Raw genomic sequence first — 42,050 nt, 5'->3', positions numbered from 1 at the left:
TGCATAAGCAATGATATCTTCTTAGGAGTAAGCTTTACTACAGCCCAGACTTACTCATATAGGAACTATAATTCTAAGAATAAAATAATTATTTATCTAAAAGTTTTATGGATAAATTGGCTATACGGTGTAGTTTTTCTTTGGGAATGGAGGTTCTTGTCATTACCCTTAACCCAACACATACAGTATGCAGATGTTCCGCCAGTTCGCCGGCATCGTAATCTGAGGTAAATTCTCCATCCTTCTGACCCCACAGAATAATATCCTTGAGTAGCTGCTCTGATAGTGTAAATGATTCAGTGGACTTTGAATCCACATCGGCATCGCGCATTGCCAATTCCACCGCCGAATTCACCATTAAACAGCCAGAAGGCGAGTTCTCTTCACCATATATCATGAAACTAAAAATAAACTGAAGAGCCTCCGCTGCAGTCTTGGAGCGTTTAACTTCTCCCGTAAGCTCAGCACTGACTTTATCACGAAAACGATCCATAGCTTTCAAAAACAGCGTATGTTTGTCGCCAAATGTGTCATACAAACTTCTGCGATGGATTCCCATATGCTCGACCAGATCGGTCAAGGATGTCTTCTCATAACCTTGTGCCCAAAAGAGCTTCATCGCCTTATCTAATACTACGTTCTCTTCGAATTCTTTACTTCTTGCCATTCTATTTTCCTCCTCCCATCGTCAATATAACATATTGAGAACGAACGGTAAAGAAAGTAACCTCATAATACTTATTCCAAATATTATCAAATGTAGTGAAACTACCTATAGCTCAAATAAGGAAACTCCACAATCTCTTCTACATTTTATCTGTCAGCATAACCTAAATCCCTTAATTATATGATCCCAAGAATCTTACCAAAGACTGATTTTTAAGGAGAACATACTTTTGTGAAATAAAAAAACTGTTTTTTTTCTGTGTAATTTAAGAAATTTGATTTTTGTGATTTAGAATGGAGGGCATTTTTTTATTGGTATCAAAATCAAAACCCGACTTGTCGTTTGAATTTACATAAACAGCACCACAAATTGGCACACAGGATATAAGTAAGAAAGTAGTCATATTTCTATCACCTTAACATTTTTAGGAGTATTATTCCCATTCCTTATTCAACTAACCTGCTCCGTAAGCACAATAAGAAAAGCTGCCACAATTGACAGCTTTAATCTTTCACTAAAGCACCCATTAATTTAAGTGTAATATTTCACAATCTTTCCCAAGTGTAAAATAGCTACTAAGTAACACTTATATTTCTATATATCCAACTGAGGTTGTAACAGAATTTTTCTGACTTTCCATTCCTTCTTGTTAATTGTATATAAATCCAGAAAACTTTCTTTCCAGCCGGTAATCAAAAATATGCAAAATTACCACCTACTAAAAGTTTGATTTTAACCCAATAACAAAAATATATCTTCTTTTGATGGAACGGAAGAGATAGCCCCTTTTCCAGTAGTCGTAAGCGCCCCGCTTGCATTTGCGAATGCAAGAATATCTTTATGGTGTTCTTTAACAACATCCACTAAATTGTGCTGATTTGTATTCTTATTTAACAGTTGGTACAAAAATCCGCCAATAAACGCATCTCCTGCACCCGTAGTGTCCTCTACTTTAACATGATATCCCATAGATGTATATTTTTTATTCTGTATATAGAGTTCTGCACCTTGTGAGCCTTTTGTAAAAACAACTACCTTTACATCCCCTGTAAACAAGGATTCGATTGCTTTCTTTTCATCTGCTATACCAGTAATAAAATCCAGTTCCTCATCTGAGATTTTTACTACATGTGATATTGGTATAAAATCTAAAATAGTACCTCTGCATTCCTGCGGACTATTCCAAAGAGGTAAACGCACATTGGATCAAAGCTAATAATTCCACCACGAGCCTTAGCTGATTGAATCGCTTTAACATGTGCTTGTTTCATCGGGCTGTCTACTAAATCCACAGAACAAAAATGTAATATGTCACCTTCGTCGAACCAATTTTCTTCTATTTCTGTATCCGATAGCAATAAATCTGCAGAAGGATTACGGTAAAACGAAAAATCACGCTCACCATTTTCACGTAAAGACACAAAAGCTAGACCTGTATTCGCCTCATTTGTTCTTAAAATCTTATCGGTATTAACACCTGCCTGTGCCAGTTGTTCTAAAAGAAAATCTCCAAAACTATCTCTTCCTAATTTGGTAATCAATGCAGCATTTCCTCCAAATTTTGCAACAGTCGCAGCTACATTTGCTGGAGCACCGCCTGGAACCCGCTCAAAAGATATAACATCTTTTAAGGCTTTTCCTTTTTGTAGTGGAATAAAATCTATTAAAACTTCACCAATTGAAAATAAACTTCCCATTATAACACCTCGTTTCTTGAATATTCCCCTGTTAATAATCCCACTTTACTACTTTAAACGTAGCACTCCCATTCATTGCAAAGAGAAAATTCCCCTACTGTTTTGACGGTGAAAAATCCTTGAGGTAATCACTTCTTCCCCATCGTTTACAAAAATTTTAACGGATGAAGAATCAACAAATAAATGAGTCCTCCGATGGTACCGGTACCATCGGAGGCTATAATAATTTTCTTTAATTTACTAAGATAACGTATAATATTATTCTTTTAAAATTGCTCTACTTATAATTGATTATAATGAATTGATTCTAAATTAAAATTATTAATGTAGCAGGTAATACTATTTGTATGAAAGTTGAACACGATCTCTATTTTGCCTTAGCAACACCGATGCAGGCTCCATCGGTCGCTTCACCTGTGTGAAAATCCAAGCTATCAAGTTTGTCGTTGGTATTCGTTATCACAACCATAGTCGTTGTTGCTAAACCAGCGTCGGTAACCTTCTTCCAGTCAACCATCGCAATCGGGTCACCTCCGTTGACAAAGTCACCAACTTTGACCTTGTTAGAAAATGGTGCGCCTTTCAGCGAAACGGTATCTATGCCCAAGTGCACGAGAACTTCCAAGCCATCAGTGCGGTTCAAACCAACTGCATGTCCTTGCACCATTGAAACAGTGCCGGCAACAGGAGCAACAATCTGCCCGTCACTAGGTGTGACTGCAAAGCCATCGCCCATCAATTTTTTGGAAAAAACGGGATCATTGACTTCGCTTAAATCCATGACCTTTCCTGTAACTGGTGCATAAAGCATCTCGTCTTTAACATTTACGACCTGTGGCATAATTGATGAATTTGATATTTTGTTTACTTGTTTTTGATTCCCAGTCTCGACTGGTTTGTAACCAATTGTGTAAGTTAAAACAAATGACACAGAGAAAGCGACAACGTTTACAAGAATATAAAGGGGCAATTGATTATTCAAGTATAATAAGGTTCCTGGAATACCTGTTAATGCCATTCCAGTAGCTTTTAATTGTAAGATAGACGCTAAGAATCCTCCCACTCCCCCACCTATCATTGACATAACAAAAGGTTTCACCAACCTAAGGTTCACCCCAAAGACTGCTGGTTCTGTAATACCTAAAGTAGCAGAAAGACTTGCTGGATAAGCTATTTGTTTCATTTTTGGAGAAAAAGTTTTGATCCCTACTGCTAGGACTGCACCCGCTTGAGCCATATTACCACAAGTTCCAATTGGATTTAGCATATTCCAACCTGTTTGTGAAAGCATGTTAATTTCCAAGAAATTCAATATATGATGAATACCAAAAATACCTAATAATTGTCCAAAACTTCCATAAATCAAGCCACCGATTCCAAACGGTAACTCCAATAAAAATTGAACAGCATATAAGACAAGCAGTTCAACTTCGTGGAAAATAGGTCCAATAACAAATAATGCTAGAGTAATACCAAAAAGAAGTGTTAGAAATGGCGTCAAAATAAGGTCAAGGGAGTCAGGTATTTTTGTTTTCAAGAATTTTTCAATTTTTGCTCCTACAATTCCTGTTATAAATGCCGGCAAAACAGATCCTTGATAACCTACCACCTTAATAAATCCAAAAAACACTAATGGGTCTGCAGCCTGTTGACCTACTTCATAAGCATTTGGTAAAACAGGGTTTACAAGCATTAAACCTAGTACGATCCCTAAAACTGGATTACCTCCAAAGATCCTAAACGTTGACCAACAAACTAACGCTGGTAAAAAGGCAAAAGCTGTATCTGTTAGGATCTGAGTGAACAATAAGAGTTCTTTGGGAATACTGTCAGGTGTTAAACCTAACAATGCCAAAACAGATTCTTGTGTAAGCAAACCTCTTAAGCCCATAAATAAACCAGTCGCAACCAGAACCGGAATAATTGGAACGAAAACATCTCCAAAAATTCTAACGCTACGTTGAAAGCGATTTCCTTCTTTTTTGATAGGAGTCTGACTCTGAATATTATCACCCAATAATATCATGACCTCGTCATATACTTTGTTTACCAATCCAGTTCCCAAGATAATCTGAAACTGACCAGAATTGAAAAAACTCCCTTTTACTTTATCCAGATTTTCAATTTCATCACTATTTATCTTGTCTTTGTCAACTATAATAATTCGCAATCTTGTTGCACAGTGAGCAACTGAATGAATATTTTCTTTCCCACCAATCAATTCAATAATCTTTTTTGCTAAATCTTGATTCCCCATATTCTCATCTCCTAAAATGCGAAATAAAGTAATTCTCCTTCTTGCTGTAATCCGGCATATTTCACACTTAAATTCTCTTCCTCAGTAAAGTATCTTAATGAAAAAACGCATTCTCCATCATTCACAAATATTTCGATAGAGGAGTTATCACTAAAAATACTCATTTGTGACAGGCTTTGAACCTGTTTTACTTTCGTTTCCTTTTTATTGGCTACCCAATTCACCCGCGTGACAGACAATACGTTTTTCTTACCATAATAATGAATCTCTACTGAGCAATCTCTCAAAAACAAATGAAAATCACTAGAACAATCTTTTCTACTCAACTCTAGTTCAAATCGCCCACTTTCTAATTCAAAACGACCTTGAGAAGATGTGAATTTCTGTTTACGTTTTCTCAGTTGTTTAACTTCTTCAATAGGTAGTTGTTGAATTTTTCCATTTTTCAATGTTACAACACGTGGTAAAGTCAAACAATGCAAATAACCATATTGTTTAGTAGGGCATAAATACTCCTCTATCTCAGACATTCGAGACATCCATCCCACCAAAATTCGTCTCCCTTTATGATCTGAAAAAGATTGAGGTGCATAGAAATCAAATCCATAGTCCAGTAATTCTAAAGAACCTTTTGGTAGAAATTTTTTTGTTTTTTCATCAAATTTTCCAGATATAAACGCTGCATAACTGGAAACACCTGTTAAATCATCATCTATTTCTGGTCTCACTTGAGGACAACAAAGCAATATATCTGTTTCACCATTTATTGAAAATAAATCTGGGCACTCACACATATTGTCTAACTGTTGATCGTACAAAATATTCTCATATTTCCAATGCAACAAGTCACAAGAAGAGTAGAGTGCAATCGCGCCTTTCCTCTCTTTCGTTTGAGCACCTACAACCATCCACCAATTATTTTCACCTCTCCACACTTTTGGATCTCGATGGTGTTCCGTAAACTCTGCGGGCGTTTCAATTACACTTTCTTCTTTAATAAAAGTCCGACCATTTTTAGATGTACTAATGCACTGATAGCTTTTTCTTTCCCCATTTTTTTTTACGTTTCCAGTATAGAATAAATACATCTCTCCATTATGTTCTATACTGCTACCTGAATAAACACCATTTCGATCCAATTTTCTATCCGGAAGAATAGCAGAACCCTGATTGGTCCAATCAATCATATTAGTTGAAGTAAACAACCCCCACTCTTTGTAATGATGATTCATATCAAAACGATTCCATTGGTGGAAAAAATAATACTTACCTTTGAACCAAATTAAACCATTTGGATCATTCATCAAACCCCTATCTGGCTCTATATGATAGGTCATTTTATAAGGATTCCTCAAAAAACATCCCACTCTCAGACAAAAATGTTCTATTTTAAATTCTTTAATTACTTTTTTACAAAACAGTTTAACACCATAAAAAAATCTCATAATAGGGAAATAACAAAAATGTGGAACTTATTAATAGCTTAATTTACAAAAGCAAATTAACATATAAGACTACTACAATCTGTTCCTAAATTTTAACAATATGGGAGATTTTTAAAATATATAATTATGGATCAGAGTAACCATGTATGGTAGAAAATACGGCATAAATATTATTTACTTGTACTGCTTTAGATACTATGCTTTTTAAATCTCCAGAACATACTTAAAAAGTCTTGCTTGATACTTGGCAGTGTAATACCAACATTCATCAACTCATCTCCTCCAAACAACTCTCCTGTCTCAACATTTTGATAAACATAATCTGGATGTACCCCTTTAAGTTTTATAGTTCGAAGAGGAGCTGCTGGTTGAGATAATACTTTGAAATAACTAGCTGCTACTTCTGATCGATCTTCAGAAACAAAGTTCCATGCAGCTTCATTCCCATCAAAGGGATTAAATATTCTATAAAATCTACCAAATTGAATAAGTGGTCGAATCTCTTTATACAAAGCAATTTGTTGTTTAACTACTTCTTTTTCTTCCTCTGTTAACTTTGTTAAGTCTAGCTCATAACCGAAATTCCCAGCCATGGCGACATATCCTCTTGTCTCAAGTGAAGTAATTCTTCCAACTTGATGATTTGGGACAGATGAAACGTGCGCCCCCATTGTAATCGGTGGATAAACAAGGCTTGTACCATATTGAATTTTCAAACGACACATCGCATCTGTGTTATCGCTTGTCCATGTTTGCGGCATATAATAAAGCATCCCTGCGTCAAAGCGACCTCCACCACTCGAACAACTCTCAAACAATATATTAGGAAATTTTGTTGTAATTTCTTCCATTATTTTGTATAGTCCTAACATATAGCGGTGAGCCGTTTCACGCTGTCGTTCGGGTTGTAACGCTATTGACCCTATATCCGTCATATGACGATTCATATCCCATTTTACATAGGTTATCGGAGCACTCGATAAAATATCTGACAACGCTTTAATTACGTAATCACAGACTTCCTGCCTCGATAAATCCAAAATGAGTTGATTTCGCCCTAACGTATGTGGGCGACCTGGTACATGTAAACACCAATCTGGATGATTTCTATATAATTCACTATCAATAGAAACCATTTCAGGTTCAAACCATAAACCAAACTCCATACCAAGATTACGAACGCGGTTTGCAAGATCTACTAAACCATTCGGAAGTTTACGTTGATTGACTACCCAATCCCCTAACGAGCTTTTGCTGTCATCACGTTTTCCAAACCATCCATCATCTAATACAAATAGTTCTATTCCTACTTGTTTTGCTTCATTGGCAATTTGTTCAATTTTTTCTTTATTAAAATCAAAATAAGTGGCTTCCCAATTATTAATTAGTATTGGACGTACCTTGTCCCGAAATAATCCACGACATAGTCTTTTACTATACAATTCGTGATAAATTCTGGACATATCGCCTAATCCTTTTTCTGTGTAAACCATTACAATTTCAGGCGTTTGAAAGGTTTCCCCCGGCTCTAATAACCATGAGAAATCGAAAGGATTAATCCCTATAGATACTCTTGTATTGCGATATGGATCCACTTGAACTTGTGCTGTAAAATTCCCGCTATACACAAGGTTAAACGCATACACTTCACCTTGATCTTCATCAGTCCCTTTTCTTACTAATGCCAAAAACGGCGCTTGTTGAGGACTGCTAGCTCCCCGGCAACTATCAACCATTTGAATCCCTGGTACAATTTTACGTCTCTCAATATTTTTCTCATTACTATGAGCACCATACAATGTGATTAATTCATATTCATCATCACGAAAATCAACATTTGCACTTAGCGCTCGAAGCATTTTTAAATTTTGTGATCCTTGATTATCAAACTGAACAGATCTAGTGATAACATCTCGATCTTCATACAAACTATATGTTAACGTAACAGTCAGTCCCAGCAATTTATCTTCCATGATGATTTCTAGTGTTTCCGTCTCATTTTCATCCTCTACATAAGTGGATGGTAACCCTTTCAATTTTGGCTTACCTTTATTCACTCGGTATTCCTTATAACGAAGGTCGGTCACGGTAGAGCCATTCTCTAATTGTATTTGATAAGATGGAGTTCTAAAGTCACCATTTCCATATGCCGGATACTCCTGAGGTAGCGTATCTAGCGAAAATGTTCGATCTGACGCATCTGGATTAGGAGAAAAAACTCGATCCATAAAGATAATTTTGTTGTTTCCGCGATATTTGTGAACACTCTTCCCCCAATATAAGTGAGCTAAATAGCCATCTCGTATAACCTGCATAACATAACTCGTGTTTTTTCCTTGCAAATGAAATAAAAGTTGTTCATCATCGATGTAAATAGTCATAACGACCTCCCCCACATAAGTAAGCATCAATTATTTCAACGAAAACAATGTGTAACTCCACCTTATACTGTTTATTGAAATATGTTGTTTCACTTAATGCTTATGGGTTCATTTTAATAGTTTTAATTAGATATTTATATGGTATTATGTAGACTGAATATGGAACGATGTGATAACTTGCAAACATTTTCAATTAGAGGTGACACAATGATTTTAAACTTTTCCAATCCTTCTCATAACAATTTAGATCTAAATTTGTACACATGCGGTAGAGAAGCTTGTATAAGTAAATATTCTTATGGTCCAGCGATACGAAGCGGATACATAATTCACTATATTTTAAAAGGAAAAGGGATTTTTAAAGTACATGATAAAATCTATCATCTAGGAAAAAATGAAGCGTTCTTAATTGAGCCAAACATTTTAATTTATTATGAAGCAGATGTTGAGGATCCATGGGAATATAAATGGATTGGTTTCAGTGGAGTAAAAGCAAAGGAATATTTAAACAGATCAAGTTTATCTATGGATCAACCGATTTTTACGTTCGATCATGACAATAAACTAAACCAATGTATGGATAGTATCATAATGGCATCAACGCTATCGTCTAATAAGGACTTGCTATTAACTTCAAAGCTTTATGAATTTATATATATATTGTGTGAACTCTTTCCGAATCGTGGAGTCACCATTGAGGTAAAAAAGCAAAAGTATATCGAAGAAGCGATACTCTTTATTGAACAAAATTACACGCATTACATTACAGTAAATGATATCGCTAAATATATTTCAATTGACCGTTCATATCTTCATCGTTTATTTAAGCAATATCTCAATAAATCGCCGCAAGAGTTTTTATTAAGTTTAAGAATAGAGAAAGCATGTTTTCTGCTAACGGATTCTACGCTTAAAATTGGGGATATTTCCCGTTCAGTGGGATATAATGATGTACTCCTATTTTCAAAAACATTCAAGAAAATTAAAAAGTGTACTCCTTCAGAGTATCGAAAGAACCAATGATTGTGTCCAGTCACCTCACTTAACTCCTGAATATAAGTGTTTATTATGTTTATTGAATTTGAATAATTTTAGTAGGTGTTAAACAACCTGAATCCCCTGCCTAATGGTGGGGGGGATTTTTGTGAAGAATAAGAATTATGTTAGGAAAATGCATTAACCTATTGTCTTTAACTAAAAATATTAATTTAGATTGTGAATTATTACACTTAAACTAAACTGCTTCGTTAGCACAATAAGAAAATGGGATCGCAGCAGCCATCCCATCTTTAACATAAGCACCCGTTTGTTTAAGTAGATTTATTCACAAACTCAAAAAGGAGAAACTGCAATGCTCTATTTTAATACTGTCTCGGATGGGGTAAATGCTTCCCATTGATTATATTTCGTTGTTATTGATGAAATAAACCAATACTCTCTAAATGGTTCTAGATTCTTTTCCACGGTTATAATCTTCTGCCCACCACCAAAATCTCCATATGATGCCCATAAATCGTATTTAACGGTATACCGCATTTTGGATTCGCTAAGCTTTTCTACTTTGGTAAAACGAAAGTTACTAACCGAAGGGCTTGACTGACCTGTCACCCAACGTGTTTGCTCAAATTTTCTCCTTGAATCTTTTTGTAGCCAAGGGGACAACATTGCATATTGAACAGCACCACTTCGATTATTCACGCCTAATATCCACAATTCAACGGCTTGTTTCGGTTCGCCTACGTGCAAACCATTCATAAAAGACATTAACTGGCTTTCTAAAGGATTGAGTTGTTTTGTAGCTGCTATTGAGGGATTGTTATTAAAAAGCATTAGTAAAAATAAAAGTATTATAAATCGCAATAAATTCACCTCTAAAGTTTATTTTCTTAGAGATATTATTCTACCTGTAATTATTATTGATTCGTTATCAAACGATTTGTATTGACAATACCCTCAGTTATCCTTTTCCACAAACCCGCCTAATTAGTTAAACAATCCTTGCTCTTTCCATTGGTCGAAATACTTTTGATAACCCATTTCCTCAGCAGTCATAGTGTATTTCGTATCTCCCAATATAAAAGTATGGGAACCCGACAATGCTTCATAGGTCGGATTTCCTTCTACATCCCCGAAAAGCTTTTCGAATGTATTCACATCCACTGATGTTGTTGTTCCATTCTCATAGGTTTCAAGAAGAATGTAATCAACATCCTCCTGAGCAAGAGCTGTTTGCCCCTTAAAAATCAAACCTGCTTCATTTAATGAAAAATATAATTGTTTCATACTCAACCTCTGCTCTCCCTGAGATAATTATTGCCTTATTGGGCTAACCTGCCCCTTTACTTCAATAAGAAGAGGCTATTCTCCTTCTTGAAGAATAGCACCCTTTAGTTTAATATTTTCTATTCATTCAATCTCAAAAGTTCAGCGATAATATCCGAGCTACCTGGTGTAAATAAAAAAATTGATAAACCAATTAACAGAAAACCAATAACACTTAAAAATATAACCCTTATTTTTGAGAATGAATTATGTTTAAACGCCTGTAATCCTGCTCCTAAAATAAGAAAAAGCCCTATAAAAAGAATTATAAAATAATAAAATCCCACTACAGCACCTCATTTTTTTATTTGTAAAACTAATCTACTCTGTTAGCTCAATAGCTCTATATAACTACTAACATAATATTCCGAAAATACACTTCCCAAAAAACCTATTATTCATTATAAAACCAAGGTAGAAGTGGTGGAGTACCTGCTTCGGGCAATAAGAAGCCAAAAATAAAAACTGCCACTAACGGTATTACTAAACACAATACTAACGTAAGAATAATACATCCAATTGTAACTTTATCAATTAAATTATTAATGTCGAAGCCCTCCCATCATTATTTACCAAAGGTAATTTATATTACTTATAATAATGCAATATTTTCCAATAGCAGTATGACTATACCATAATATGCATAGTTTATCTATGTATATTATGGTAAATATTTTTCTTCCACTAAACTGCCCCTTTAGTTGAACAAGGCTGCCATAATACTGGCACAACAAACGACACTTAAATTGACATTAGTTTTGACCTTATTTTTTAATTGTACAACCCTTTTTGTCCTCATAAAAAATAATGTCAATTGCTATGTCAAATTCATTAAAAGCTCGCAGAAACCCTGATAAATAAAGAGAATGACGTATGCCAATTCATACGTCATTTCTTGTGTCATTTATTAAGAAAGCACCCGAAAACGGAACCCTTTAATCTTACCGTAAGGCTGTAAAAATCGAGGGTTGGGTAAATTAAAAGGGGTATCTTATCGTAAAAAAAGAACCGTTCCAATTTCCTGAAACGATTCCCTAAAAAACTAACTACTTTTGAACTTCGGAAACTTTATTCCCTTTCACAAACGGCAAGGTAAACACCTTCTGTTTCTCAAAGCTACCGCCAAATTTAAAGACGATAATTCCGCCCACGATAACCAGCACACCCAGCAGCTGATTGAAAGTAAACGGGACTTTCGCCAACCCAAGCCAGCCTAACGTGTCCCCCAATAGAGCAATCAGGAGCTGAGAGGTCAGCGCAATCACGATGGCATACGTTGGTCCCAACCTTTTGATCCCTTGGACGAGACAAACCACCACACCGACTCCGATCAATCCGCTAAACCAGTACCACAGCTTCATATTTTCTAAGTGAAATAACTGTTTACCCTCAAAGAGGAGACCGAACGTCAGCGATGCGAGAAAGCCCAGCCCTAATACTAAGGTAGTTGTTGCCCATGAACCCGCACGTTCATTGACCTTACTGTTAAAAATATTTTGCAAAGCTACCAGCGCACCGGCAATAATTGCAAACAATAATCCTAGAATCATCCAATTTCTCTCCCCTGTGTTGATATTTATCAAGATTCATTCGTAAATATTATCTCCTGCGAGATCCCTTAATCCCTTCCGATCCTTCACCAAAATGGAACCTCGCTTCCGCTCAATTAGACCATCTTCGCAAAATTGGGTGATGACCCGATTTAAATGGCGGTAACTCGTTCCGATTAAATTGGCTGCATCTTTGATACTGATCCGCAGCTGGTCTTTATCCTGTGAATCTGATTCATCAAAGGATACAGACAATAAATAACTAGCCAAACGTACCTCGACAGGATACATAATATTAAAACTCATTGAATTGCTTTTTAGATGAAACTTCTTGGTGATAATATCCAATAAAAATTGCAGCAGTGGGGCATGGTCGCTTCCAAATTTCTTCAACCAGCGATGGTGAATCCCAATCATGCAAACCGACGATACTGCCTCCACCGTGTTAATAATTTCAATGCCACGGACATACTCAATATCTCCGATCACTTCCAACGGTTGTTTAAAAGAAAGAATCAGTGTTTTTCCCTCAGGCGAACTGGTATAGATTTTGACCTTTCCTTTAACAAGGACATACAAGTACTGTGAAGTCTCCCCTTGGGAACAGATGAGTTCGCCCTGGTCAAAGCTGACCAGCGACAAATGCGGAATCAATGGTTCATGAAATATCGAATCTAATTTGTATGTCTGTAGATAAGCGAGCAATTGCTCCTGATCGTTTAGTTCCTTCACTCGGATTCACCCCCGTATTTACGTGCAATATGCTTGGCGGTTATGACCTTAGGATGACCACACCAGCAATCATCATCCCGATGCCAATCAATTGTGGCAGCTTCACCTTTTGCTTCTTCAGGCCGAACCAGCCGTTACTGTCGATGATAAAAGTAATGATTAGCTGAGCAATTAGGATGGCCGATATACTAAGGGTCACGCCGATCCTCTGAATAGAGGCGACATTGCTAAAAATAACAATCGCCGCAAAAGCGCCCCCAATCAAATATAAAGGTTTCACTTGTTTGAAGTCCTTCCAATTACTATCTCGAACGAACATTAAAATGATAAATGCCATGATAAAACCAGTGAACTGGGTAATGGTCGCTGCTTGCCAGGTGCCAATGTCTCCGCTAATCCGTGTATTGGCAATCCCTTGCAGGGTAATAAAGGCCCCGCCTATAAATGCAAAGATAATTCCCTTCATTATTTTCTCCCCTAATAATAGATTTCTCTCTATATTAAAGGATATTTCCAAGTAGTCTGGATAGGACATATGTCCTCAAACTGTAAAAATTTTGGAGGAAGACTCATTCTTCTCTCGTACTGTCCACTATGATATACTGGAGAAAGTTTGTTTAAAGAGTGGGAGGTTTATTTTTGGAGTTACTAAAATCAAAATCATATACACATACAAAATCGACTGATACATTTTGGCTCGTTGCTGGCATTATTCTCGTAGCTTTTAATTTACGCCCAGCTATCACTTCCTTAGGACCGTTAGTTGGAATGATTCAGAAGGATGTTGGACTTGCCCACTGGAGTGCAGGTTTATTAATGAGTTTGCCCTTATTGGTTTTTTCCATCATGTCACCCATTGTTCCAAAAATCGCCAATCGCTTAACCAATGAGCTGACTTTGCTGACAGGTTTATTCTTACTATTAATCGGAATAGGTCTAAGATTCATTCCAATGACATTTTTCCTTTTTACTGGGACACTTTTTGTTGGAGTGGGCATAGCCGTCGGAAATGTTCTTCTGCCAGCCGTTGCGAAGGAAAAATTCCCACAGAAATTCGGTCTTATGACAAGTGTTTATTCCACTTCAATGGGATTGTTCGCCTCATTTGCGTCAGGGGTAAGTGTTCCATTAGCAGTCGGCATGAACCTTGGTTGGCAAGGAGCTTTAATCGTCTGGGGAATTCCAGTCGTCCTAGCTATCTTGGTGTGGGCCTTTATTTTTAAAAACAATCATGGAAGTCCATCCGAAATAAAAAGGATGGGTTCAAGCACTACTCAAATGTGGCGTTCCCCACTTGCATGGCAAATTGCCATTTTTATGGGGCTTCAGTCTTTTTTATTTTATGTAACGATTTCCTGGCTACCAGAAATCCTTCATAGTCATGGAATGAGTATGGAGACCGCCGGGTGGATGCTTTCCATTTCTCAATTAGTTGGATTGCCATTCAGTTTCTTCATACCTGTCATTGCCGGACGTCTTCAATCACAAAAATGGATAGCCATGATATTAAGCATGTGCTCCATTATTGGTTTTGGCGGATTACTGTTTGGTTCATCCTATCCGATTTTAATCCTTAGCATTGTTTTTATTGGAATTGCCTTGGGAGGAATCTTTCCATTATCTCTAACCTATATCGGACTTCGCACGAAGAATGCACGTCAGGCGGCCGAGTTATCTGGAATGGCACAATCCTCTGGCTATATCCTTGCAGCCGTGGGCCCCTTCTTCATTGGCTTTTTATTTGATAAGACTCATGTATGGACCGTTCCACTTATCGCACTCATCCTTATTTCTGTAGTCGTTATGGTATTTGGGATGTTATCAGGCCGCAATCGATATATTTAAAAAGCGAACAGTGTCACTGTTCGCTTTTTACTTTATTTCTAGATAACATTTGATGAATTTATATCCAAGGAGGCGGAATCTTCAGTTTTCTTTGGACGAACGGCCAGCCAAACTAATCCACCGAAAGCAAGAAGAATCAACCCGCATAACTGGAACGCGTATTGGAACCCAACGGCTGGATTGGCTGAGTGTTCAATGAAATAACCTGTTACATAGGGTCCGACAATCCCCCCCAACGAAGTAAGCGCCATAAACCATCCTTGAATTTTACCTTGATGTTTAGGTGAAACTAAATCTACTAGAATTGCAGGACCCATAACCAAGGTAATACATCCAAACGTCAAACCAAGTGATAATAAAACAATAGCAAGAATATTAGAGCTCACCATGGCTCCAACAAAATAACTGACTGCTCCGGCTAACATGACTGGTCCAAGGACAAAAATGCGTCCCTTTACCATACTTTTCGTCTTATGATAAAGTCGGTCAGAAATGGTTGAAAAGATTATTTGAGAAAGGGTAATCATAATCCAAGGCAAGGCTACGACAATTTTTAAAGTTCCTTCGCTTAGATGGCGGACATTTTCTAAATAATTGGGAAGCCAATTCAGCCCAATCGTAAAGGACCAATACGTAGCAAAACCACATAGGGCAACTAAGATGAAATTTTTTGAAAACAAGACAGAGGTGAATTTTGTTTCGGTCTGAATAGGGGATAACTGTGCACTCCCTTTTGTTTCAACAAGTTCAGTATCTGTAACTGCCTTCTCTTTTGCAATCCATAACCACACGATAATCCAAAGAAAGCCTACCACCCCAGTTGAAATAAACGCCGAACGCCAGCCATAATTTATGATGAGGTGCATTAAGGCAGGGGCTGAAATGGCGACACCAAGCGGTCCGCCAACTGAGACCAATGTTAACCCAATCCCCAACTTTTCTTTAGGAAGATACTTGGAAGCTGCTGTCATCGCTAATGCGTAAGACGGGCCTTCCCCAGCCCCTAAAATGATTCGGGTTACCAATAAATAAGTAAAACTGCTGACAAAGATTGTTGAGAATTGAACGATGGACCAAAGTGCGACCATACCGGCAATGACTTTTTTCGCTCCAATTTTATCCGCAAGACTGCCGCCTAAAACTGCTGAAAGCGAATATAGTAAGAAGAAAACACTCCCAACAACTCCCCATTGCTCGGGCGATAATCCTAATTCCTTGATGATTGATACTGAGGCAAATCCAATAATCGCCTTATCGGCATTACTAATGACCGTTAATAAAAATAACAAGAAGATGATCACCCATGTTTTTTTTGATACTTCATTTTTCTTCTTTTCCATAAAGGACCTCCTTAAAATTTCACCCTTTTCCCTCGTTCGAATCTTACCGGTTCACCCAATTTCAAGACCCTTCCTCCCCAATAATGGAAAGATCCTTTTAGGTATTTACTTAAAGGTAACTTCCACCTTACCAATATGTGAAAATCCTGCAGTAAACCGATCCCCCTTTTCCGCCACCACGGCTGCAGATAGTGCCCCTGATAAAATCACTTCTCCTGCTTTCAGAACGACATTGTATTCGGATAACTTATTTGCCAGCCAGGCCACACATTTAGCAGGATGCCCGAGTACATCTGAACCATATCCTGTATTGATCAGGACACCATTTTTAAACAAATTCATTTCAATCGATGGCAAGTCGAGATCCGTTAAACTGAATCGCTCATCACCAATCACAAACAATCCGCTGGATGCATTATCAGCTATCGTGTCTGCTAAGGTAATCTTCCAGTCATTTATCCGGCTATCGACGATTTCTAAGGCTGGTGCGATATACTCTGTCGCCTCAAGGACATCCTCGATAGTTACAGAGGGACCCTTCAAATCCTTGCGGAGGACAAAGGCAATCTCCCCTTCCACCTTTGGCTGGAACAAGTCATCTAAATGGATGATTCCGTTATTACATACTTCCATGGAGTTCAATAAATGACCGTAATCCGGCTGGTCTACACCCAGCAACTGCTGCATGGCAACAGAGGTTAAACCAATTTTTTTCCCAACGATACGCTCGCCGCTCCCAACCTTCTCATTAATTGCGAGAAGTTGGACTTGATATGCCTCATCAACGGATAATTCTGGATATAAATCAGAAAGTGGTGTAATCGATTGCTTAGCAGCTTCTGCCTGCAGCAAAAGCTCATATACATGTTGAACACGATGAATGACTCGATTGCTCATAGAAAACACTCCTTTAACAAAAATAGAGAGCACTTTTTTCATAGATTCAAAATCATGTTAAACTACGAATCATTGAATAGCGCTCTCAAAGGTTGGTCTGATTATTTGGTTACGAATGCTGTTTCATCCTGTTTAGCGGCTTCTTTTCCGCTTTTTAATAAGAAGTCTATTAATACAGTGTTAAACTCTTCTGGTTTCTCCCATTGTGGCCAGTGTCCGGCGTCTTTGATGACAACCAACTCACTATTTGGAATCATATCCTGTATCGGTTTGGCTTCTTCAACGGTGGAAGTTGGATCGTGGTCTGTCCATGCTAACAATGTCGGAACATCGATTTTACCGCACCAAGATGGGTCCCAGCTGTACAGCTTTCTAATTTCAATATCCTGTAGGCAGACAATATGATGAACCGCTTCTTGATAAGAAGGCTGTGTATAGATTTTGTAACGAGATTCAATTAGTTCATCGGTAACTTGGCTCTTATCATACATTAACCATTCAAGTCTTGTTTTGACATTTTCATAGTTGGCTTCAAGAACCGCTTTTAATGTTGAATCCTTCAGCTTTTGCATAACTTCAGGTTTGTTATTAACATTTCCTGGCGTGTTTAACACCATTGCTTTCACATATTCCGGATACTCTGCCGCAAACCAGGCAGCGACCCAGCCTCCTAATGATTCCCCTGAAAGATATACCTTTGATAACCCTAATGCTTGAATAACGCCCAATAAATGATCACTATAATAATCTATTCCGTATTGGCAATCTGGTTTGGCTGTGTAGCCGTGTCCTACCATATCGATGCAAATCACTCGGAAATGCTCACTTAACCCTCGGATATTTCGGGCATATGCCTCAATATGACCACCGGTACCATGAAGCAAAATCAATGGCTCACCTGTTCCAGCTTCTAGGACTCTCGTTTTAATATCATTTGCATTAACATAATAAAGTTTATATTCCAAATCAGCTAAGTCTGTCCAAATTGTCATTTAAATCTCCCCCTTTTTATAAACATAATATATACATAGAAGTGTTTTACCTCTTCCACCACTGATGTTGCTGAAAATTCATTTTCGAGAGTGGTTCCCGCTGCCGACCTTAAATGGTTATTTTGTTTTCAGATGCTTGTTCAGGATGATTTTGCTCAACTGGCTGTCTAAACTGAACAATCGCCATACCTGTTACCCATTCTGGAATGGGCTCATAGCAAGCAACACTTGCCTCAAAGCTTTGCAATACACCAAGCAGGACCAGCCAGTTGCGAATTTCCTGTCCGCCGTTTCCTAAATGTTCCTCAATATAATCAGCACTCCAGTTTCTTAATGCCGGATAATCCTTTTCGGTAATCAAGCGTAAAAACTCTCGGTCTATTTGCTCGTTAACTGGACCAGATTTAATTCGTGTGACATTTGTTTCCCTTAATTTTAAATATTCATCAAGTTGGTCTATTTCCTGGCGGCCATTTTTCAACACCTGGATTAACGATTGATCCTCTGGTCTTTCACTCTCAATCTTTGGAATCGGCACCCAGTGAGATAAACCACCCGAAGCGACAATCGCCACCTTCAAATCGGTATCCCATGACTCAATCGCTTTACGGATCACTTCACCGACTTGGAAACAGCGGTCCATCGTTGGCAGCGGCGGCGCCGATGTATTTACAGCAATCGGCACCACTGGAATTTTCAAATCAGGATTTAAAAAATAAATTCCTTGTGTATGGCCGTGATCGACTTTCATTTTTAATGTAAAAGTAAAATCAAAATTGTTTTCCAAGCTTGTGTCAAGAATATGCTTGGCTAAATCTTGCTGAACAGGGATTTTGTATTTTGGCAGCTGCCAGTCTCCCCAGCCTTCGCACTCGCCAATCCCAATCGTAAACGATGGCATATGATCGTAAAAATAACTATTAAAATGATCATCAGATACCAATACAATCACATCGGCTTCAGTATCTTCGAGATACTGCTTCATTTCAGCCGTCGTTTGGAGAAAGCGTCGGCCTTTTTCTCCCCCTCCCTCTTCATTAGTCATGATCATCGGACTATGCGACATCGCAACCCCGGCAATAATTTTTGCCATTCGATCATCTCCTTTTTAGTTTTTAAGATATCCGTAGTTTCCTAGATTCATCGATTTGTTTCTTCCAGACAATTGCTAGTTTTCCTTTTAAAAACAAGGGAATATCATCCAAACATTTGAGTGTTGTGCCATCGTTCATAACGGTGACTTTTGTTGGGATTGAACCGCTCAGATTTTCTAGCTTAACTAGATATACGCCTGGACCTGGAAGCGTATAATACGGATACAGGATGAATTCCTCTCCATTCCATTCGCACTTTGTCTCATAGAAATGACCGAGTAGATCAGGCAGTTCTGCCACCCTCCCGTTTAATAGGCGTTCGCGAATACAAGTAGAACTGATTTTCTCGCCCCTAAGATCTACCTTTGCTACCTTCGTTACATCAATCCGGCCACTGGAGTCGTGCTTTAACCGATCCATATTTCCGGCACCACGAGCACCATAGGAGAAGTCAAATCCTGCGACTGCGTGAACGACACCTAGTCCATTCAAGTATTGCGCCACAAACTGTTCTGGCGATAATCCGGCAAACTCCTTATCAAATTCCACTATATAAAATGCTTCGACTCCCATACTCCGAAGTTTTGCCTCCTTTTCAGCAAGAGGCATTAAATAATGGACGTGAATTTTCCCATTAGATATAACAGTTTTCGGGTGAGGGAAGAAACTCATGACAGCTAGAGGTACCTGTTTTTCCTTTGCCTTTTGATATGCAGTGTGGATGACTGCACAATGTCCATGATGGAGACCGTCGAAACAACCAAGTGCCATCACATTTGGCCTCGCCTTTTTCTGCCATTCTGCCAAATTACTCCGGTTTACACGAATTGTCTCCATAACAGTCTCCTTTCATCTTCCTTAGATTGTCACAGGCTTAAGTTCTACTAGCGAACGGTACTTTCCATTATAAAAAACAAGTGGTTCGGCATCTTCAAGGTGAATATCCGTTACTTTGCCAATAAACAAAGTGTGATCCCCTTCCACATGTTCAGCTGATACTTCACATGCAACCTGTGCGACGGCACCAGATAATACCGGCTTTCCATCTAGGCGTTCAAAGGTTACTTCCTTGTGCTCTTTCAATTGTCCAGCGAAAATCATCGAAAGCTCTTCCTGGTCAGCAGCTAAGATGTTAACCGTGAAAATCTTACTTTCTTTGATCTTGTTTAGGATTTTTGCCTTTTCCCCGATGGATATAACCACAAGCTTTGGATCAAGCGATACGGACATGAACGCATTTGCAGTCATTCCGTGAATTTCTCCTTCTACTTCTGTTGTAATTACGGTTACTCCTGTAGCAAACTTACCCATTGCACTTCGAAACTGACGATCATCCATCCTTAAAAATCCTCCTGTAATAAAAGTTTCTGTTGAGCTGGTTATCTATGATTCATACTTACGAATTTATCCTCTCACTCCACTGTCAAAGCCAAATAAATCCTTACCGTATGCGGCAACCGCATCTTCGTATAAAGAGGTTTTATGTGTGGCAACCGCGATGACATCTCTTAAGAATAATTCCATTGTTCCGCCTTTATAAAGAGCGCCTCCACCTAAAGTTAACAGTGCTCTTACGGCAATATCCGTGCAAATCTTAATTGCTTTTGTACGAATCGCAAAAAATTCAGATGGAGGAGTGATACAGCCATCTTTTTCATAGTTTTCTAGCAGGTTAATATATTTGTCTAACAAAGCTTCAGCCAAGTGGAAATCTGTTGTCATTTCGGCTAATACACGCTGACTTCTTGGTGACTCACTTTCCCTTACACCATCCATTAAGCGTACACGTTTTTCAGTAAGCACTTTAAATTCCTTAAGGATCCGTTCTGCCCCACCCAGAGCCATGTAACCGAATCCCAAATAGAAGGAGGGAAAGAAGGGGACATGATAAAAAGGATAGTCTGTGTCATATTCTTCTACCGGTGGTCTTCTTGTAAGCTCCGCTTGATCTAAACGTAAAATCCGCTCCATTGGTACATATACCTGATCGGCAATAATTTGGTTGCTCCCTGATCCTCTTAACCCAAATGTATCCCAATTATGGATCACTTCCACCTCGGATGTTTTTAGCATGGGCAAACAATAGACAGGTTCTTCGCTATCAGGGAATTGAATCATAACCCCCACACCAACCCAATCACTATAATTGACGCCACTGACAAAACTCCACTTGCCACTGATGCGATAACCATCGCCATCCTGTTCTGCTTTTCCTAAGGCAGCAAAGATATCGCAAATTAATCCGCCCTGATGAATGATTTCGTCTGCACCTTTTTCTGGAAGAAAAGCTGGAAGCATATTGTGAAGCGGATAAAGATAGGTCAGCCAAGCAGCTGAAATATTGTAATTGGCCACCTTACGAACGACCTTAGCAAACGTTTTCAAATCTGCCTGTGGACCGCCATATTTTTTTGGAAGCATCATCCGTGAAATCTGTGTTTCTTGGATGAGGTTCACCACATTTTGTGATATCGACGCATTTTTCTCTGCTTCTGGCGCTTCTTGTTCTGCCAATTTTCCGATTCGTTCCGCTCCGGCTAGTAAATCTTCAACTGTAACATCTTCCCCTTTTAATACTAAACTTGCCATCGTTCTACACCCCTTTAAGTTTTAGTAGATAAAATTGTTGTGAAAAATAATAGGTTATGGACAAACGTCCGTTGGTAAATTTTGTTGACATCGCTTTCATTTGCATTTGAACTAGGTTTTTACTATTTGAACCTTGTAAATAAAGTTTATATAATTTGGAATTTTCGTACTAGAGCAAAAAATGTCTATGTTTCTTATTTTACTAGACAAAATTTGTTCATCACAGAGAAATCAGCGGTTAAAAAAGGCAGAAGAAAAACCACCCGGCTCCATCCGGATGGCTCTAATCTAATGTGAGTTCCCCTACCGCAATCAACGATTTGATAATCAGTAGTAATTGATGCATTTCTTCTGAATCGCGAAGGTCTTTTTCTAATAAGCTTTCGATCCGACTGATCCTATGCCGGAGCCCACTCATCGATAAAGCCAAATCACTCATCGTTTGCTCAAGCTTCCCCCCGTTCAATAAAAAACTATACAAGGTTTTTAGAAGCTCGAGGATTTTTGGATCGGTCATGTTATATAGAGGTCCTAATTCTTGTTCAGCAATCAGTTTAATCCCGCTGATATTTTTCGAGTTAATCAGTACCCCGACGATTCCTAAGGATTGGAACGGGACGATATGCTTCTTAACTGCTAATCGTAAAGCAATGGTTGCTTCCTCGTAACATCTGGATGCTTGGCTTATATCATCCTCTAAGTGGCTGATACCGCATTTAAAATGACTTTGTGGGAATTTTTTCAGCAGATAATCGAGGTATTCTTTAATCACTTCATAAATTGCTTTCTTTTGAATCGTTTCATTGGTAATCAATAACACCATATTGCCATCTCGGTGTCCAACCAAGATATTATGCTTTTTCTCATTGAAATACTGAAAGGTCGTTTCAAATATCTGTTCCTGCAGAAGAAAGTCATCTTCAATCGAATGTTGGTTTTTTTTATATTCCACTAACGATAGATAATATTTCTGTTCAAGATCTACACCCGTATATTTCCCACGATTGATAATCTCATTTGTAGACAGCCTGCCCTCTATTATTTGTTCAAGAAAATTCCCCTTCATTCTCTCAAACGTTTCTACTTTTGTTTTCTCATTTAAGAGAATAAGTGAGGCTGCATTGGCAAATCGGTCTAAAAACAAATAATCCTCTTCGTGATGATGATTTTCCATTTCATCATAAAGTAAGGAACAATAACCGATTACTTCCTTTTGTAAAAGGATTGGAGTGATGAGACGTTCTTGAATCGAAGTTTTGATTACCTTTTTTCTAAAAGGTAAAAGTGACTTCGTGCTTAATCGATTTTCTTGAAGATAAACTTCCATATCGTCTCGATAATCCAAAAATTGTTCACATGATATCCCTGAATAGGTAATCGTCCGATGTAACGTATCTTCAACGATAATGGGGATTTGAATCATTTTATATACCATATCAGTTAGGGTTTGTAAATCTCTGCCATTAATAATCTCTTCTGTCAATTTGCTTTGAAAATCGGCCAAGCGAGTAACAACATTTTTTTGATCCAATAATTGATCATAGGTTAATTCAAGTTCTTTTACAATCGGTGTTTCATTATAATAATCGAGTTCATGCTCATCTTGAAGTTCCTTTTCCCAAACCTTTTTGGGCTTCATCACCCAACGGCACTCCGAATCGCCCTTCCCCACACAAGTAATTTCTCTTGACAGAAGCGGTTCTCCAAAGATCGTTGTCATAAAACCGCTTGCAAACCCGCTCAATGTGTGACAAACCGGACCATTGGATACTCCGAGATGCTTTATATGCTCCTCCGCCTCATAAGAATCAATCCATGTACCAAATGAAAAGAAAGAATGGATCCGGCGTTGTTCATCTAATTCATAAGAGCATTCATGTTTAATGCCTCTTATATGCCCATTTTGAATGTGGAGAATCGGCCCATGTTTAATGAGATTTTCTAGTGAGGATTCGGTTTGCACCGCTTCACTGGCAATTTTGACACCCATTTCCCAGCCATAATGAAATAAAAATCCCTTGATCCTCTTAATGCCAATATTCTTTGCCAGTTGCTGCCTGAGAATCCCGAAAACGGATGCAGATGTAACAATCTTACGGTCACCTACAACTACCTCATGGCTATAACTCTCCTCCGAAACTTTGACACACATGCTAACACATCCTGTTTTCATGATTGATCAATAATTTGATATTTGTTCTATAAGCTAATAAGTAAATGCATTCCTAATAAGAAAGCGCAAACATTCTACTTCTTATTTTAATTCAAAAATTTATATAGTTCAAAATATTAAATGTATGTAAAAAAAATAGCCAGCCTTTGCTCAGGTGACGTACCGAGCAAAAGCTGCCTAAAATCATTTATAATGAATCGGATTCAACTGGAACCCAGGTTTGCGACCATTTTTCAATTTCTTTCACGATGGGCTCTAAGGCAAGTCCCTTTTCTGTAAGGGAATACTCAATTCGGACGGGCGTTTCCGGAAACACCACACGTTTAACAATCCCATGGTTCTCTAAATCCTTTAATCGCTCTGAAAGGACCCTTCCACTGAGCCCAATCGAAGATTCTAAGGCGCAGAAGCGTTTCGGCCCTGATAGCAGCTGATAAATGACTAATCCTGTCCAACGCTGGCTCATCATCCCCATCGCTTTTTGAAATCGAGGACACATGACAGACTCATCCATTGTTCTTTCCCCTCCTCGGGCAGTGCATTTAACACTATAATCACTTTGTAAATCTATTTTAATTGACACAAATAAGTTTTAAAAATATAATTACTTACATAAAGTAACTAACTAATTAATATTTAGTAACTATAAATAGTTTACTTTAACTATTTGTGGTTCGTCAATACATCACCTAGAAGATTGACTTATAAAAAGCCCAACGGTGTGATCCAACAGAAACAATGGCTGCCGTAAAAATATAAATTGGGGGGAATTCAAAGTGGAACCAATACAAGTTCAAGCAGATGTTCTTTCTGTTTTAGAGGATAAAATCAAATTGATAAAAAAAGGCGAAGAAGCGATTTACTTAGTCGGCCCGATCAAACTTCCGATCAATTTATACGGAGAAACGGTTGAATTTAAATGGTACAGCTGGCTAAAGAGTGAAAATGTCACAGAAGATTTCCAGCAAGTCATTGATCAATTATCTTCTGCGAATTTAGCGGAATTTCAACAGTCAAGTGTGCTTGTCTATGGGGATTTCGAATACGGTGCGGATGCCTTAATCCGAATGCATTCGATTTGTCATACGGGGGATATTTTCGGAAGCAAACGCTGTGATTGCGGCTTTCAGCTCAAACAATCGATGAAAATGATTGCCGAGCATGGAACCGGAGCATTATTTTATTTAGCCAATCATGAAGGCAGAGGAATCGGCTTATTTAGTAAAGCGATGGCTTATATTCTTCAAGAAAATGGCTACGATACGGTTGATGCCAATGAGGGACTTGGTTTCCCGGATGATTCAAGGAATTACGATGAGGCCATCGAAGTTCTTAAAGCATTAAGAACCAAACCCGTCACCCTCATTACAAACAATCCCAAAAAACTAAAAGCCTTAAAAGCAGCTGGTGCCCACGTCTCCGGGCGGACTCCTCTATGGGGCGATGTCTCCGAGTATAATGAAAAGTACTTGCAGACAAAGGTAAAAAAATCCGGACATATGGCGTAGGGTCCTTACCTATCATTTTTGCCACACAGTTCTCCCTAGAGAGTTGTGTGGCTATTTTGTTGTATGGGTAACTACTTCTATAGGAATTCAACTAGGCTCAAACCGTGATTTTTATTACTTTACATTCTAACCGAGATAGGAGGGGTTATGAAAGAATAAATTTATTTTGAAAAACGCCACACAGTACTCCCTTAGAGAGCTGTGTGGCGCTTTTGTTGTTTGGAAAACTTAACGATTCATCCCCCGTCATCACTGTTGAGATTGAGAATCATGTTATTAGTTAGGATGTCTTGCAAATTCATTTTATTGGCGGTCTATCTAACTATATCTCTTTAGCGGAAATGTCTTCAAAACAGCCATTCAAGCCACTTTTGTCTAGCTCTAAAAGGTGCCCAACAAACGAGATTTCTTTAATCGTTACCAGAAGTTCTCCGGTTGGAATTTTCAGCGATATCCTTTCACCGATATTCTTAAAAAGAAGCTGCCTGCCTACAGGAGATAAAAAGGAAATAAAACCACGATCCGGATCAATTTGTTCCGGGAAACAAATGACAAGATCCTCTGTTTCGCTTTCCCCATCGTACAATACCGTAACCTTTGTCCCTATAAACACTTTTGGAAAAAGGGAAATAAAATTGTTATTTTTATTTACTTTTAATAAGTCCTCAACTTCTAACACGTATATATTAAAAAAGTGTTTTAATCGTTCTTGTATAGGGGTTGAAGAGATATAAAGATCCGTTAATTCCTTGATGTTTTCATCAATATATTCTAACTGCTGAACGAAGTATTCTTTACTTTGATGGAAACTATGGTTCATAGTAGATAACCCCCAAGCTTGGATTATACCTACTGCAAAACTTCATTGAATTTTTCATTGTTAACTCCTCCTTAATAAAGAAATAAACCTTCGGTACATGAAATCAAATACGCAAAGGTTACACTGGCGTTATCTGTATTTCAGTACAATAAGGGAGGACAATGCTCCTTTATCTTTTTGAAGGTATTAGAACTAATCTTACCATATATACACAGGAAAATCTTGGGGCATATTTTTTGAATGCTTATTGGCTGCGTTAGTTTTTTATTTTCACAAATACATGGAGGATGAAGGACAAAATTCGCTGCAGATTGAGAGGATTTGTCCTTCATAAGCGGTATGAAAGACAAAAAAGCTGCAGAATCAAAAGTTTTGTCCTTCATAAGCGGTATGAAAGACAATAGTCGCTGCAGAATCAAAGGATTTGTCCTTCATATGCGGTATGAAAGACAAAAATCGCTGCGAAATCAAATGATTTGTCCTTCATACCGGTCAATTGGTATGAGCCACAGGAATAAATTCTTTGTTCATGGGGTGACCAAACCAGCCTGCAGTTGATAAAAGTTCTTTCATACGTATGATCATAAATCCTGGTCCATCCGAATATTTTTCAGGGTTTAAGTAGGCCAACAATCGATCTTTTTGATAAAAACCTAAAAACTTCCATGAAATAATGGTCACGAACAAGAAACAACTAACGAATACTCCCCAGATTGATAGAACCATTTTCCGACTAAACTGACTCCACCAAAGCATCGAAAATACCATGATGGTGTATATGTAGGTAGTTGAAATACTTGGTACTGTAAAAAGTAAAATAAATGGCAGGAAGAACAATACAATAAACTGCCAGACCCTCAACCTCTTATTATTAAAAAATGATGCCCAGGCCAAGAAGAAGAATGGCAGCGACATGATGCTTTCAATGGTTAACGGACCAATCCTAAGAAGTGGAAGTCCATTAATCGTGATGTTTGAAAATAGTCTTAACACCAATAGAATCAAAGCTCCAATTGAATAAAATAACCAGCCTTGTTTTTTAAACTTCCTATAATCCATTAGCATCATCCCTAAAGCAGCCGCACAGCTGATTAGAGTAATGATGACTTTAGAAACCAATAAATATTCTCCCATATCACCAATCGAAAAAATTGGTAAAAATCCAAGACCAAAAATTGTCATTAACAGGATCACAAGGACCCAATCGACCCTTGGCCGATGGAGCTTATTCAGCTGCTGACCCAATTTAATCGGGCTTCCCATTTGTTCTACCGCTTTTTCCTCCGCCTCAGTTCCTGTCAACCCCTTTTCTACCCATACCTTTTTCGCTTCTTTTAAGTGAAAGCTCAATTCAGAGGCAACATATTTCTTGGCTTCCTTCGATTTGATTTGAGCGATGACTTCATTTAAAAAGACGTGTTTTTTGTTCACTATTGCCTCACCTCTCAAATAATTCTTTCAATACCAATTGTTTTTTGTTTTGTTTTTTTTCTGTCTTTCTCAACACTTTTCGGCCTTTGTCTGTTAATTGATAATACTTCGCCTCATCTTCCGTCCAGCTTGATTGTATAGATCCAGACTGTTCTAATTGATGTAAAAGAGAGTATAGAAAGCCTTCGTTATCCTCAAATTTTTGAATACCTCTTCCCCGCAACAGTTTCACTAATTCAAAGCCTGTTTTTTCATGGACAAGTAGCTGCATTACTGCTAGCAGAATGTCCTCATCATTTTCTGCTTGTTGATTAATTTTTCCAAGGATGTTTCTTCGATGCTTCTCTGTAAAATTCAATTGAGTAAACACCCGTTGATCCATAGACTTTTTTAAATTCTTTAAACGCTCCTCCATCACAATTCCTCCAATCGTTCCTTCAGAAGTTCCTTAGCACGTCTGAGCCTAGTTTTCACTGTGCTATCGCCCACTTCAGTTAGTACAGCAATTTCCTTAATGGGCAATTCCTCATAATAATAGAGATAAATGACTTCTCGATATTTAATAGGAAGCATCATAATGGCAGAAATCAATTGATCATCCTCTTGTCTTTGGATGACCGTTTGCTCCACCATATCTTTTTTCGTCGTGTTGTTTAACGGTTCGTCCTCTGTTATGACAACGTTCTTGGTGTACCAGCTTTTTAGAAAATCCTTGCAATGATTGATGGCGATCCTCCACAACCATGTTCTTAATTTCGATTTACCACTATATGTATGGAGTCCTTTATAACACTTAACAAATATATCCTGAGTCAGGTCTTCTGCTATCGCGCGATTATTTACATATGAAAAAACTAGCCGGAGAACTTCCTGTCCATACCGATTCATCATTTCATCTATAATTACTTCTTTATCCTCTGTATCTATCACGTCTAAAGTCATTTCTTCCACAACCATCCCTCCTTCCTATATCATAGACGATATTCACCTATAGAAAGTTTTTAAAAATATTTGTATTTTTACTACAGCAATCTCTGCTTGCTATTTTCATTAGGAAGAATATGTTAATATGAATTAAGCATCACAATAAATGTAAGCAGGTCCAAAAGTCTAAGGTGGCAAAATGATGAAAAAGGTTAATAAGAGATTGCTATATTCTTTATTAGGACTAATTTTGCTAGGATTCTATTTCTATTTTCAAAACAATTCAATTGTAACAACTGAGTATGACTTTAGTTCCAATAAGATTCCAGAGGACTTTAATGGATACAAAATTGTTCAGTTGTCTGACCTACACAGCAAATCGTTTGGAGACCAACAAAATGGTTTAATTAAGAAAGTGGACAAGGTGAAACCCAATCTAATTGTATTTACTGGTGATTTGGTCGATTCGAAGAAATATAACGAAAGAAATAGTCTTTTGTTAATGGAGAAATTAGTTCAAATTGCTCCAGTTTATTATGTAACAGGAAACCACGAATGGTGGTCTGGAAAATTTAATGTATTAGAAGGTAAATTGAAAAATGCAGGCGTCCATGTTATGAGGAATACTGCTGTTGAACTAAACAAGGACAATGGCAAAATTCATCTTTTAGGAATTGATGACCCATCAAAAACAATTGAATCCTTTACAGAACAATCGATAATTGAAGAGGAATTAAGAAACACATCTAAAGAAATTGAAGATAACAAAAATGTTAAAATATTATTATCCCATCGACCAGAATTATTATCCTTGTATTCAAACTTTAAAGTTGATTTGGTATTTTCCGGCCATGCTCATGGTGGACAATTCAGGATCCCTTTTGTGGGAGGTTTAGTTGCCCCAGATCAAGGGTTATTCCCGAAATATACTTCTGGAAAGCATGTTTTAGAAAATACAACGATGATTGTAAATAGAGGACTGGGGAATAGTATTATTCCTATAAGGATCTTTAATCGTCCAGAAATAGTTGTCGTGACTTTGAAAAGGGCAAATACCTAAGGGTTCAATAAGGTGAAAAATTCATATAAAGTATTGATCACAAAAAAACAGCAAACCTAGATTTGCTGTTTTTTGTGTTATTTAACTATTAAATTTCCTTTTTGCCTTTATAAAGAAAACTCGTTATGATTTTCATCTGTCATTTTCTTAGCCTCATTTTGTCTCTGTTTTTTCGCTTTTCGAAAATGAAACAGTTCGTAGAACGTTGGAATGACAATCAGTGTCAATAAGGTAGACACAATCAGTCCAAAAATAACTACGACGGCGAGTCCTTTGGATACCAGGTTCATGCTCATGGCCGATTCATGCGCAAAAAGAAGCGGAACCATGGCGAATACGGTAGCGAGTGCCGTCATCAATATTGGACGAAGACGGACCGTCCCTGCTTCCATAATCGCTTCCCGAATGGTCATATTTTCTTCGTTATGACGGATTCGGTCGACCAAGACGATGGCATTCGTCACGACGATCCCGACAAGCATCAGCATGCCAATTCCAGAAGAGATATCAATGCCCGATTTTGATACGACGAGTCCTAATAGCGAACCAATCGCGGCAAGCGGCAGGGAAAGCAAGATCGCGAAGCTGGCACGGAATGATTTTAGAGTGATTAATAGAATCATGAAGACAATTCCGATTGAGAACATGGCGAGCTTCGCAAGTTCCATTAAATCATCAGTAGACTGCATCGAACTTCCTGTCAATTCAGCGCTTGTTTCATCCCCGAAAGTCTTGTCTTTTTCCCATGTTAGTAATTGTTTGTTAATTTCTCCGGCCACGTTGACCATTTTCTTCGGATCAACCGTTGCGTTCACTTGAAGATAGTGTTGACCGTCTTTGGAATAAAGGGTTCCTGGCTGGTTGACCTGTTCAATTTTTGCCACTTTTGACAACAATACAGGACCGTCTGGTGTAAAGATTTCTAAGTTTTCCAAGTCGTTTGAGGTACTAATTTCCTTTAACGCACCGAGTTTCACCATCGTGGTCCGCCCGTCGATCTTCATGCTGCCGATCACAGCCGGCTTCAGCATCGCTTGAAGAGAGCCGGAAATTTCCTCGGCGTTTGCGACTTTCGAATCGACGATAATGTTTACCTTTGGTTTCTTGTCTGCATCATTACTTTCCACTTTTTGAACACCTTTAATAGTGTTTAATTTTTTTAAAATGATATTGGCTGCTTTTTTAATATCGGCATCGTTTTTACCAAGCACATCCACCGATACAGTGGTTTTGTTTTCACCCATGAGCCCAGCTGTATTCGCGGTTAACTCAGCCGTAGGGAATTGATCTTTTGTTTTCCTTAATGCTTGTGCGATCTTAGCGGAATCGGCGCCTTCCTTCAAAAACACCATGAACTGAACTTGATTTCCGTCCTGAAGCTCCCCAAACTGAGCTGCATCGGCATTGTTGCCGACTTGAACAATGTTATTTGTCACGCCTTTTTGCTTTGCAAGAATCGTTTCCATCTTGGAAAGACCATCTTGAATGTCAGCAAATTTCGCCCCGTTTGGATACTTTAATAGAACGGAAAGATAGGCACTGTCTTTTTGGTCTACCGATCCTTTTGGAATCATCGCGAATAACCCGACAGCTCCGATGACCACAACCACCGACAGGACAATCGGCAGCCATTTATGGTTCAAAGACCAACGAAGAACCGAAGGATAAAAGCTTCTTGGTTTGTGCTCTTTTGTTTTGACCTTTTTCATCAATCGGCCGCTCAGTGCAGGCACAACGGTTAAGGCCACAAGGAGTGAAGACAGAAGAGAGCAGGTAATGGTAATCGCAAACGGCGCGATTAAATCTCGTAAACTGCCAGATGCCAATGTCATTGGAAGAAACACGGCGACCGTCGTAAGCGTAGACGACGTAATCGCAGCCGCCACTTCCTTTACCGCATCGATGATAAAGGACGGTGTCAGTTGATTTCCTTGTTTTCTTCGGAAGATATTTTCCACGACGACGATACTATCGTCCACGAGTCGTCCGACGGATACGGCGATCCCGCCTAGCGTCAGAATATTGAGAGTGACACCAAAGAAGGATAATAAAATCATCGTAATACATAGAGAAAGCGGTATGCTGATAATCGTAATTAAAGTCATCCGGAAGCTTTTCAGGAACAGCCAGATAATCAAAGTGGCAAATAAGGCTCCTGTCAGTACTTCTCTCGTCATCGAATTTATCGAATTCAGAACCGTATCGGCTAAGTTAATAAATACCGTTGCGGTTAATGTGCCTTTATAGTCATGGTTAATATCCTTTGCTAGCTCTGCCACTTCCTTACCAAGGGTCACAGCATTGCTGGTTGAATCTTTCTGGACGACGATTTCAATAAAACTTTTTCCGTTCATATGCGTAATACTGGTGGTATCTTTCTCAAGCGACACATCCGCAACATCTTTCAGTTTAGTACCTTTGTTTAACTGAAGGTTTTGAATGTCTTCGAGACTTTCTAATTTTCCTGTCACGATGATGCTGGTTTCTTGGTCATTTAGGGTTTGTTCACCGATGGCAACCGATGCATTTTTTCCCTTTAGGACGGTATATAGTTTTTCAAGAGGATATTGGGCAGCGGCAAGTTTAGCTGCATCGACTTTAATCGAGACCTGCTGATTTTTACCACCATAGGTGATTACGTTTCCGACCCCTTTAACGTCTTTGAACAGTGGAAGGATCTCGTTGTCGACGAGGTTCAGCTCGCTATTTCCGATTTCTTTATCGAATGTGAGCCCTAAGTATACAACCGGAATTTGCGATGTATTGAGGAGCACAACGTACGGTTTCATGACTCCATTTGGCAGATTGACCATTGCGATGTTGTCTTGAATCTGCTGCCTGGCTTCTTTCAGATTCGTGTCCGATTCAAATGTCACCGTCATCTGAGAAAAGTTATTGCCCGTTTCAGCAACTACATTTCGTTTCCCTTTGATCCCGGTTAACACCTTTTCAATCGGCTGCGTGACCTGTTCGTCCATACTGACCGCGTCCATGCCATTACCTACTACCGAAATGGTAATAAACGGCTGGTCTGCTGAAGGCATGAGCTCCATCGGGATCCGGGTATAACTGAAAATGCCGAAGATAATTGAGGCAATCACGGAAAAAACAAGCGCCGGCCTGTTCCGCAATGCCCATCTGGTAAACCATGTCATAAATAAACCTCCAAACATACAAAATTGTCAAACTAGTAAGATTATACCATCTTATACCAGGTATTCAATCGCAAAAATGTTAAAATTTACAAAAAATTATTAAACACATCGTAAATCATATATCCTATAACGTATGAAAAATAAACGGAGAAATTCCGTTTAAATTGGGAAATACCCATATTTCCCTATAAATAAGGGGAGTTTTTCCGCTTATGTCATCCAAATCCTTGGATTTTGTCTTATTTAGAGCAGTTAATCGGAATATCTCCGCTTATATCCGCTTCTTAAGGTTCCCCTAAATACATTAGCAGGAAATTCTCCGCCTATGAATTCTCATAATGAGTAAAATCCGTAATTCGCAATCAGAAGAATTAGCAATTTAAATTAAGTATGCTGCCCTAATACCCATTAAAATTATGGTTAAAATAGGCTAAAAAGAATATTCAAAGTCTATCCCTCCACATTGTAACTCTTGTGGACAGACTTCCCACTTTAAAAAAATTTGAAATTGTCATATAATAGAGATATTTTAATATATAAATAATCTTAATACAGTGAATATGGTTATAAATAAGACAGAAAAGGTGTGTGACTAGGTCGGCCTTTGGTTGGTGTGATACCTACATCTTTTCTGCAAATTCCTGAGAAAAGGTTGATAAAAATGAACTATAGTGAAACTAAGACGGACGTCATATTAATTGGTGCCGGAATCATGAGTGCTACTTTAGGGACACTCTTGAAAGAATTAGTACCGGAATGGGACATTACAGTTTTTGAAAAGCTCGCTAACGCTGGAGAGGAAAGCTCCAACGAATGGAATAATGCAGGAACGGGGCATGCGGCACTGTGCGAGCTTAACTACACCGTCGAAAAACCGGGCGGTTCGATAGATATTAGCAAAGCTATCAATATTAATGAACAGTTTCAGGTTTCTATGCAGTTTTGGTCATATCTAGTAAACAGCAATCTACTACGTAATCCGCAGGACTTTATCAAACAGTTGCCTCATATGAGTTTAGTAGAAGGGGAACAAAATGTATCATTTTTGAAAAAACGTTTTAAAGCGCTGTCAAATAATCCCCTATTCCAAGGGATGGAATATTCCGATGACCATGATAAATTGATAGATTGGATTCCGCTGATTATGGAAGGTCGTACTTTAAAGGAACCGATAGCTGCTACAAAAGTCGATTCTGGAACGGATGTTAACTTTGGTGCTTTAACGCGTATGTTGTTTGACCACTTAGAGAGTAAAAATGTCGAGATAAACTACAATCATAGTGTTAATGATATATCCCGTACGAGCGATGGCTTGTGGGAATTGAAAGTGCAGAATCAATTTAGTGGCAAGATCGAACGCCATACCGCCAAATTCGTCTTTATCGGGGGCGGTGGAGGAAGCCTGCATTTACTTCAAAAATCCGGGGTTCCTGAAGGAAAACATATCGGAGGATTCCCAGTAAGCGGACTATTTATGGTATGTAACAACCCAGAAGTAGTCTCGCAACATCATGCCAAAGTATACGGCAAAGCTAAGGTTGGCGCACCACCGATGTCAGTTCCGCATCTTGACACAAGATTTATCGACAATAAAAAATCGTTGCTATTTGGACCATTTGCCGGCTTCACACCTAAGTTCTTAAAAATGGGTTCCATGTTAGATTTAGTCACCTCCGTCAAACCGAATAATGTCTTAACGATGATGGCGGCAGGCGCAAAAGAGTTGTCATTGACGAAATACCTGATTCAACAAGTCATGTTGACAAAAGAACAGCGCATGGAAGAATTACGTGAGTTTATCCCGACCGCCAAAGCTGAGGATTGGGATTTAGTCGTAGCGGGCCAGCGTGTCCAAGTGATTAAGGATACGGAAGCCGGCGGCAAAGGAACGCTTCAATTTGGGACAGAAGTGATTACCGCCGCTGATGGTTCGATTGCTGCCTTACTAGGTGCTTCCCCAGGTGCTTCTACTGCTGTTCACGTAATGCTTGAGGTAATCAAAAGATCCTTCCCGCAACATTTGAAAGAATGGGAAGCGAAAATCAAAGAAATGATTCCTTCTTACGGCATCTCACTAATGGAAAATCAAGAACTTCTCCACGAAGTTCATACTTCAACAGCAGTGACGCTTGGTCTAAGCGAAAAAGAGCCGGTCTTTAGTTAACTATAAAACACCTCCGAAATGTTACATTGTAACAAGTACATTTATCGGAGGTGTTTTTTTCGTGGGCAAAACATATGTAATTATAATGTTGGCAAAACTTTTCTCGCCCCTAAAAAAAGCCAAGTACTAAGGACAAAGGGCATCGTTAGGGCAGGAAGTCCATATGGTAAAAGCCAGGTACTGGTACTAGCAGTAAGCGGGACTGTTAAACAAGCAGCTACAATCCCTGAAATACTCTTAAAACGATTCTCTTCCGTGCTAAATACAGTTGCTACTGCCATACATGCCAATATGGCATTATAGCCATATAGCCCCATTATAATTAATGAGTGTTCTCCTCCAAGCCCGTAAGCTGTAAACAAAGCAACCGCATTTCCTACTACAGCATAAAGACCGAGTCTCCATCCTGCCCAAAATACAGCAATAAACAGCAACACGCCAGATAGGGTATGATCCAGAAAAAATACTTGTCCTATTCCATTAAAAATTCCCTCCGTCCAATTTACCTCTCCCTCAATATCCAGTTGCCAGTGCGATAAACTTTGAGGTACTAAGGTGTTACTTAATTGGAATACTTTTAATCGGTAAGAAACTAATAGCATAAACCAGGTCAGGACGATAAAAGGGAAAGTAAGAATAGGAAGTGCAGCATTTTTCATAAAATGGACCATCATTGCTGCAAAGATGGCCGCAATAACTGCCCCTCCTAAAGCAATAATCCACTGAGAAGGTCCAGTTAAAAATAATGTAAGGGCAATGCCTGTTAACACAGAATTATACCCGTATAAACCGGAATCTACACTTTTTTCATTTGCCCCTCCTATTTTTCCGATTAATGTACCGATCATAGAAGACAAAAAAGCAATAATTCCTAATTGATAAGAAGCAATAGTAATAGCGATTAGAATAAGAACACCAGAAACAACATTCTCAATAAAGATGACTTGAGAGATCCCTTTCAGCGATGCCAAAATAATTGAAGGAAATTTCCTCTTTGATAAGTAAGCCTTCTCTGGCAAATAAACACTATTGTCTTTTAGCATCGACACACTTCCTTAAAAAAATTTCTAAATTAATAAATAAAAGATTAAATCCACTCTATTTGGAAAGGCTATTTATGTTTGCTTTTCTAAAAGATGACTACATCTTAGTATTTTCTTAATTAAGAAATATACATTTGGTAATTATATGAAAAAGAGGAGGCCCACCATGCAATTATTACCTCGTGAGATTGATAAGCTCATGATTGTCGTTGCCGCGGATCTAGCTAAAAGGCGAAAAGAAAGAGGCTTAAAATTAAATTACCCTGAAGCTGTTGCATTGATTACTTATGAAGTACTGGAAGGTGCAAGGGATGGAAAAACGGTTGCTGAATTGATGGAATTTGGCGCAACCATCTTGTCTCGCGAAGATGTCATGAATGGCATTCCAGATATCATTGACGATATTCAAGTAGAAGCTACATTTCCTGATGGAACTAAACTAGTAACTGTACATGATCCAATTCGATAAGAATGAACAGGAGGCCTAACTTTATGGAACATATTGAAATGGAACCAGGGCAGCTATTTTTAAAGGAAGAAGATATTATTTGTAATGCTGGAAGAACGACATCAACAATTTCTGTAACCAACACCGGAGACCGTCCCATCCAAATCGGGTCTCATTTTCACTTTTATGAAGTAAATGAATCCCTCCAATTTAATAGAGAAGAAGGGTTCGGGAAACGCTTGAACATTCCATCAGGTGCTGCCGTTCGCTTTGAACCTGGCGATGAGAAAGAAGTAGAATTGGTTCCTTATGGTGGAGAACGCCGCGTATATGGATTTAACAATAAAACAGATGGTTCCATTGAAAGAGGGTCTAATCAATGAGCTTTAAAATGACGAGAAAACAATATGCCGAAATGTACGGACCCACAGCTGGTGATTCCATTCGTTTAGCTGATACGAACTTAATAATTCAAATTGAAAAAGACCTAACAACTTACGGCGAGGAAGTTGTTTTTGGCGGCGGGAAAGTCATTCGCGATGGGATGGGGCAGCATCCCCTGGTCACTCGTGGAGATGGGATTCCGGATGTGGTAATTACCAATGTTGTTATTTTGGATTATACCGGAATTTATAAAGCTGATATTGGTATTCGTGATGGGGTCATTGCTGCAATTGGAAAAGCAGGAAATCCATTAGTCATGGATGGTGTCGATATTGTGATTGGAGCCTCCACTGAAATTATTGCCGGTGAGGGAATGATTGTGACGGCCGGTGGTATTGATACGCATGTTCACTTTATTAATCCTGCTCAAGTTGATACAGCTCTTACTTCAGGTGTGACCACTCTGATTGGAGGAGGAACCGGCCCAACTGCAGGGTCCAGAGCAACAACCGTTTCTCCTGGTGAATGGAATATTCATCGGATGCTCGAAGCGGCTGAAGGATTGCCGATTAACGTAGGCTTTACTGGGAAAGGCCAAGCTGCAGCAGAAGAACCGCTTGCGGAGCAAGTACGTGCAGGTGCCATTGGGCTAAAAGTTCATGAAGACTGGGGAGCTACTTCTTCAGCTATTGACTATTCACTCCGAGTGGCTGACAAATTTGATGTACAAGTAGCCCTTCATGCCGATACCTTGAATGAAGGGGGATTTGTAGAAAATACAATGGCAGCCATTAAAGATCGGGTTATACACATGTACCATACGGAAGGTGCAGGCGGTGGCCACGCTCCCGATTTAATCAAATCGGCTGGATACATGAATGTTCTCCCTTCTTCTACGAATCCAACCTTGCCTTATACCGTGAATACGATTGATGAACATCTAGACATGCTGATGGTTTGCCACCATTTGAACCCTGCTGTACCAGAGGATATCGCTTTTGCTGATTCCCGAATTAGAAAGGAAACAATTGCAGCAGAAGATATCCTTCAAGATATGGGCGTATTTAGTATGGTCAGCTCAGATGCACAAGCAATGGGACGGATTGGGGAAGTTATCTTACGTACATGGCAGACTGCAGATAAAATGAAAAAGCAAAGAGGAACCATGCAAGGAGACAGCGAGTATTCAGATAATAACCGCGTAAAGCGTTATATTGCCAAATTCACCATTAATCCGGCGATTACGCATGGTATTTCTGATCATGTTGGTTCAATAGAAGTAGGGAAAATTGCTGATCTCGTGCTCTGGAATCCAGCGTTTTTCGGTGTGAAACCTGAACTCATTTTAAAAAATGGCTTTATTGTTCAAGCCTTAATGGGTGATGCCAATGCATCCATTCCAACACCACAGCCTATTATTTATCGACCGATGTATGCATCATTAGGGAAAGCCTTGTCTAAAAGCTCGATTACCTTTATCTCTCAAGCAGCCTTTGATGGCAAAGTACATGAGAAATTGGGATTGGAAAAGATCATTCTCCCTGTTCACGGAATTCGAAAATTAACAAAAAAGGATATGAAGCTAAATTCCGAAACTCCTGAAATTACTGTAGATCCCCAAACATATGAAGTAAAAGTAAATGGGGAACTGATTACCTGTGATCCTGTTTCTGAAGTACCAATGGGACAACGTTATTTCTTATTTTGAGGTGAAAACAATGATTGTTGAAAATATTGTAACGAATATAGAAGAAATGGAAATGGAAGAACTTTTAAAACGACATAAGGAAAAGGTCTATCTAGAAAGTTCCGATTTAGTGAAACGAATTCAGCGAGTGACAACAGACCACGGCAAAGAAATAGGGATTCGACTAAAAAATCCACGTGATCTTGTGGCTGGTGATGTTTTATTTATGGATGAAAAAAATATGATTATTGTGGATGTTCTTTCAGATGATGTACTCGTTATTAGCCCGCGTTCCTTGAAGGAAATGGGGGCGATTGCTCATCAATTGGGAAATCGCCATCTTCCAGCGCAATTTGAAGAGGATGACATGCTAGTACAATATGACTACCTAGTGGAAGAATTGCTGCAAGAGTTGCAAATCCCTTTTAAACGCGAAGATAGGAAAGTAAAGCAAGCATTCCGGCATATCGGTCATAGTCATGATTGATAACACACTGTCTTTGTTTCAACTTTGTGATTCTAACTTTCCAACAGGTGCATTTAGTCATTCCTATGGCTTAGAGAGTTATATTCAAGGAAATATCGTACACGATCAAGCCACGTTTGCCCAGTGGCTCCAAGTTTATTTAAATGAGCAGCTCGTCTATTCAGATGGGCTGGCCACTCGTCTCGTCTATGAATCATTAGAAAATAACGAGATGGAAAAGGTTTGGAAAATCGATCGAATGTTAATGGTTCAGAATTTACCACGAGAAACACGGGATGGTTCACAGCGAATGGGTGAACGGATGCTAAATCTTGTGGAAAATCTATATCAGAATCCATTACTTGCCCAATATAGAGAACGAATCCATCAAAAGCAATCTTTTGGACACCCAGCTATCGTGTTTACGATGATTGGTCATCATCTTGGCGTTTCCCAAGAGAACACGACGCTCTATTATTTATACTCTACCGTGTCAAGTCTAGTTCAAAATGCGGTACGGGCCATTCCGTTAGGTCAAACAGCCGGGCAAAAAACGATTCAGGAGTTCCAAGCTACTTTAGCCAAAGCAACCGAAAAAATTCAAGTTTTGGATGAAGAGGATTTTGGAATTGTGTCTCCAGGTTTAGAATTAGCGCAAATGATGCATGAACGTGTCAATATTCGTATTTTTATGTCTTAAGAAAGGACGTGTTGAAATGGAACCGATAAAAATTGGTGTAGGCGGTCCTGTTGGAGCAGGAAAAACATTGTTAATTGAGAAGATTACCCGAGATTTAGATGGAGAAATTAGCATGGCAGTTGTGACAAATGATATTTATACAAAGGAAGATGCTAAATTCCTTATGCAAAATGGAGTTCTACCTTCTGATCGCATCATCGGTGTGGAAACAGGAGGATGCCCTCATACAGCAATCCGCGAAGATGCTTCCATGAATTTTGCTGCTATCGATGAATTAAAAGAGAAACATCCGGATGTTGAACTAATTTTTGTTGAAAGCGGTGGAGATAATCTTGCGGCCACATTTAGCCCGGAGCTAGTTGATTTTTCTATCTATATCATTGATGTAGCCCAAGGTGAGAAAATCCCAAGAAAAGGCGGTCAGGGAATGATTAAGTCTGATTTATTTATTATTAATAAAACAGATTTAGCTCCCTTTGTTGGCGCAAGCTTGGAAGTAATGGAATCAGATACAAAGTCTTTTCGTGGCGATAAACCGTTTTTCTTTACAAATTTAAAAAATAATTCGGGGCTTGATGAAGTCATCAACTGGATCAAGCAGGACACTCTTTTAAAGGGATTGGCTTAGAATGACAGGCTGGACCGGCGAATTACGTTTAGCTGTTGAAAATCGAAAAGGAAAGACAGTTGCAAAAAATGTATTTTTCCAGGGCGCATTGAAAGTAATGCGCCCTATTTATCACAACGACTCGGGACAAGTCTGCTATTATATTTTAAATCCTGGGGGTGGCTATTTAGACGGTGATCGATACCGCATACAAATTGCATTAGAGAAACAGGCTAGACTTACATTAACAACACAGTCTGCTACGAAAGTGTATAGAACCCCTCATACACATGCCTATCAGGAAACGGAAATCTTTTTGAAGAATGGCAGCTTTTTGGAGTATACTCCCGATCCTTTGATTGCCTATCGCCAAGCGCGCTACAAACAAAAAAATGTCATTCATATGGAGAAAGGCGCTACGTTTCTTTATTCAGATATCATTACACCAGGCTGGTCTCCAGATGGACAAAGATTTAGCTACGACCGGCTTCAATTAATGAATGAAATCTACATGGACAATGAACTGGTGGCCTATGATCATATTAAGATAAGTCCAGCAGACTATAATATGGAAACGATTGGCTTTATGGAGGGATTTTCTCATCTAGGTTCCATGCTGGTTATCGGGGAACAAACCACCCCTGAGCTACTGGATCGGTTATATCATGTGATCCAATCAGATACCAATAAAGTTGGCTTATCCCAGTTATCTGTTAAAGGATTTACCGTACGGGTTTTAGCAAACTCAACTCAGGAAATTGAAAGAATATTCAAGAATGTCCATCATATGATTAGTCACGAATGGTTTGATACAACCCCAAGCTTTCTTAGAAAATATTAAAGTGTTAGAGGTTGGATTCAGTATTCAACAAGTAAAAATGGTGCCTGACACCAAGTGTGTTCAGAATACATACCGTTATGAAGGACAATTCTCTTGCTCTTGAGGCGATTTTTGTCCTTCATACCGCTTATGAAGGACAATTCTCTTGTTCCTAAGGCGATTTTTGTCCTTCATACCGCCTATGAAGGACAATTCTCTTGCACCTAAGGCGAATTTTGTCTTTCATTCTGCTTGTGATAGATATCCCTAAAGATATCTCGAGTTCGAGATAAGTAATAATAATTAATTCATTTCCTGTCTGTTTTAACTGCTGTAACAACCATAGATGCGCCAGTCATTACGGAATCCTTTGTTTTCAAATGAAGTATCCTTATTTCACTCCTAGTATTTAATATTTTTGTTCACAAATTCTACACACTTAGTATAACTCTTAAGTTTATGCGAGTAAAATGAATAATTGGAATACCAACCATGCGTTTTTTTCATAGAACGAAGATAACATTCAGAACCCACGGGGAGGCTTCTAACAGAGTTTACTTGTGAGGTGCAAAACGGTTAATCACAAACCTAATCCATAGCAAATCACATAAATTTCAGAGCACATTTCACAGTAAAAAAGGCTTAGAGATGCAAATATCTCTAAGCCTTTTTTAAAATTTTCTTGTTTTCACGAAAGCACCCGTAAATTGTACAAGTTCATTAGACGCTAAAGCGAGTTTGATAAATAAGCATATAAATTCCTCTTATTTTGGTAAGAGCACTGAAAATTGCTTAAATAGACGGAAGGATTCCGACTATTGACTCGAGAAACATGAAAATGGGTCATTTTGC

The 42,050-nt window shown here is 38.6% G+C and carries 37 protein-coding genes and 1 pseudogene; 12 read left to right on the top strand and 26 right to left on the bottom strand.

Annotated elements, in window-relative coordinates; genetic code table 11:
• Positions 1-88: 88 nt before the first annotated feature.
• The 6 genes and pseudogenes from BDR01S_RS18510 to BDR01S_RS18490 all read right to left on the bottom strand — a co-directional run bounded on the left by BDR01S_RS18510 (position 89) and on the right by BDR01S_RS18490 (position 8,447).
• The gene (locus BDR01S_RS18510) at positions 89-667 is read right to left on the bottom strand and encodes a TetR/AcrR family transcriptional regulator (protein ID WP_066250722.1); all 579 of its coding nucleotides are present in this window, start codon (positions 665-667) and stop codon (positions 89-91) included.
• Positions 668-1,399: 732 nt separating this feature from the next.
• A pseudogene (locus tag BDR01S_RS18505) lies at positions 1,400-2,364 on the bottom strand (carbohydrate kinase family protein).
• Positions 2,365-2,436: 72 nt separating this feature from the next.
• A complete protein-coding gene (locus BDR01S_RS26310; RefSeq protein ID WP_235846611.1) occupies positions 2,437-2,520 on the bottom strand; it encodes a GH32 C-terminal domain-containing protein in 84 nt (27 codons plus the stop codon).
• A gap of 211 nt (positions 2,521-2,731) precedes the next feature.
• Positions 2,732-4,621 (bottom strand): PTS sucrose transporter subunit IIABC, encoded by a 1,890-nt coding sequence (locus BDR01S_RS18500; RefSeq protein WP_066250719.1) that lies wholly within the window; start codon positions 4,619-4,621, stop codon positions 2,732-2,734.
• An 11-nt stretch (positions 4,622-4,632) separates the two neighbouring features.
• The gene (locus BDR01S_RS18495) at positions 4,633-6,066 is read right to left on the bottom strand and encodes a glycoside hydrolase family 32 protein (protein WP_066250715.1); all 1,434 of its coding nucleotides are present in this window, start codon (positions 6,064-6,066) and stop codon (positions 4,633-4,635) included.
• Positions 6,067-6,254: 188 nt separating this feature from the next.
• Complete coding sequence (locus BDR01S_RS18490; RefSeq protein ID WP_066250712.1) at positions 6,255-8,447, bottom strand: alpha-galactosidase; 2,193 nt, start codon at positions 8,445-8,447, stop codon at positions 6,255-6,257.
• A 207-nt stretch (positions 8,448-8,654) separates the two neighbouring features.
• On the opposite strand from BDR01S_RS18490, the gene BDR01S_RS18485 reads away from it, so the two are divergent.
• On the top strand, positions 8,655-9,470 hold the full coding sequence (locus BDR01S_RS18485) for an AraC family transcriptional regulator (RefSeq protein WP_066250709.1): 816 nt from the start codon (positions 8,655-8,657) through the stop codon (positions 9,468-9,470).
• A gap of 333 nt (positions 9,471-9,803) precedes the next feature.
• Here BDR01S_RS18485 and BDR01S_RS18480 read toward each other — a convergent pair whose 3' ends face one another.
• The 5 genes from BDR01S_RS18480 to BDR01S_RS18455 all read right to left on the bottom strand — a co-directional run bounded on the left by BDR01S_RS18480 (position 9,804) and on the right by BDR01S_RS18455 (position 13,517).
• Complete coding sequence (locus BDR01S_RS18480) at positions 9,804-10,307, bottom strand: hypothetical protein (protein WP_066250706.1); 504 nt, start codon at positions 10,305-10,307, stop codon at positions 9,804-9,806.
• Between the two features lie 123 nt (positions 10,308-10,430).
• Positions 10,431-10,730 carry a hypothetical protein gene (locus tag BDR01S_RS18475; RefSeq protein WP_066259662.1) on the bottom strand — a complete coding sequence of 100 codons (300 nt, stop codon included), beginning with the start codon at positions 10,728-10,730 and terminating at the stop codon, positions 10,431-10,433.
• A gap of 1,085 nt (positions 10,731-11,815) precedes the next feature.
• Entirely contained in the window at positions 11,816-12,319 is a 504-nt protein-coding gene (locus BDR01S_RS18465) for a DMT family transporter (protein WP_066250701.1), read from the bottom strand.
• Between the two features lie 36 nt (positions 12,320-12,355).
• Positions 12,356-13,051: a Crp/Fnr family transcriptional regulator gene (locus BDR01S_RS18460; RefSeq protein ID WP_066250699.1), complete on the bottom strand. Its 696-nt coding sequence runs from the start codon at positions 13,049-13,051 to the stop codon at positions 12,356-12,358.
• A gap of 40 nt (positions 13,052-13,091) precedes the next feature.
• Positions 13,092-13,517, bottom strand: a complete 426-nt coding sequence (locus BDR01S_RS18455; protein WP_066250697.1) for a DMT family transporter — start codon at positions 13,515-13,517, stop codon at positions 13,092-13,094.
• Positions 13,518-13,690: 173 nt separating this feature from the next.
• On the opposite strand from BDR01S_RS18455, the gene BDR01S_RS18450 reads away from it, so the two are divergent.
• Positions 13,691-14,896, top strand: coding sequence for a CynX/NimT family MFS transporter (locus BDR01S_RS18450; RefSeq protein WP_066250695.1), 1,206 nt, complete (start codon positions 13,691-13,693; stop codon positions 14,894-14,896).
• Between the two features lie 38 nt (positions 14,897-14,934).
• Here the strand turns inward: BDR01S_RS18450 and BDR01S_RS18445 are convergent, their stop codons facing one another.
• The 9 genes from BDR01S_RS18445 to BDR01S_RS18405 form a co-directional block, all read right to left on the bottom strand.
• Positions 14,935-16,236, bottom strand: a complete 1,302-nt coding sequence (locus BDR01S_RS18445; RefSeq protein ID WP_066250692.1) for an MFS transporter — start codon at positions 16,234-16,236, stop codon at positions 14,935-14,937.
• Positions 16,237-16,341: 105 nt separating this feature from the next.
• On the bottom strand, positions 16,342-17,133 hold the full coding sequence (locus BDR01S_RS18440; RefSeq protein WP_066250690.1) for a 2-keto-4-pentenoate hydratase: 792 nt from the start codon (positions 17,131-17,133) through the stop codon (positions 16,342-16,344).
• A gap of 101 nt (positions 17,134-17,234) precedes the next feature.
• Positions 17,235-18,125, bottom strand: coding sequence for an alpha/beta fold hydrolase (locus BDR01S_RS18435; protein WP_066250689.1), 891 nt, complete (start codon positions 18,123-18,125; stop codon positions 17,235-17,237).
• 109 nt (positions 18,126-18,234) lie between these two features.
• A complete protein-coding gene (locus tag BDR01S_RS18430; protein ID WP_066250687.1) occupies positions 18,235-19,218 on the bottom strand; it encodes a DODA-type extradiol aromatic ring-opening family dioxygenase in 984 nt (327 codons plus the stop codon).
• 22 nt (positions 19,219-19,240) lie between these two features.
• Positions 19,241-20,056 carry an FAD synthetase family protein gene (locus BDR01S_RS18425; RefSeq protein ID WP_066250685.1) on the bottom strand — a complete coding sequence of 272 codons (816 nt, stop codon included), beginning with the start codon at positions 20,054-20,056 and terminating at the stop codon, positions 19,241-19,243.
• A gap of 21 nt (positions 20,057-20,077) precedes the next feature.
• Positions 20,078-20,557 (bottom strand): flavin reductase family protein, encoded by a 480-nt coding sequence (locus BDR01S_RS18420; protein ID WP_066250682.1) that lies wholly within the window; start codon positions 20,555-20,557, stop codon positions 20,078-20,080.
• Positions 20,558-20,623: 66 nt separating this feature from the next.
• Positions 20,624-21,808, bottom strand: a complete 1,185-nt coding sequence (locus BDR01S_RS18415; RefSeq protein ID WP_066250679.1) for an acyl-CoA dehydrogenase family protein — start codon at positions 21,806-21,808, stop codon at positions 20,624-20,626.
• 283 nt (positions 21,809-22,091) lie between these two features.
• Positions 22,092-23,960 carry a V4R domain-containing protein gene (locus tag BDR01S_RS18410; RefSeq protein ID WP_066250676.1) on the bottom strand — a complete coding sequence of 623 codons (1,869 nt, stop codon included), beginning with the start codon at positions 23,958-23,960 and terminating at the stop codon, positions 22,092-22,094.
• Between the two features lie 208 nt (positions 23,961-24,168).
• Entirely contained in the window at positions 24,169-24,495 is a 327-nt protein-coding gene (locus tag BDR01S_RS18405; protein ID WP_066250674.1) for a winged helix-turn-helix transcriptional regulator, read from the bottom strand.
• Positions 24,496-24,757: 262 nt separating this feature from the next.
• On the opposite strand from BDR01S_RS18405, the gene BDR01S_RS18400 reads away from it, so the two are divergent.
• The gene (locus BDR01S_RS18400) at positions 24,758-25,489 is read left to right on the top strand and encodes a GTP cyclohydrolase II (RefSeq protein ID WP_066250672.1); all 732 of its coding nucleotides are present in this window, start codon (positions 24,758-24,760) and stop codon (positions 25,487-25,489) included.
• Positions 25,490-25,811: 322 nt separating this feature from the next.
• Here the strand turns inward: BDR01S_RS18400 and BDR01S_RS18395 are convergent, their stop codons facing one another.
• The 4 genes from BDR01S_RS18395 to BDR01S_RS18380 all read right to left on the bottom strand — a co-directional run bounded on the left by BDR01S_RS18395 (position 25,812) and on the right by BDR01S_RS18380 (position 28,691).
• On the bottom strand, positions 25,812-26,309 hold the full coding sequence (locus tag BDR01S_RS18395; RefSeq protein WP_066250669.1) for a GreA/GreB family elongation factor: 498 nt from the start codon (positions 26,307-26,309) through the stop codon (positions 25,812-25,814).
• Between the two features lie 492 nt (positions 26,310-26,801).
• The gene (locus BDR01S_RS18390; protein ID WP_066250667.1) at positions 26,802-27,740 is read right to left on the bottom strand and encodes an FtsW/RodA/SpoVE family cell cycle protein; all 939 of its coding nucleotides are present in this window, start codon (positions 27,738-27,740) and stop codon (positions 26,802-26,804) included.
• Positions 27,741-27,747: 7 nt separating this feature from the next.
• Entirely contained in the window at positions 27,748-28,155 is a 408-nt protein-coding gene (locus BDR01S_RS18385) for a PadR family transcriptional regulator (protein ID WP_066250664.1), read from the bottom strand.
• Positions 28,155-28,691 (bottom strand): sigma-70 family RNA polymerase sigma factor, encoded by a 537-nt coding sequence (locus tag BDR01S_RS18380; protein ID WP_066250661.1) that lies wholly within the window; start codon positions 28,689-28,691, stop codon positions 28,155-28,157. Before BDR01S_RS18380 ends, BDR01S_RS18385 begins: the two co-directional genes overlap by 1 nt.
• A gap of 172 nt (positions 28,692-28,863) precedes the next feature.
• On the opposite strand from BDR01S_RS18380, the gene BDR01S_RS18375 reads away from it, so the two are divergent.
• A complete protein-coding gene (locus BDR01S_RS18375) occupies positions 28,864-29,724 on the top strand; it encodes a metallophosphoesterase (protein ID WP_066250657.1) in 861 nt (286 codons plus the stop codon).
• 107 nt (positions 29,725-29,831) lie between these two features.
• Here BDR01S_RS18375 and BDR01S_RS18370 read toward each other — a convergent pair whose 3' ends face one another.
• Positions 29,832-32,879 (bottom strand): efflux RND transporter permease subunit, encoded by a 3,048-nt coding sequence (locus BDR01S_RS18370; protein ID WP_066250654.1) that lies wholly within the window; start codon positions 32,877-32,879, stop codon positions 29,832-29,834.
• Between the two features lie 661 nt (positions 32,880-33,540).
• On the opposite strand from BDR01S_RS18370, the gene BDR01S_RS18365 reads away from it, so the two are divergent.
• Positions 33,541-35,043 carry a malate:quinone oxidoreductase gene (locus tag BDR01S_RS18365; protein ID WP_066250652.1) on the top strand — a complete coding sequence of 501 codons (1,503 nt, stop codon included), beginning with the start codon at positions 33,541-33,543 and terminating at the stop codon, positions 35,041-35,043.
• An 80-nt stretch (positions 35,044-35,123) separates the two neighbouring features.
• Here BDR01S_RS18365 and BDR01S_RS18360 read toward each other — a convergent pair whose 3' ends face one another.
• Positions 35,124-36,086, bottom strand: coding sequence for an urea transporter (locus BDR01S_RS18360; RefSeq protein ID WP_066363295.1), 963 nt, complete (start codon positions 36,084-36,086; stop codon positions 35,124-35,126).
• Positions 36,087-36,252: 166 nt separating this feature from the next.
• Between BDR01S_RS18360 and BDR01S_RS18355 the strand changes: the two genes are divergently transcribed.
• From BDR01S_RS18355 to BDR01S_RS18325, 7 genes are read left to right on the top strand one after another with little or no spacing between them, the layout of a single operon-like run.
• Positions 36,253-36,555, top strand: a complete 303-nt coding sequence (locus tag BDR01S_RS18355) for an urease subunit gamma (protein WP_066250648.1) — start codon at positions 36,253-36,255, stop codon at positions 36,553-36,555.
• 38 nt (positions 36,556-36,593) lie between these two features.
• Complete coding sequence (gene ureB / locus BDR01S_RS18350) at positions 36,594-36,917, top strand: urease subunit beta (protein WP_066259655.1); 324 nt, start codon at positions 36,594-36,596, stop codon at positions 36,915-36,917.
• Positions 36,914-38,626, top strand: a complete 1,713-nt coding sequence (gene ureC, locus BDR01S_RS18345) for an urease subunit alpha (RefSeq protein WP_066250645.1) — start codon at positions 36,914-36,916, stop codon at positions 38,624-38,626. Before ureB ends, ureC begins: the two co-directional genes overlap by 4 nt.
• 10 nt (positions 38,627-38,636) lie before the next feature.
• Complete coding sequence (gene ureE / locus BDR01S_RS18340; RefSeq protein WP_066250642.1) at positions 38,637-39,092, top strand: urease accessory protein UreE; 456 nt, start codon at positions 38,637-38,639, stop codon at positions 39,090-39,092.
• Positions 39,085-39,771: an urease accessory protein UreF gene (locus tag BDR01S_RS18335; protein ID WP_066250640.1), complete on the top strand. Its 687-nt coding sequence runs from the start codon at positions 39,085-39,087 to the stop codon at positions 39,769-39,771. The genes ureE and BDR01S_RS18335 overlap by 8 nt, the downstream gene beginning before the upstream one ends.
• Before the next feature lie 16 nt (positions 39,772-39,787).
• A complete protein-coding gene (gene ureG / locus BDR01S_RS18330) occupies positions 39,788-40,399 on the top strand; it encodes an urease accessory protein UreG (RefSeq protein WP_066250638.1) in 612 nt (203 codons plus the stop codon).
• A 1-nt stretch (position 40,400) separates the two neighbouring features.
• On the top strand, positions 40,401-41,219 hold the full coding sequence (locus BDR01S_RS18325) for an urease accessory protein UreD (RefSeq protein ID WP_066250635.1): 819 nt from the start codon (positions 40,401-40,403) through the stop codon (positions 41,217-41,219).
• The last annotated feature ends 831 nt before the right edge of the window (positions 41,220-42,050 follow it).

The sequence above is a fragment of the Neobacillus drentensis NBRC 102427 genome (assembly GCF_001591445.1).
Taxonomy (GTDB): domain Bacteria; phylum Bacillota; class Bacilli; order Bacillales; family Cytobacillaceae; genus Neobacillus; species Neobacillus drentensis.
This window is presented reverse-complemented; position numbering and strand designations above follow the sequence as displayed.

Excerpts from the sequence above, each read along its gene's own strand:
- BDR01S_RS18410 (WP_066250676.1), bottom strand. The coding sequence starts at position 23,960 with ATGTGTGTCAAAGTTTCGGAGGAGAGTTATAGCCATGAGGTAGTTGTA.
- BDR01S_RS18425 (WP_066250685.1), bottom strand. The coding sequence starts at position 20,056 with ATGGAGACAATTCGTGTAAACCGGAGTAATTTGGCAGAATGGCAGAAA.
- BDR01S_RS18375 (WP_066250657.1), top strand. The coding sequence starts at position 28,864 with ATGATGAAAAAGGTTAATAAGAGATTGCTATATTCTTTATTAGGACTA.
- BDR01S_RS18510 (WP_066250722.1), bottom strand. The coding sequence starts at position 667 with ATGGCAAGAAGTAAAGAATTCGAAGAGAACGTAGTATTAGATAAGGCG.
- BDR01S_RS18360 (WP_066363295.1), bottom strand. The coding sequence starts at position 36,086 with ATGCTAAAAGACAATAGTGTTTATTTGCCAGAGAAGGCTTACTTATCA.
- BDR01S_RS18325 (WP_066250635.1), top strand. The coding sequence starts at position 40,401 with ATGACAGGCTGGACCGGCGAATTACGTTTAGCTGTTGAAAATCGAAAA.
- ureC (WP_066250645.1), top strand. The coding sequence starts at position 36,914 with ATGAGCTTTAAAATGACGAGAAAACAATATGCCGAAATGTACGGACCC.
- BDR01S_RS18490 (WP_066250712.1), bottom strand. The coding sequence starts at position 8,447 with ATGACTATTTACATCGATGATGAACAACTTTTATTTCATTTGCAAGGA.
- ureB (WP_066259655.1), top strand. The coding sequence starts at position 36,594 with ATGGAACCAGGGCAGCTATTTTTAAAGGAAGAAGATATTATTTGTAAT.
- BDR01S_RS18355 (WP_066250648.1), top strand. The coding sequence starts at position 36,253 with ATGCAATTATTACCTCGTGAGATTGATAAGCTCATGATTGTCGTTGCC.
- BDR01S_RS18465 (WP_066250701.1), bottom strand. The coding sequence starts at position 12,319 with ATGATTCTAGGATTATTGTTTGCAATTATTGCCGGTGCGCTGGTAGCT.
- BDR01S_RS18420 (WP_066250682.1), bottom strand. The coding sequence starts at position 20,557 with ATGGATGATCGTCAGTTTCGAAGTGCAATGGGTAAGTTTGCTACAGGA.
- BDR01S_RS18445 (WP_066250692.1), bottom strand. The coding sequence starts at position 16,236 with ATGGAAAAGAAGAAAAATGAAGTATCAAAAAAAACATGGGTGATCATC.
- BDR01S_RS18500 (WP_066250719.1), bottom strand. The coding sequence starts at position 4,621 with ATGGGGAATCAAGATTTAGCAAAAAAGATTATTGAATTGATTGGTGGG.
- BDR01S_RS18405 (WP_066250674.1), bottom strand. The coding sequence starts at position 24,495 with ATGGATGAGTCTGTCATGTGTCCTCGATTTCAAAAAGCGATGGGGATG.
- BDR01S_RS18385 (WP_066250664.1), bottom strand. The coding sequence starts at position 28,155 with ATGGAGGAGCGTTTAAAGAATTTAAAAAAGTCTATGGATCAACGGGTG.
- ureG (WP_066250638.1), top strand. The coding sequence starts at position 39,788 with ATGGAACCGATAAAAATTGGTGTAGGCGGTCCTGTTGGAGCAGGAAAA.
- ureE (WP_066250642.1), top strand. The coding sequence starts at position 38,637 with ATGATTGTTGAAAATATTGTAACGAATATAGAAGAAATGGAAATGGAA.
- BDR01S_RS18335 (WP_066250640.1), top strand. The coding sequence starts at position 39,085 with ATGATTGATAACACACTGTCTTTGTTTCAACTTTGTGATTCTAACTTT.
- BDR01S_RS18415 (WP_066250679.1), bottom strand. The coding sequence starts at position 21,808 with ATGGCAAGTTTAGTATTAAAAGGGGAAGATGTTACAGTTGAAGATTTA.
- BDR01S_RS18435 (WP_066250689.1), bottom strand. The coding sequence starts at position 18,125 with ATGACAATTTGGACAGACTTAGCTGATTTGGAATATAAACTTTATTAT.
- BDR01S_RS18495 (WP_066250715.1), bottom strand. The coding sequence starts at position 6,066 with ATGAGATTTTTTTATGGTGTTAAACTGTTTTGTAAAAAAGTAATTAAA.
- BDR01S_RS18430 (WP_066250687.1), bottom strand. The coding sequence starts at position 19,218 with ATGGCAAAAATTATTGCCGGGGTTGCGATGTCGCATAGTCCGATGATC.
- BDR01S_RS18475 (WP_066259662.1), bottom strand. The coding sequence starts at position 10,730 with ATGAAACAATTATATTTTTCATTAAATGAAGCAGGTTTGATTTTTAAG.
- BDR01S_RS18370 (WP_066250654.1), bottom strand. The coding sequence starts at position 32,879 with ATGACATGGTTTACCAGATGGGCATTGCGGAACAGGCCGGCGCTTGTT.
- BDR01S_RS18365 (WP_066250652.1), top strand. The coding sequence starts at position 33,541 with ATGAACTATAGTGAAACTAAGACGGACGTCATATTAATTGGTGCCGGA.
- BDR01S_RS18440 (WP_066250690.1), bottom strand. The coding sequence starts at position 17,133 with ATGAGCAATCGAGTCATTCATCGTGTTCAACATGTATATGAGCTTTTG.
- BDR01S_RS18455 (WP_066250697.1), bottom strand. The coding sequence starts at position 13,517 with ATGAAGGGAATTATCTTTGCATTTATAGGCGGGGCCTTTATTACCCTG.
- BDR01S_RS18485 (WP_066250709.1), top strand. The coding sequence starts at position 8,655 with ATGATTTTAAACTTTTCCAATCCTTCTCATAACAATTTAGATCTAAAT.
- BDR01S_RS18395 (WP_066250669.1), bottom strand. The coding sequence starts at position 26,309 with ATGAACCATAGTTTCCATCAAAGTAAAGAATACTTCGTTCAGCAGTTA.